Consider the following 57,671-nt stretch of genomic DNA (forward strand, 5'->3'; position numbering starts at 1 on the left):
CCAACTTTACCCCGTGGCGGTGGGCGGAATGCCCAGTGCCAGCGGGTCCAGAGCGACCGGCTGGGCGGAACGCCGAGCCTCTTAGCGGCGGACTACCGGGTTGGACAAGCGGCCGATGCCTTCGATCTCGATCTCGTAGCGGTCGCCCTCCTGGACCAGCCCGACGCCGGCAGGAGTCCCGGTCATGATGACATCACCCGGAAGCAGGGTGAAAGCCTGCGAAACGATCGACACCAGCTCGCGCACGCTGCGGATCATCTGGTTCGTGCTGCCGTCCTGGCGGAGTTCGCCATTGAGCCAGCCCTTGATGGCCAGGTCTTCGGGATCGAGTTCCGTCTCGATCCACGGGCCGAGCGGCGCGGAGGTGTCAAAGCCCTTGGCACGCGCCCACTGCAGGTCCGTCTTCTGGACGTCGCGGGCCGTGAGGTCGTTGCCGCAGGTGTAACCGAAAATGACGTCGTCCACGCGGTCCTCGGGCACGTCCTTGCAAATGCGGCCGATGACGACGCAGAGTTCCGCTTCGAAGGAGACTTCCTCCGAGAACTCAGGCAACACGATCGGATCGTTGGGGCCAACGACGGCGGTATTCGGTTTCAGGAACAGCAAGGGGTGCTGCGGAACTTCATTACCGAGTTCCCGGGCATGCTCGGCGAAGTTCCGTCCGACGCCGATGACCTTGCTGCGGGGAATAATCGGGGCCAGAAGGCGAACGTCCTCCAGCTTGTGGCGGACCGAGGTCCGCTCGACGCCGTTGAAGAAGGGGTCGCCGTGGATGACAGTGATCATTTCACTGCCTGGCTCACCTTCAACGACGCCGTAGACGGGATCAGAATCAACAACAAACCGGGCGATACGCATGGGTTCTAGCGTACCGTCCGCCGGCGGCCGCTATGCGCGCACTGAAGAGGTGCCCGCTAGCCGCGCAGATAGTCCAATTGCGCCGCCACCGAAGTTTCAGCTGCCCAGCGCACGGAAGGATCGACGTCGGGATACACCGCATCGGTGACAGCTTGGACTTCGGCTTGGGCGCCGAGGCGCGCGAGTGCTTCACGGATTTGGTCCAGGCGCATCTCCCTGTGGGCCCGGTACTCGCGGCACACGGCGTCGACGGCTGGCAGGACGGGGCCGTGTGCGGGCAACAGCGTCGCCGGACCGAGGCTTTCGAGCTTGTCGAGGCTGGAGAGGTAATCCCCCAGCCGTCCGTCAGGATAGTCCAGGACGGTGGTGCCCCGCCCCAGGATGGTATCGCCCGTCAGCACCGAGCCGTCCGGTCCGTCGCCCGGAAGGTGGAAGCAGACTGAGTCCGAGGTATGGCCCGGCGTGGCAAGAACCCGGATCTCAACGCCTCCGGCCTCGATGACCTCGCCACCGCGCAACGGCTCGCCGCCGTGGCAATAGGCGGGATCCGCCGCACGGACGGGCGCGCCGGTGAGTTCGTGGAACACCTCAGAGGCCTCGGTGTGGTCCTTGTGGCGATGGGTGATGAGAACGAGCTCCACAGGCCCCGCGGCGGCCAGGGCCGCGAGGTGCGATTCGTCGAGCGGCCCGGGATCCACGACGACCACTCCAGCAGCGTCCGGCGCGGCAATGACGTACGAGTTGGTGCCGTCAAGGCTCATCGGACCCGGATTAGGCGCGAGCCGCGAGCGGGTGAGGTGGCTGCTGTTCTGGAAAGTGGCGTCATTGACCGGATTCACTTCTCCATCTTGGCACACGCCAAGTGGCGGGACCTTGGACGGGAAGCCCGGTTCCGCGAGCCAGGAACCAAGAGGCAGGCACGGCACACGACGTAACATGGTGCCAAGGAACTGGGACGGATACATGTGGACAGTTGCGGAGGAGGAGCCGAATTGTTGCGGAATCACACCCGACGAAGAGAACTTCTCCGGACGACGACGGCGATCGCCACCGCCTGCCTTTCCGTCCTCGCACTCCTCAGCGCCTGTTCCTCCGACACCGGACCGCGGTCCGCCGCGGCCCAGCCCACCGTGGTGATCATCGGAGACTCCCTCAGCACGGGTCACGGCACCTCGCCTGACGAGGCCTGGCCAAAGCTGGTGGAGAACGATCCCGGCTTTCAACAGCTCCAAGCGACCATCGTCAATGCTGCACGGGATGGCAGCGGCTACGTCAGTGTCGGCGAGGACGGATCGACCTTCGGTTCCCAAGTGGACACAGCGGTAACCGACGAGACCCGCCTGGTGCTGTTCTTTGGTTCCGAAAACGATATGGGAACGGCCGCAGGAGAAACCGAGGCTGCGGCCACGCGGTCGTTCGCCTCAGTCAAGTCCCGCGCTCCCCAAGCCGACATCGTCGTGGTCGGGCCGCCGTCGTACACGAGCACGCCCGAAGCCGAAAGGCTCGACATCCGCGACCAGGACAAGGCCGCTGCCCTGAAAGCCGGCGCGCACTTCGTTGATCCGATCGACCTCGGCTGGATCATGGACGATGCCGCGGAGCTCATTGGTCCCGACGGCGATCACCCGTCCGCGGCGGGCCAGCAATATCTGCAGGCCAAGATGGAAGCGCTCATCGGACCGCGGATCCAGCAAGCCAGCACCGGTAACAACCAGCTCACTGGTTAACGGCGACGGCGACCCTGCCACCAGGGTGGGATGCCGCCGTCGGGCATTTTCCAAGACAGGGCCCACTCCGGCGAGGGACCCAAGCCACGCTTGCGAGGCTTGGGAGCCGGTGGGGACTTAAGCCAGTCGGGTGAGCCAGCCGTGCGTGTCCTCGACCGTTCCGGTCTGGATGCCGAGCAACTGCTCGCGGATGGCCATGGTGGTTTCACCTGCCTTGGCGTCCTCGGAACCGATGAACTCGGTCTTGTCCTTGAGGACGCCGATGGGGGTGATGACGGCGGCGGTTCCGCAAGCAAAGACCTCGGCGATTTCGCCGGAGGCCACGCCGTCGCGCCACTCGGCGAGGGTGATCTTCCGTTCGGAAACCTCGCGGCCCATGTCCTTCGCCACCTGGATGACGGAAGAACGGGTCACGCCTTCGAGGATGGTTCCGGTGAGTGCCGGAGTGACGAGTGAACCGTCCTTCATGACGAAGAAGACGTTCATGCCCCCGAGTTCCTCGACGGCATCGTCGTTGAAGTGGTCCAGGAAAAGGACCTGCTTGCAGCCGTTCTCTTCGGCTTCCATCTGGGCAATCAGGGACGCGGCGTAGTTTCCACCGCACTTGGCTGCACCGGTGCCGCCGCGGCCGGCGCGCGCGTACTCACGGGAGATCCAGATGGATACCGGCTTGAGTTCGCCGCCGAAGTAGTTGCCGGCCGGAGAAGCGATGACCCGGAAGGAGACCTCGCGGGCTGCGCGGACACCCAGGAAGGCTTCCGTCGCGATCATGAACGGACGCAAGTACAGGGCTTCGCCGTCGCCGGACGGAACCCATTCCTTGTCCGCCTGCACGAGTTCGCGGATGGCGCCGAGGAAGTACTCCTCGGGCAGTTCCGGGAGGGCCAAGCGGCGTGCCGACTTGTTCAGGCGGGCGGCGTTGGCCTCGGGACGGAACGTCCAAACGGAGCCGTCAGCGTGGCGGTATGCCTTGAGGCCTTCGAAGATCTCCTGGCCGTAGTGCAGCACTGCCGCCGAAGGGTCCAGGGAAATCGGTCCGTAGGCCTCGACGCGGGCACTGTGCCAGCCGCCCTTGCCCTGGGTGTCGACGCTGTAGTCGACAATGACGGTGTTGTCGGTGAAGTAGTCGCCAAATCCCGGGTTTGCCAGGATAGCTGCACGCTCCTCAGCAGACTTCGGGGTCTCCGAGAGCTGCTGGCTGAATTCGACGCCGTGGGCAGTCTGAGTCATGTTTCCTCCAGTCGGCTACCAGGCAGAGCAAACCATCTCTTGGAGGATATGGTTCAGCGACGGACCACGGCAGCAGTAAATAATTCAAGTAAAGCTTACGCCCGGGTACAGACCCGCAGTGCCAGTACGGGCCCTAGAGTGCGGCAGCGATGGCATCGCCGACGGCAGCGGTGCTGCGGCTGTCGCCGTTGCGGCTTTCGATGTCGGCGACGACGGCGGCTTCGATCCTGCGGGCTGCGCTCGTGTAGCCGAGGTGGTCCAGCAACAAGGCCGCGGACAGGATGGCGGCGGTTGGATCCGCCTTCTGCTGTCCGGCGATATCCGGGGCGGAGCCGTGGACGGGTTCGAACATGGAGGGCGCGGTGCGGTCCATGTTGATGTTGCCCGAGGCCGCGAGACCGATCCCGCCGGTGATGGCGGCGGCGAGGTCAGTGATGATGTCTCCGAAGAGGTTGTCGGTGACGATCACGTCGAAGCGGGAGGGGTCGGTCACCATGAAGATGGTGGCGGCGTCGATGTGCAGGTAGTCGTGGGTGACCTCGGGGAATTCCTTGGCCACGGCCTCCACGGTGCGCTTCCACAAGTGGCCTGCGAAGACCAGGACGTTGTGCTTGTGGACGAGGGTGACGTGCTTTCGGGGACGCTCGCTGGCGCGGCGGAAGGCGTCACGGACAACGCGCTCGACGCCGTGGGCCGTGTTGAGCGATACCTCGGTGGCAACCTCGTGGGGGGTGCCCCCGCGGAGCGTACCGCCGTTGCCGACGTACGGACCTTCGGTGCCTTCGCGGACCACGATGAAATCGATGTCGCCGGGATTGGCCAGCGGGCTGCCCACCGTCCCGTAGAGCCGCGAAGGGCGCAGGTTCACGAAGTGGTCAAGGCTGAAGCGGAGCTTGAGCAGCATTTCGCGTTCGATGATGCCTGAAGGAATGCGGGTGTCCCCCGGTGCCGCACCGACGGCGCCGAACAAGATCGCATCGCGGGTACGCAGATCGGCCAGGACCTCGTCCGGGAGGGTCTCGCCGGTTTCAAGCCAGTGCTGGGCTCCGAGCTTGTATTCGGTCTGCTCGAGGGTGACGCCTTCTTCGGCGACAACCTTTTCCAGGACTTTGAGGGCTTCGGCAATGACTTCGGGGCCAATGCCGTCGCCGGGAATGACAGCCAGGTTGATCGTTGCGGCGGGTTGCGTTGCACTCATGTTTTCAGACTGCCAACGCATCCACATGTTGGTCAAAATCGTCTCACCATTTGAGCGCTCGAAGTCCATGCGGAGCGCGCCTCGGGAGAAGCTACTGGCCTGGAACAAGTGAAGCTACCACCGCGACATTCTTGCCCCAGAGGTCCTGCGTGTAGCAGCTGATCAGGACCAGGCGGTTGGGCACCGCTGTCCAGACGGGACTGTCTTTCAAAGTCGATTTTGTGTAGGTGGTGACGGAGTCGACTTTGTATGTCATCGCTCCCGTTGCCGTGACGACTTTGAGCTCGTCCCCCGGTGCCGCTGCATAGCTGAGGTGGTTGAACGGCGCGTCGAGCCCTTCCCAACTGTGCCCGATGACGTAAGTGGTATTCGTCGATCCCGCTCCGGGGGTACCGAAGGGACTGAGCCAATATCCGTCCATCGTTTCCGGCGGCTCGATGCTCTGCCCGCCAGCAGGGTCCGGTCGCAGCGGATGAACCAGCACATCCAGGCCAACCGCCGGATAGGTAATCTGCACCGGGGCCGACGCCGCGGGCAGGTGCGTTCCCGCCGCAGTGGCAGGAGCGCCCACCGCCGCGCGGTTCGGCTCGGCCTTGCCCGCGGGAGCCGCCGTCGAAAGCGCCCGATTCCCTGAGTCGAAAGCGGCCGGGTTCTGGCCGGATACGCCATAGACCAGCCAGGCACCAAGCAGCCCTCCGGCGCAGATCGTCAACACGAGAAGATCCCTGGAACTGATCAGCAGGCCACGGACGCGAAGTGCGTGAGGCTGCCGCGTGAAGCGGTGACGGGCCATGACCACTCCTGGAGATAGTGAAGCAGGTGGCGGGGTGCCGCCCATCGTAGTGCGGCACCCGGCCGGGTTTGCCTAGTGCCTGGCCCTGCGGGCCCGCACCCCGCTCCTCGCGACTACGAACACAGCCACGGCACTGAAGAGACCAGTCAGGCCGGCAAGCCACGCGGGAATACCTGTGTCCGCCTTCCCGCCAACGGCCGTCTGGACGTTGTAGCCCACGTAAGTGATGGGGGCGTCCGGAGTGGCTGCGGCACCGGCCGCAGCTGGAATGACGGCTGTGGGCACAGTCGCCGACGGAGTGACGGCTGCGGGCACGGTCGCCGCAGGGGCAGCGACCGGAGGAACCACGGGGGTGACGACCGGCTGGGTGGAGACGGGTTCCACGTGCTCCACGGGCGGGGTGGTCACCGCCGGGCTCGTCACCGGATCCGCAGGCGGGCTCGTTACCGGATCCGTCGGCGGGCTCGTCACCGGGTCCGTCGGCGGGCTCGTCACCGGGTCCGTCGGGGTAATCAGCGGCAGGCCGGCCACCTCACAACCGGCGTTAAGAATGGCGATGTTTTCCGGGGTGAGGTTTTGTCCGTTGGGCATGTAATCGCCTGCGTTTGCAGGAACGATGTCGTTGGTGTCGGCGATATGCCCGGACAGCGCCGACAAGTTGATGGTCACCGCTACGTAGGGGTTCGACGCCGAATGCGTGGCGTGGCAAATGGTGATCTTGTCTGAGGGAGCAGCGTTCGCCGACACCGTGGCACCCAGCAATCCCAGGCCCACGACCCCCAGGGTCGCAATGGTTCGTTTCATTTCGGTCCCTCCACATCAGGTCCGAGCTGACCAGACTTTGCGGAGTAACCGTCTTCGAGACCCAGGAAGGACAAGTACGGGAGACCTCAATAAGCGAGATGAATCTTGACAGTTACTCCCCAGAAAGTGTCATCAGTTCGCTTGCTCTTCAGGCTAGGTTTCGGTCTCCTGATTAACGCGAGTGGCGGGTACGCGTTTACCGGCAGGAAACAGCGTCCCTTGTCCCGGCTGCTACCTGCGCCGAGTGGATCCCCACTCGCCAGCGCGAAGAGATCACTTGGAAGTCCAGCGAGCCGCCGGATCCGCCTCGGGACGCTCACCAATCATGGGACGGGAAAGGGAACACCCCCTCACCCGGTGGGATGAGGGGGTGTCACGCGCAGCAAGAGTGAGCGGGCGTCCGCCCAAAAGGCGACTTAAGTGAGCGGGCGTCCGCCCAAAAGGCGACTTAAGTGAGCGGGCGTCCGCCCAAAAGGCGACTTAAGTGAGCGGGCGTCCGCCCAAAAGGCGACTTAAGTGAGCAGGCGTCTAGGACTCGGTGGGCTCCTCGTAACGCGGGAAGATCGGGGCCGGCGGCGGGAGCTCCGTACCGGGGACGATCGGCGTGGCGACGGCCGCGAACTGGCGGGGCTCGCCGTCGGGCTGTCCCAGGACCTCAAGCAGCTTGGCGGCCGACGTCGGCATGACCGGCTGGGCGAGGATCGCCACGATGCGGACAACCTCCAGCGTGACGTACAGGACCGTGTTCATGCGCTCGACGTCGGTCTTGCGCAGCACCCACGGGGCCTGCTCGGCAAAATACGCGTTGGTGTCGCCCAGCACGGCCCAGATTGCTTCGAGGGCACGGCTGAATTCCTGCTTCTCGAAAGCCGCGCGGGCCACGTCCAAAAGTCCGGCGGCCTGGGCAAGCAGCGCGGAGTCCTCTGCCGAGAAGTCTCCCGGAACCGGAACCCTGCCTTCGCAGTTCTTGGCCACCATGGACAGCGAACGCTGCGCCAGGTTGCCGAAGTTGTTCGCGAGATCGGCGTTCATGCGGCCCACGATCGCCTCGTGGTTGTAACTGCCGTCGGCGCCGAACGGAACTTCGCGGAGGAAGAAGAATCGCACCTGGTCCAGGCCGTACTGCTCCACGAAGTCCTTGGGGGCCACCACGTTGCCGAGGGACTTGGACATCTTGACGCCATTGTTGGTCAGGAAGCCATGGATCATGACGCGCTTGGGCAGTTCCAGGCCCGCGCTCATCAGGAAGGCGGGCCAGAAGATGGCGTGGAACCGGGAGATGTCCTTGCCGATGATGTGGACGTCGGCGGGCCAGAACTTACGGAACGCCTCAGAATCGGCATCAGGGTAACCGACTCCCGTCAGGTAATTGGTCAGCGCATCAACCCACACGTACATGACGTGTTTGTCGTTGCCCGGCACCGGGACACCCCAGTCGAAAGTCGTCCGGCTGATGGACAGGTCCTGAAGACCCTGCTTGACGAAGCTGATGACCTCGTTGAAGCGGTACTGGGGGGCGCCGAACTCCGGCTGCTCCTCGTACAAGGCCAGCAACTTGTCCTGGTAGGCGGACAAGCGGAAGAAGTAGCTCTCCTCCGCGGTCCACGTTACTTCGGTATCCGTACCGCGCGAGTAGCGGACGCCGTCGTCCTTCAGTACTGTCTCGTCTTCGGTGTAGTAAGCCTCGTCGCGGACCGAGTACCAGCCCTCGTATTTGGACAGGTAAATGTCCCCCTTGGCTTCCATCTTCTTCCAGATGGCCTGGGAGGCGGCATAGTGGTCGGCATCCGTGGTGCGGATGAACCGGTCGTAGGAGATGCCCAAGGCAGCGTGGGCGGCCTTGTAGATTTCGGCATTCCGGTCCACGAGTTCCTTGGGCGTGATGCCTTCCTTCTCCGCAGCCTGGGCAATCTTCATGCCGTGCTCGTCCGTGCCGGTCAGGAACATCACGTCATAGCCATCGAGGCGCTTGAACCGGGCCATCGCGTCGGTGGCGATGTACTCGTAGGCATGCCCGATATGCGGCTCGCCGTTCGGGTAGGTAATGGCGGTGGTGATGTAGAACGGGGGTTTATCTGGAGACGTCACTCTACGAAGTTACCTTCTCTTGGAGATGGAAAGACCGGACCGGCCGCATGTGACGGCCGGTCCGGAAGCAGCGGGCTACTAGTTCAATTCAGTCAGCGTATCGCTGAGCCTGACAAGCTCGTGGTCGTGGGAGGCCACCAGCACGGCGATACCGTCGCTCGTGGTGTCCTTCAGGATGCTGATGATGCGGTTTGCCGAAGTACGGTCCAGGCTGGCCGTTGGCTCGTCTACCACCAGGACCCTGGTGCCCAGGATCAGGGCGCGGGCGATCGCGACACGCTGGCGCTCACCGCCGGACAGCTGCGCCGGACGGTGGCGCATGCGCCGGCCCAGCCCCACCAGGTCCAGCAAGTCCTTGGCCATTTCGGTGCGCTGCTCCACTTCGCCGTCGGGGACGGCCGGCAACAGCACATTCTCCAAAGCGCTCATGCCGTCGATCAGGGCGCCGCCCTGGTCCACGTACCCGATGAGGGCGCGGCGGCGGTCGGCGATTTCGTCGTCGCCCATCTTCTCGAGGGAATCGCCCTCCCAGAGGACGCGGCCCGACGTCGGAAGCGTGAGTCCCGCTCCCACCGTCAGGATGCTGGTCTTGCCTGAGCCGCTTCGCCCGGCGACGCAGTGCATCTCACCGGCGTGCAGGGTGAGGTTGAAGTCCTCGACGACCGTGACCGGCTCCGCCCCACCCTTGTCACCGCCATAGCGGATGGTGATGTTGCTCAACTGCAAGGGCATGCCGTGGTCCGCAGCCCGCACGATGGTGTTGGCGCGGGTCTGGAACGACTCGTCGGTGGATTCCGTGGTCGCGGTCAGATCGGGTTCGAGGTTGTCAGTCATTTGACCACTTTCGTTGCAATGGGAATCCAGCAAATTACGGCCACCACTCCGGCCAAAGCGGCCCAAAGTGCGGCATAAGGAGCGAGCAACAGGCCCAGGCCCAGCGCCCCCACGACGCCGAGGATCAGCGCCACTGCTCCGACCAAGGCATTTTCGAAGAAACGGACCTGTCCCAGCATGTCCGGGTTCCAGCCCATGGCCCGGAGCGTGCCGAGCTGTTCGCGCCTGGCCTGGAGTTCGAAGCGACCGGTGACCAAGGTCAGTACGAGGCCAACGAGCACCCCGCTCACCGCCAGGATGACGCTCGGCAAGGCGATCGTGGCGGAGGCGAGCCCGCTGAGGGCACTGGCTCCAGCTGCGCGCGGGATGTCAATGAGCAACGCGATCAGCGCGCCCACGGCAGCGCCGAACACGCCCACGGCAACGGCCAGGGCCACTGAGCTGAAACGGTGGGTAACCAGTTGGCGGTACGCGAACGTGAGCGGTGAATCCACCGGGATCAGGCGTTCGTCGTGTTGGGGTTCCTGGTCAACGATGTCGCGGTGCCGCAATTGCTGGGCCGCGATGTAGGCGGCGGCACAGTAAATGAGCAACACGGACGCCGAAACAATGACCGTGGCCAGGTTCCAGCTCAGAAGGCTTAGCGCAATGCCTGCCACGGCAACGATCCCCGCACCTATACCGAACTCTTCGAGGACCCAACTTCGGATCTTCCTTTGGGTCCAGCCCATGGCGCGGAGGATCCCTGCCTCGCTGCGTCGCTGGCGGATATAGCTCACGGTTGAAGCGCCGGTCAGGAGGGTGGCCCCGCACAGCGTCAGGAAGAGGAGGGTGATGTTGGTGCCGGTCAGGGAGCCGGAAACGGCGTCGGCAGCATCCTGCCGGACCCACGACTGCTGGACGGTACCCAGCGCGGATTCCTTGCCGGCGTCGTCCTTGGAGTATCCCGGGACGAAGATGTTGGCGTCTTCGCGCGCGGAGCCGGCCACCACTGTGGCTTGGAGACCCATGTCGCGGATCTGGGCCGCGAGCTTGTCGACCTCCGGTTGGGCCTGCTTCCAGTTGCCTGGCGCGCTGGCGCGGACCCTGACGGCGTCGATCACGTTGGCGTTGGAATCGTAACCACGCGCTGCGGCAAGGCCGTAGTAGTCGGTGATGGCACCGGCAGACTGGCTGACCAGGCCGGTGGCGCTCAGCGAAGGCTTGAGGCCCTTGGCTGCGGTGTCATTTCCCGAAGCGTCCTTCTGGAGCGTCATCGGGGCCGGGTCGTAGCCACCCAAGGGCAGCTTGTTGACGTCGCCCGCTGCTTTCTGGATCTGGGCCGGATCAAACGTCCCGTAGACCATCGGCAGCGGCGTAGCGGGCTTCGATCCCGTGGCAAGGTTCTCCCGGTACGAGCGCTCATCGACCGGCTTGCGCTGGCTCTGGTCGACCATCGCCCCGAAGGCCGACTTCTCGGGCAGCTTGTTGACGGTCACCCAGTCTCCCGGCGTGGCGGACTTGCCGACGGCGCCGTTCGCGGAAGTTTCGCCGTCCTTGTACTTGGGTGCCGCGGCGAAGTCCGTGCTCCACTGGGCTGGCTGGTACAGGCCTTGGCTGAAGTTGCCCATATTACCGAGCAGCTGGCTGTGGTCCGTGGATCCTGGCCATGACAGGGCGAACGGCGACTTTGACACGAAGGGCAGGTAGTCCTTGTCCAAAGAGCGCGAGACAGTGCCGACGTCGTTGACGACCTTGCCCGAATCATCGATTTCCTGGATTTGGACCGAGTACTTCAGATCCAGCGAGGTTCCCTGCCGGACGATCAAAGGAATGGCCTGTGAGGCATCCGTGATCTGGCCGGAGAGCTTCGCCTGCTGGTACTGGGTCATGAGGGGTGCCCAGTATTTGAGCTTGACGCCCATGAAATCCGGGCCTTGTTCGAGTTCCTGCTGCGTAGGGCTCTTGGCGAAGAGCTGTTCGAAGTAGCGGCCGATTGCGCCGGCGTTGCGGGTGTCGGCCGGCGGCGCCTTTTGCAGCGGTGCGAGGAAGTCTCCGGCGGAGCCCAAGAGCGCGCGCTCGGCGGTCGGATCGACGGCGACGACCGACTCGGTGACCTGCGGAGCCATGGGCAGCGCTACGGAAAGGTTGAAGAGGTTGTGTTCCGAGCCGCCGGCGGGAGCGGGGAACTTGATGCCGGTCTCCCCCGCGGGTCCGGCGATGCGGATGCTCTTGCCTCCGGCAGTCTGCTGCTCAACAACCTGCCCCTTGCCGAGGGTGCCTTCGGCGCTGGTCTGGAAGAGGGTTTGCTGGGACACTCCGTCGGAGCTCACGGCGGTGGCGGTCAGGCGGTACTTCTTGGGCTTCGCGGGAAGCACGGATTCCGGTGCGGGCCAGCTCTTGGAGTCCGTTCCGGTCGGATCTCCCGCGGTGGCTCCACCAGCCAGTCCCGCGTTGTAGCCAAGGTAATCCATCGCGTCGAGACGCGGGGTTTCCAGGTTCTGCGTTACCCGGGAAACGAGGCTGATGGGCGCCGCGACCGACGCGCCGCTCAGCCCACGGATCTTCTCGAGTTGCGGGAAGCTGATGCCGCCCTGGCCGTTCGCGATGTCCGGCTGGAGGAGCGCCCCGCCGTCCTTGGTATTCGCGGACTTGGCCTGGACCAGGATGTCGTACAGGCCGCGTGAGTTCTCATCCACTGTCCGGTTCAGCGCGGCCTGCGACTGGCTCTGGATGAATACGGACAAACACATGGCGACGATCAAAATGGCCGCGGTCAACAGAAGCACACGGCTTCTGATGAACCTCTGGACGGCGTTCATAGGGCTCCCTGAGTCCTGGATTGCGGGTGTGCACACTGCTGTCCCTGGAACCATGCCGAGGCAATAGGAATCCACCGGGTGTGTGCAAAAGTTATTGGCCGGCCTGCCGCCGGTTCCGAATTTCGGACCAAGCCATTGTAGGCAGACCGGCCAATGATATGTGGCCGATGTGAAGTGCGGCACACTTTTCTAGCTCAAACGGTGAGGATGCTAGTCCTCCAGATCCACTTCACGAACCATGTCGGCGCCGATGCCGGCCTTGATGGCTTCAAGGACCTGCTGCGGCACCGAAGTGTCGATCGTGAGCAGCGCCAGGACCTGGCCGCCTTCGCTCTGGCGGGCCACCTGCATGCCACCGATATTGATGTTGTTCATGCCCAGGATGTGGCCGATGGTGCCGATGACACCGGGACGGTCCGCGTAGGAAACAACCACGAGGTGCTCGCTGATCGGAATTTCGACGTCGTAACCGTTGACGCCCACGAGCTTCTGGACCTGCTTGGGTCCGGTGAGCGTTCCGGCCACGGAGATCTGCGATCCGTCGCTGAGTGCCCCGCGGATGGTCAGGACGTTGCGGTAGTCCTCGGCTTCCGGCGTCGTGATCAGGCGAGTGTTGATGCCGCGCTGCTCGGCGATGACGGGTGCGTTGACGTAGGAGACCTGCTCGGTCACGACGTCGGCGAACACGCCCTTGAGCGCCGCCAGTTCGAGGACCTTCACGTCCAGGCTGGAGATTTCGCCCGCGACCTCGACGTCGATCTGCGTCAGGGATGCGTGGGTCAGGGCCGTGAAGATCCGGCCGAGCTTCTCGATCAGCGGGATTCCGGGGCGGACGTCGGAAGCGATCACGCCACCGGCCACGTTGACTGCATCCGGGACGAGTTCGCCGGCGAGGGCGAGGCGCACGGACTTCGCCACGGAGACGCCGGCTTTTTCCTGGGCTTCGTCCGTGGAGGCACCCAGGTGGGGCGTCACGATGACATTGTCCATGCCGAAGAACGGAAGGTCGGTGCTCGGCTCCTTGACGAAAACGTCGATGCCTGCGCCGGCGATCTGGCCGTCTTCCAAAGCCTCGTGGAGGGCTTCTTCGTCGATCAGGCCGCCGCGGGCGACGTTGACAACGTAGGCCGTTTCCTTCATCTTCTTGAAGGCATCGGCGCCCAGCATGCCCACCGTTTCCGGGGTTTTGGGCATGTGGATGGTGATGAAGTCGGACTTCTCCAGCAGTTCGTCCAGGGTGACGAGCTTGACGCCGAGCTGAGCGGCGCGCGCGGAGGTGATGTAGGGGTCGTAGGCGAGGATCTCGGTCTCGAAGCCCTGCAGGCGGGCGGCCACGAGCGCTCCGATGCGTCCGAGGCCGATGATGCCGATCTTCTTCTCGAAGAGTTCGATGCCCGTGTACTTGGAGCGCTTCCACTCGCCGCCCTTCAGGGCGGAACTGGCCTGGGGGATGTGGCGGGCAAGGCTGAGGATGTGACCGACCGTCAGCTCGGCAGCGGACACAATGTTCGACGTCGGGGCGTTAACCACCATGACGCCGGCCTGGGTAGCGGCCTTGATGTCCACGTTGTCCAGGCCGACGCCGGCACGCGCGATGATTTTGAGGTTCTTGGCTGCGGCAATTGCCTCGGCGTCCACCTGGGTGGCTGAACGCACGAGGATGGCGTCGACGTCGACGATTGCGGAGAGCAGCTGGGAGCGGTCCGCGCCGTCGGTTTGGCGGATCTCGAAGTCCGGACCAAGGGCCTCGATCGTGGCGGGCGAAAGTTCCTCAGCGAGGAGTACTACTGGCTTGGTGCTAGTCACCGGTGACCTCTTTAGCTCTCTTTTTCAGGTGGGGTTTTGGTGAAACGATTCTTTGACGACGAAGGCCGGACCCGGTATACCGGGTCCGGCCTCCATGCCGGGCGGCTTCATTTCGAGCCTATCCCGAACGGCGTTCTGTGTTGAATTGCTACGGCTCCTGCCGCGGCTTCAACGGGTGCCTTGACTAGCGGGCCGCGGAGCCTTCGACGTAGTCCTCGTCCTGCTGCTGCCAGGAGAACAAGGAACGCAGCTCGCGGCCGACCCCCTCGATCGGGTGCTGCTCTGCCTTGGCACGCAGCTCCTTGAACTCGACTGCGCCGTTGTCCTGGTCGTCGATGAATCGCTTGGCGAAGGCACCGGACTGGATGTCCGCGAGGACACCGGCCATGTTTTCCTTGACGCGGGGGTCGATGACGCGCGGCCCGGAGACGTAGTCGCCGTACTCTGCGGTGTCGGAAACGCTCCAGCGCTGCTTGGCGATGCCGCCCTCCCACATGAGGTCAACGATGAGCTTGAGCTCATGAAGAACCTCGAAGTAGGCGATCTGCGGCTGGTAGCCGGCTTCGGTCAGGGTCTCGAAGCCGTACTGGATCAGCTGGGAGACGCCGCCGCAGAGGACAGCCTGCTCGCCGAAGAGGTCGGTTTCGGTCTCTTCGGTGAAGGTGGTCTTGATGACGCCGGCGCGGGTGCCGCCGATCGCCTTCGCGTAGGACTTGGCCAGGTCCCAAGCGGAACCGGAAGCGTCCTGCTCGACGGCGATGATGTCCGGGATACCTCGTCCGGCTTCGAACTCGCGGCGCACGGTGTGGCCCGGAGCCTTCGGGGCGATCAGGATGACGTCAACGCCCTCGGGCGCCTCGATGTAGCCGAAGCGGATGTTGAAGCCGTGGGCGAAGGCAAGGGCCTTGCCGGCGGTCAGCTTGTCTTTGATGGAGTCGTTGTAGATCGCGCGCTGGTGCTGGTCCGGTGCCAGGATCATGATGACGTCGGCCCATTCGGCGGCGTCGGCAACGTTCTTGACCGTGAAGCCTGCGTCCTCGGCCTTTGCGATCGACTTCGAGCCTTCCTTGAGCGCGATGACAACCTCGACGCCGGAGTCGCGCAGGTTCAGCGCGTGGGCGTGGCCCTGGGAACCGTAGCCGACAATGGCAACCTTGCGACCCTGGATGATCGACAGGTCTGCGTCGTCGTCGTAGAACATTTCAGTCACTTGCGTAACTCCTCTTGAGTGGTTTTGTAGATATTGTCTGTGGTTCGGTATCGGGCTACTACGCGGTACTAGGACAGTGCCTAAGCGCTGCGCAACGCCCTGTCACTCATGGAGCGGGATCCCCGCCCAACGGCCAAGGTGCCGGACTGCACTATTTCGCGGATGCCGAACGGCTCGAGCACTGAAAGCAGCGCTGCAAGCTTTTCCGGGGTACCGGTTGCCTCGATGACCACCGAGTCTGTGGAAACGTCAACCACTGAGGCACGGAACAAGTCTGCAGCTTGGGTGACCTGCAGGCGTGTCGCGGCATCCGCACGTACCTTGACCAGGATGTGGTCACGTTGCACGGAAGATTCTGAAGTCAGCTCCACAATCTTGATCACGTTGATCAGTTTGTTGAGCTGTTTGGTGACCTGCTCGATGAGGTCGCCATCGGCGTCGACGACGACGGTCATCCGGGAAATCCCGGAGACCTCGGTGGGGCCGACGGCCAGGGAGTTGATGTTGAAGGCCCGCCGGGCGAAGAGGCTGGCCACGCGGGTCAGCACGCCGGGCTTGTCTTCGACCAGAACGGACAATGTGTGGCGGCTCATGGCTAGTCCTCCTCTTCCCATTCCGGGGTCATGTTGCGGGCAACCTGGATCTGGTCGTTAGAGACTCCGGAGGGGACCATCGGCCACACCATGGAGTTCGGGCTGACCACAAAGTCGATGACCACGGGACGGTCATTGATTTCCAAGGCCTTCTGGATGGTGGCGTCAATGTCCTCGTCCCGCTCGCAGCGGAACGCGGCACAGCCGTAGGCGTCCGCCAGCTTGACGAAGTCCGGGATACGGACGGTGTCGTGGCCGGTGTTCAGGTCGGTGTTGGAGTAGCGGCCTTCATAGAAGAGGGTCTGCCACTGGCGCACCATGCCCAGCGAGGAGTTGTTGATGATTGCAACCTTGATGGGAATCTTGTTGATGGCGCAGGTGGCCAGTTCCTGGTTGGTCATCTGGAAGCAGCCGTCGCCGTCGATCGCCCAGACCACGCGGTCGGGTTCGCCGACCTTGGCGCCCATGGCTGCCGGCACGGCATAACCCATGGTCCCGGCTCCACCCGAGTTGAGCCAGGCGTGGGGACGCTCGTACTTGATGAACTGGGCGGCCCACATCTGGTGCTGGCCAACGCCTGCAACGTAGATGCCTTCCGGACCCGTGAGCGCACCAATGCGTTCGATGACCCGCTGGGGGGCGCTGAGTCCGTCTTCCGGCTCGGTCCAGCCAAGGGGGTAGGTGTCGCGGAGGTTGTTGAGGAACGCCCACCAACCGTCGAGGTCCGGGGTGCCGGATTGCTCGAAAGCGTTGCGGACAGCCTCGCTCAGTTCCGGAATGATCTCCTTGACGGAGCCCACGATCGGAACGTCGGCCGTGCGGTTCTTGGAGATCTCCGCGGGGTCGATGTCCGCGTGGATGATCTTTGCGTGCGGAGCGAACGTGCTGAGCACACCCGTCACGCGGTCATCGAAGCGCGCACCAAGGGTGATCAACAGATCGGACTGCTGCAGTGCGGTAACCGCGGAAACCGTGCCGTGCATGCCGGGCATGCCGACGTGCAGGGGGTGGGAATCCGGGAACGCGCCGCGGGCCATGAGCGTTGTCACCACGGGAGCGCCGGTGAGTTCCGCGAGCTCGCGCAGTTCGGCCGATGCGTGGGCCTTGACCACTCCGCCGCCGACATACAGGACAGGCTTGCTTGCCGCAGCGATCAGCCGGGCGGCTTCGCGGACCTGCTTGTTGTGCCCGCGGACCACCGGACGATAACCCGGCAAATCGATCTTGGGCGGCCAGGAGAAGGTCATGGTGCCCTGCTGGGCATTTTTGGCGATATCCACCAATACGGGACCGGGACGACCGGTGCTCGCAAGGTAGAAAGCCTCGGCCATGACGTGCGGAATGTCATTGGGATCCGTCACCAGGAAGGAATGCTTGGTGATCGGCATGGTGATGCCGACGATGTCCGCTTCCTGGAAGGCATCAGTGCCGATGACGGAAGCCGATACCTGGCCGGTAATGGCCACGAGGGGCACGGAGTCCATGTGGGCATCCATGATGGCGGTAACGAGGTTGGTGGCACCGGGGCCCGAGGTGGCGATGCAGACGCCGACCCGTCCGGTAACCATGGCGTAGCCTTGCGCTGCGTGGCCGGCTCCCTGTTCGTGACGGACCAGGACGTGATTCATCTTGGAGGCCATCAAAGGGTCATAGGTGGGGAGGATCGCGCCACCGGGCAAACCAAAAATATCGTCCACGCCGAGTTCTTCGAGCGAGCGGACAATAGCTTCCGAGCCGGTCATCACCGTTGGGGGTACAACGTTGTTCGGCCCGAGTACAGGAGAGAGAGTTGCAGCATTGTCGACGACGGCGTCAGCCGGACGGTCGACCTTTTCCGGAGCCTTGGGGGCTCCAGCGGACTTTGCAGCCATCAGCGAGGGGCTGATCGGCGATCCTTTGCTCATCGGACTCTTCCTTTGGGGATCTTCAATTAGTGAAAGTTACTGCGTGGGTACTGCGTTCATGCTGGTTCTTGCTCAATGCGCCGTCCCCTGCGGGAAATAAAAAAACCCCTCAGCCTTGCGGCTCTTCGAGGGGTTGCGCGTGACGGTTCGTTACCAGTCGGGCTAGGAGGCCACGCGCTTGGTAAGTACGACAGTGCCCACGGTGGCGCCGACAGTAACGAATGCGATCATGCGTTCAGTGTTCCCTCTTAGTGAGATAGGTGTCAAACGATGAAGATGTCATCTCACTATGTGGACCTCATTGTCCACGGACTGGTCCTACCCCAACCCTCACCCAACTAGCTCGCAGGTGTAGTCGTTATGAGGCGTCAAAACGACAACAACTGCGAGTTAGTGGGGAAGGACCCGCCGTGGGACTGCTACCCGCAATACGCGCCTGTGGAGGCGCTGTGCACCAGCTTGGCGTACTTCGCGAGGACGCCCTTGGTGAACTTGGCCGGGAGGGGCTCCCAGCCGATCTTGCGGGACTCGAGCTCGGCTTCGTCCACCAGGAGGTCGAACGAACGGGCAGCGATGTCCACGCGGATCTTGTCGCCGTCCTTGACGAAGGCGATGGGTCCGCCGTCGACGGCTTCAGGCGCAACGTGCCCGATGCAGAGACCGGTGGTACCGCCCGAGAAGCGGCCGTCGGTCAGCAGGAGCACGTCCTTGCCAAGGCCCGCGCCCTTGATGGCGCCGGTGATGGCGAGCATCTCACGCATGCCCGGGCCGCCCTTGGGTCCTTCGTAACGGATCACGACGACGTCCCCGGCCTTGATCTCGCCCTTGTCCAAGGCGTCGAGCGCACCCTGCTCGCGCTCGAACACGCGGGCGGTTCCTTCGAAGACGTCGGCGTCGAAGCCGGCGCTCTTCACGACGGCACCTTCCGGGGCCATGGAACCGTGCAGGATGGTGATGCCGCCGGTCTTGTGGATCGGGTTGTCCAGCGCGCGCAGGATCTTGCCGTCGAGGTCCGGCGGGTTGATGGAGGCCAGGTTTTCGGCAAGGGTCTTGCCCGTGACCGTCAGGCAGTCGCCGTGCAGCAGGCCGGCGTCGAGCAGCGCCTTCATAATGACCGGCACGCCGCCGATCTTGTCGACGTCGGTCATGACGTAGCGGCCGAAGGGCTTGAGGTCGCCCAGGTGCGGGATCTTGTCGCCGATGCGGTTGAAGTCGTCCAGGGTCAGTTCGACCTCGGCTTCCCGGGCGATCGCGAGCAGGTGCAGGACGGCGTTGGTGGAGCCGCCGAAGGCCATGGTGACGGCGATGGCGTTCTCGAACGCCTTCTTGGTCATGATGTCCCGCGCGGTAATGCCGAGGCGAAGCAGGTTGACCACTGCCTCGCCGGACTTGCGGGCAAAGTCATCACGACGGCGGTCTGCCGAGGGCGGGGCAGCCGAGCCCGGCAGGGACATGCCGAGGGCTTCACCGATGCACGCCATGGTGTTGGCCGTGTACATACCGCCGCAGGCGCCTTCACCAGGACAGATCGCGCGTTCGATGCGGTCCAGGTCGCCCTTGCTCATCTTGCCTGCAGCGCAGGCGCCCACGGCTTCGAAGGCGTCAATGAGGGTGACTTCCTTCTCCGATCCGTCCTCAAGCTTGACCCAGCCCGGCATGATGGAACCGGCGTAGAGGAAGACGCTGGCGAGGTCCAGGCGGGCGGCTGCCATCAGCATGCCCGGGAGGGATTTGTCGCAGCCGGCCAGCAAAACGGAGCCGTCGATGCGCTCGGCCTGCATGACCGTTTCAACGGAGTCGGCAATGACTTCGCGCGAAACAAGGGAAAAGTGCATTCCCTCGTGGCCCATGGAAATGCCGTCCGAAACGGAAATGGTGCCGAACTGCATGGGGAAACCACCGCCGGCGTGAACGCCTTCCTTGGCGCCCTGGGCGAGTCGGTTCAGCGAGAGGTTGCAGGGGGTAATTTCGTTCCACGAGCTCGCGACGCCGATCTGGGGCTTGGCGAAGTCATCATCGCCCATGCCTACGGCCCGGAACATGCCTCGCGCGGGGGCGGCATGGATGCCGTCCGTTACGACCCGGCTGCGTGGCTTGATGTCCGGCTGGTTGTCTGTCGCAATTGGGGTGTGGTCACTCATGGGCACGAGTCTATGACTCTTGGGCTGTGGCCAACGAACATGATCGGCGGGTTAAGGCGAATTTGGCACTATTTCAGCCAATATTTCATTCAAATAATGGACAGTCGTCTCGCTATGTGAGACATGGGTCTCATTGTCGGCTGCTGGCCTATCCGACAGGATCGCTGATGCGCTGAAGGGCCGCGAATCGATTGACTAACCTAGACAGCCCCGTGACACGGACGTAACGTCAAATCACGACAGCTGCGCCACTCGAACAGACATGCGCCAATTGAACAGACAGAAGGGCTCCTCCCATGGATTGGTTGATCTGGGTCATCGTCATCGTGTTGATCGTCGCGATTGTTTGGTGGCTCCTGAGCCGCAATAGCGCGAAGTCTTCTTCGGGCTCCGGGGCTTCGCCGTCGCAGGCCGCCTCGTCACCACAAATGGACGTCACAGCAGCCGCATTGACAGGCTCCGCCCCCTTGGTCGCCGCAACCGCGACGGCCGATCAAGAGCTAGCCGAGTCGCGCGCAGCCGCACCCGAGCCGGAGCCGGAAGCCGAAACTGAGGCAGGCGGCGTCGACGTCGACGACTGGGAGCGCCCCGGCCCTCCCCTCGAAACCGGCATGGCCGCCCCGGAAGAAGAATCCTCAGCGGCCGGCCCCTCGGTGGTGGAGCCCGTGTTCGAGGAGCCCACGCTCTCGGAACCCGTACTGTCCGAGGACGCGGTTTCCGAGGCTACGGCCTCAGAGACCGCCGCACCGCTGGCTGCCGAGCCGGAACTTGAAGGGGGCGTGACGGCCGACGACGTTACCGCGGCCGACGCCGGGCCGTCCGTTCCCGCGGCTGCCGGCGTTCCGGCGTCGTCGGGCTCGGAACCAGCCACCCCCGAACAGTTGGCCGACAGCGCCGAATGGGAAGCGACCTGGAGCGAAGGCGGCACACCAGTGCCTCCCGCCCCGATCCACCACCGCGAATACACGGACGCCCATGCACCGACGCTTCCCGGCGCGGAATCCGCCGCGGCGGAGGCAGTCGACACTGCAGCCGAAGGGGCGCAGGAAGACCGGGCCGAAAATCCCGACGCGGCACCTTCGCCGGTTGAGTCAACCACCGTGGCCCAGGATTCCGCAGCCGCATCGCCGCTGGGCGGGCATCTCGCAGCCGAGCAGCCGTATGGCGAAGGCTCCGCCGCGGCCGACGCTGACGGGAGTGGCCCTGATGGCTACACCGTCAAAGGCAACGCGGACACCATGACCTATCACGATGAAGACAGCCCGTCGTACGACGAGGTCAAGGCCGACGTCTGGTTTATTTCCAGCGCCCACGCCGAGGCAGCCGGCTTCCGACCTCCTCGCAGGAACCGCCACTGAGAGCCCCAAGGAGCTGACCCAGGGCGGCAAGCAGCCCTGCAACCAGGACCCAAGCAATGAACCAGGCAAAGGCGGGATCCGGGAGCGTCTTCCGGTCCCGCCTTGCGCTCGTCCGGGCTCCCGTAGCGGTGGCCTGCCTCGTGGCCCTGTTGCTGAGCGCCTGTACAGGGAGTGCCCCCGGACCGCGGCCTACCCAAGGCAACGGACCCGAGTTGATTCGGAAGCTTGACCTGAATCTGACAATTCCGTGGTCGATCGTGTTCCTCGACGACGGTACTGCCGTCATCTCCGAACGCGACACCAAGCTGATCAAATCGGTCCGGAACGATCGGGCCACGACGGTAGGCGAGGTTCCCGGCGTCGTACCCGGGGGCGAAGGCGGGCTGCTGGGGCTGGCGCTCTCCCCGACGTTCGCCAGCGACCGCCTGCTCTATGCCTACTTCACCGCTGAATCGGACAACCGGATTTCGCGCATCCGGCTGGAGCAGGCCGCAGACGGGCGGTTGAGCCTCGGCACACCCGAAGTCATCTTCACCGGCATTCCCAAAGCCGGCACCCACAACGGCGGGCGCATCCGCTTCGGTCCCGACGGGTTCCTCTACGTCGGCACGGGAGACGCGCAGCACCCGGAGCAAGCACAGGACCGCATTGCGCTTGGCGGGAAGATCCTGCGGCTTACACCCGAGGGAAAGCCGGCACCGGGCAACCCGTTCGGCAATCCCGTTTACAGCTACGGACACCGCAATGTGCAGGGTTTGGCTTGGAACAGTGACGGCAGGCTGTGGGCGAGTGAATTCGGACCCGACGTCAACGACGAACTCAACCTCATCGAAGCGGGCGGCAACTACGGTTGGCCACAAGTGACCGGTGCGCCCGGCCGCGCCGGTTACATCGACGCCAAGGTGGTCTGGCCGTCGACGGCGGATGCCTCACCGAGCGGTCTGGAAATCGTGAACGGAACGGCGTTCACGTGCGCGCTGCGCGGTCAGCGTTTGTGGACCGTACCGCTGCGCGGAGAAACGGCGGGGAATCCCGTGGCGTACCTCACGGCCCAGTACGGACGGCTGAGGGACGTTTCGCTAGCGCCGGACGGCACACTGTGGGTCCTCAGCAACAACCAAAACCCCGACTTTGCACTGCTCCTGAAGCCTCCCCGCCAGTGACGCGCAGGAGGCCCGGGCCGATTTCACACTTCGGCAAGTGTCGTGTAGAGTTACATGTCGTTGCGGAGATCAACGAGGGAAGAAAAGCCCTCAGCCGATCGAAATCGACAAATGCACCTCTAGCTCAATTGGCAGAGCAATTGACTCTTAATCAATGGGTTCCGGGTTCAAGTCCCGGGGGGTGCACCAAAGGGAAGGACCCTTGAGCGGCAGTAGCCGCTCAAGGGTTATTTCTTTGCGTTGCGAGCAACAAACAATTGCACCTCTAGCTCAATTGGCAGAGCAATTGACTCTTAATCAATGGGTTCCGGGTTCAAGTCCCGGGGGGTGCACCAAAGGGAAGGCCCCTTGCGCGGCAGTAGCCGCTCAAGGGTTATTTCTTTGCGTTGCGAGCAACAAACAATTGCACCTCTAGCTCAATTGGCAGAGCAATTGACTCTTAATCAATGGGTTCCGGGTTCAAGTCCCGGGGGGTGCACCAAAGGGAAGATCCCTGGATGGCTGAATGGCCGTCCAGGGATCTTTTTATTTTCCCCCGGGCTCGGCCCGGAGCCGCTTCCGCCCGGACCTGCGGAGGCCTAGTTGGAGGGCTCGCCCGGCGCCACACCTGAATCCGCTGCGGCCACAATGTCGTTCACGACTGCCGAGGAATGATTGTTTGCCAGTTCGCGTACAAGCGACTGGAGCTCCCGCCGCAGTTTGGCGGTGTCCACGGGCACGGGTGCAAGCACTTCGCGTTCCAGCTGCGTGGCGAGTCCGAGGGTGCGCTCCCCCGCCTCGGTCAAACTGACCACTTGGCTACGGCGGTCGGACACGCTGCGTGCACGGCTGACGTGGCCGTGTGCCTCCAGCCTGGTGAGCGTCTTCCCCATTGTCTGCGCCTGAACCCGGACGATCTGTGCGAGCATCGACTGGGTGGTCGGTCCGTTGACGGCAAGTACTTCCATGACAATGACCCCGGCATGGGTCAGGTCCATACCGCGCAGTTTCTCGTTCCAGGCATGCTCCACGAGTCGCGCGGCCGTGGAGAGCAGGCGCCCAGTGGGCCACCGTTCCATATCAGGCATAAGGGCCAGTATATAGACCGCTGCGCGCGGAGCAGGACCGGGGTTCAATTCGTGAAGCGGCCAGCCGATCACTAAGCTGAGTGATCGCGAACGCTAGCAAGGAGCACAAATGGCTGAACGACTCATTCCAGGCGACATTGCCCCGGACTTCACCCTCAAGGACCACGCGGGCCGCGAGGTCAGCCTGGCCTCGCACCGTGGCCGCAATACAGTCATCTACTTCTACCCCGCGGCTTCCACCCCGGCATGCGCCAAGCAGGCCTGCGACTTCCGCGATTCCCTCGCAATCCTCCAGGCCGCCGGTTACGAGGTTCTTGGCATTTCTCCGGACACCGTGAAGGATCTGGAGAAGTTTGTAGCCGAAGAATCATTGACCTTTCCACTGCTGTCCGACGAGGGGCACCATGTGGCTGAGGCCTATGCGGCGTGGGGCGAAAAGAAGAACTACGGGCGCACCTACCAAGGGCTGATCCGCTCAACGATCGTGGTGGACCCCGACGGCAAGGTGGCCTTGGCCCAGTACAACGTGCGGGCCACCGGCCATGTGGCCAAACTCCGCAGGGACCTCAAACTCGACAAGTAGCCACCGCATCGCCGCATAGGCGCGGCTGGAATGGGTGGCGCGAAACCGCGGGTACAATGGAGGCCGGTAGAAGACCGGGGCGGGAATCCCTGAATCCCGGTCCGGAGACCAACACCAGCGCGAGTGGTGAAATTGGCAGACACGCAGGATTTAGGTTCCTGTGCCTTCGGGCGTGGGGGTTCAAGTCCCCCCTTGCGCACATTCAGGAAGTGCCCCGGTCCTTGGCCGGGGCACTTCCCGTTTCCCACCAGGACTCAGGGCCCTGAACTAGACTGGACCGCGGTCCAGTCTAGTCCAGGGCCCTGAGTCCTGGTGGGAAACGGGAAGTGCCCCGGTCCTTGGCCGGGGCACTTCCAGTTTCCAGCCGGGACTCAGGGCCCTGAACTAGACTGGACCGCGGTCCGGCTGCCGCGGGCCCCAAGCCCGTCCAACTGCCTTGAGGGGACAAGAGTGGTAAGCAGCAAGCTTCGCCGAGTCACGCTACAAATCGGCGCAGGCCTTCTGGCCCTGGCCTTGACCTCGTGCACGGCAAGTCCTGGACCGGCACCGTCAGCCTCGGCCGCGGGCAGCACCAAGGCAGAGCCGAGCAAGACCTTCAACTTCGGCACCCCGTCGATGCCGCTTGGGCTCGATCCCGCCGTGACGAACGACTCCGAGTCCTATCGCGTGACCCGGCAAGTGATGGAAGGCCTTGTGGGGGTCGACGCGTCCACTGGCCAACCAACTCCCCTGCTTGCCACCTCTTGGTCACAAGGGAACGACGGACTCAGCTACGACTTCACGTTGCGGTCGAAAGTCACCTTCCACGATGGCACCGTCTTTGACGCCGCCGCCGTCTGCAGCAACTTCAACCGTTGGTTCAATTTCCCGGCGACCGTGCGTCAGCAGGCACCGGGCATCGCGTTCAAGAGCGTCTTCAAATCCTTCGCGGACGACGCTTCGCTTTCGCTCTTCAAGAACTGCAAGGTCATCTCCCCCGATCACGTCCAAATCAACCTGGCCAAGCCCTTCACAGGCTTCCTTCAGGCTTTGACCCTGCCGGCGTTCGCGATGTCCTCCCCGAAAGCAATGGCCGACGGCAAGGCCGACGTCCTGGACAAGAAGCTGTCAGGCCAGCCGGCGTCAGCCTATGCCTCCCACCCCGTGGGCACGGGACCTTACGTTTTCTCCTCCTGGAGCCAGGACCGCATTACGCTGACCAGCTACAAGGGCTACTGGGGCGACCGGGGAGAGATAGCCACGGTCAACTTCATTCCGTTCGACTATCCGCAGGCCCGGCTCCAGGCCTTGCTCGCTGGAACCATCGACGGATACGACCTTGTTACCGCCGGCACCTTCGACCAACTGGTCAAGAAGGGCATGCAAATCGTCCAACGGGATCCGTTCTCCGTGATGTACCTGGGGATGAACGAGTCCGTGGCGCCCCTCCAGAACCTTGGCGTGCGGCAGGCAATAGAGATGGCCATCGACAAAGACACCCTTATCCACAAGTTCTTCATCGACAACACCTCACCTGCGACCCAGTTTGTTCCCCCCAAGCTGAGCGGCTTCAACAACAACGCACCGTCCTTGGGATACGACCCGGACAAGGCCAAGCAACTCCTCGCCAAGTCGGGCTACAAAGGCGAGGAGCTCAAGTTCTACTACCCGCTCAATGTCACGCGCGCCTACCTTCCCACTCCGGAGAAGATCTACGCGGAGATCAGCGCGGAGCTCACCGCCATCGGACTGAACATCAAGCCGGTGCCCGTGAACTGGGACGACGGCTACCTCCAGAAGGTCCAATCACCCGGTGACCATGCGCTGCATTTGCTCGGCTGGAATGGCGCCTACTCGGACCCGGACAACTTCGTTGGAACCCTCTTCGGTGAAAACAACGGTGAGTTCGGCTACAGCGATCCCCAAGTCTTCTCAAAGATCGACCGGGCCCGGGGACTCCCCGACGGCGCTGACCGCAACTCGCAGTACCAGACCATCAATGCGCAGATCGCTGCCACCGTCCCGGCGGTACCCATCGCCTTCCCGATCTCGGCTTTGGCCCTTTCCGACCGCGTCGAGAAGTACCCGGCATCGCCTGTCTTAAACGAAGTTTTTACAAACGTTCGCCTGAAGTCTTGACGTCCCGCCGCAATTTCAGTTATGTGCCCACGCGGGGATATTCTGTGACAGCCAGTGCCGCCGCTATCGGAGATAGATCGTGACCTTCATTTCCAAGACACACCACGCTGACGTCGTCCTTATTGGGGGCGGGATCATGAGCGCAACCCTGGGGGCGTTCATCAAGCAACTCGAACCCAGCTGGACCATCTCCCTTTTTGAGCGACTCGACGAAGCCGGCCTGGAAAGCTCCGGACCGTGGAACAACGCGGGAACCGGGCACGCAGCGCTCTGTGAGCTTAATTACTCGCCGGCAGCCAAGGACGGCTCGGTAGACCCGTCCAAGGCCCTCCACATCAACGAGCAGTTCCAGCTCTCCCGGCAGTTCTGGTCCCACCTCGTGGACAACAAATTGATCGGCTCCCCGAAGGGATTCATCAACACCGTCCCGCATATGAGCTTTGTCATCGGCGACAAGCACGCAGACTTCCTCAAGACCCGCTACGAGGCACTCAAGCCCAACACGCTCTTCCGCAGCATGGAATACACGGAAGACCAGGCACAGATCGCCAAGTGGGCTCCGCTGATCGTCAAGGGCCGCGACGCCAAGCAGCGCGTTGCCGCCACCCGCGCCGCTGAAGGCACCGACGTCGACTTCGGCGCCCTGACCCGCGAACTGACCGGCTACCTCGCCGCGAACGGCGTTGAAGTCAACTATGGCCACGACGTCACCAATGTGAGCAAAGCCTCCGACGGCGGCTGGGACCTTTCACTCAAGTACCCCGCTTCCGGCGAACACAGCCGGATCCACGCCAAGTTCGTCTTCGTCGGCGCGGGCGGCGGAGCACTCCACCTGCTCCAGGCCTCGGGCATCCCGGAAAGCAAGGGCTACGGCGGTTTCCCGGTATCCGGACAGTTCTTCCGCTGCACCGACGAGGCCATCGCCAGCCAGCACAGCGCCAAGGTGTACGGCCAGGCCTCCGTCGGCGCCCCGCCCATGTCCGTGCCGCACCTTGATACCCGCTACGTCGGCGGCAAGCGTTCCCTGCTTTTCGGCCCGTACGCCGGCTTCTCCACCAACTTCCTCAAGACGAGCAGCTACCTTGACCTTCCGCTGTCCATCCGCCCGAGCAACATCATCCCGATGCTGGCCGTGGCCAAGGACAACATGGACTTGACCGCGTACTTGATCAAGGAAGTGGCCAAGCGCCACGACGCCAAGGTGGAGTCCCTTCGCGAGTACTACCCCCAGGCCGACGGCGGCAACTGGGAGCTCATCACAGCAGGCCAGCGGGTTCAGATTATCAAGAAGGACTCCAAGAAGGGCGGCGTGCTGCAGTTCGGCACCGAGGTCATCACGGCCCGTGACGGATCCATCGGAGCACTGCTCGGCGCCTCCCCCGGCGCCTCGACCGCCGTCCCCATCATGATCGAGATGCTCCAGCGGTCCTTCCCGAAGAACTTCAAAGGCTGGCAGTCCAAGCTCAAGGAAATGATGCCGGGCTACGGCGTCAAGCTAAACGACAATCCCGACCTTGCGGCCGAGCTGGAAGCGAGCACTGCCCGTTCGCTCCAACTCGAGCCTGCCGACGCCGTCCAGCGCTAGCAACCGTCCGGGCTGCGGCCGGTTCACGACAAGAGACAGACCGTAGATCCCAGGAGACAGTGCAATGTTCCGTCTGGCAAAGCTTTCACTGGCGAACAGGGCACTGATCGCGCTGATCACCGTCTTCGCGGCGGTGTTCGGCGTGATCACCATGTCGTCCCTCAAGCAGGAACTCATTCCCTCGATCGAGTTCCCGCAGATCTCGGTGATCACGGCGATGCCGGGCGCGTCGCCGGAAGTTGTCGACAAGCAGCTCAGCCGCCCGCTCGAAGCAGCACTGAACAGCGTCGAGGGCCTGGAATCGACCACGTCGACGTCGCGGAACGGTGTTTCGCAGATCTCCATGGTGTTCACCTACGGTTCGAACCTGGACCGCGCGCGCAACCAGATCGACCGCGCCATCTCCAACGCCAAGCGTGTGCTGCCGGCCGACGTCGAGCCCCGATCCTTTGCCGGCAGCATCAGCGACTTCCCGATCGTGTACCTGGCGGTGTCTTCGGACAAGCCTCTCAGCGAGCTGAACACGGACCTGCAGCGATTGAGCGTTCCCCGGCTCCAGAAACTGGACGGGGTCCGCAGCGCTGACGTGACAGGCGGGGCCACCCAACACATCCTGATCCAGCCCAAAGCCCAAGCCATGGCCGCGAGCGGCGCCACCGTCCAGTCGCTCACGAACGCCCTCAAGAACAACGGGACCCTGGTCCCGGCAGGAACCATCGAGGACCAGGGCAAGACCCTTTCCCTGCAAATCGGCAGCCCGGTGGACTCTCTCGACGTCATCAAGGGCTTGCCGCTCACCGGCGCCAAGGGCGGAACCACCATCGGCTCCGTTGCCGACGTGAGCATCAAGGACGACGCCGCAACCTCGATTACCCGGACCAACGGGAAGCCGACGCTGGCCCTGTCCATCACGAAAAAGCCCGACGGCGATACCGTTGCCATTTCGCACGCCGTGAAGGATTCCATTGCCCAGATGGAAGCCGAACTCGGCTCCAATGCGCACTTCACGCCAGTGTTCGACCAAGCCCCATACATCGAAAAGTCCATCAAGGACCTCACGACGGAAGGCCTTCTTGGGCTGGGCTTCGCGGTAGCGGTCATCCTCGTGTTCCTGATGTCCGTACGCTCAACGCTCGTGACGGCGGTCTCCATTCCGTTGTCGCTCCTGATCACGTTCATCGGAATATCGGCGACCCACTACTCGCTCAACATCCTCACCCTCGGCGCGTTGACCATCGCGATCGGCCGCGTGGTGGATGACTCGATCGTGGTGATCGAGAACATCAAACGGCACCTCAGCTACGGCGAGCACAAGCTCGGGGCCATCCTCAATTCGATCCGCGAAGTTGCCGGCGCCATCACAGCGTCCACCCTCACCACGGTTGCCGTGTTCCTGCCGATCGCCTTCGTGGGCAACCTGGCTGGCGAGCTGTTCAGGCCCTTCGCCCTGACGGTGACCATCGCCCTGTTGTCCTCGTTGCTCGTCTCCCTCACCATCGTTCCGGTCCTGGCTTACTGGTTCCTCAAGTCGCCGTCGCCGGCTTCGGCTGCGGAGGACGCCCGTGCCGCCGAGGCCGCCCGATCCAAGGCGCACGAGGCGGAGCAACGCAGCCGCCTGCAGCGCGGCTACTTGCCCATCCTGGCCAAGACCCAGAAGCACCCGGTCATCACGATCGTCGCTGCTGTGCTGGTCTTGGGCGGGACTGCTGCCATGTCTCCCCTACTCGCTACCGACTTGCTGGGTAACTCCGGCCAAAACAGCATGACCGTCCGGCAGGTCCTTCCTGCCGGCACCAGCTTGGAACAGACCGGCGCCGCCGCCGCCCAGGTGGAATCGGTCCTCCGCGGGATAGACGGCATCAAGGACGTCCAGGTCACGTCAGGCAACGCCCAAACGGGATTCGCCGCGCTCACCTCGAGCGGCGCTTCCAACTCGACGTTCACCGTGGTGACTGACGATAAGGCTGACCAGCAGAAATTGCAGGACACGGTCCGGTCCCGGCTCGCCAGCGCCTCGGCTCCCGGGAAGGTCACTGTCGGTGCACAGCAAGGCGGGCTGGGCACCTCTTCCAGCGTCGACATCACCATCAACGCCGCCAACTCAGCGGATCTCAAGACCGCAAGCGACGCCGTGGCGAAGGCCATGGACGGCGTTCCCGGGAGTGCCGAGGTAGCCACCAACCTGGATGCCAGCCAGTCCGTAGTCCAGGTGAAGGTAGATCGCGCCAAGGCCGTCGCCGCCGGGCTGAACGAGGAACAAGTCGCCGGCGTCCTCGCGTCCACGGTCAGCCCCATCCCCGCAGGCACCGTCCGTATCGACACCACGGACTTCCCGGTGCAGATCGGCGAAGGCACGCCCTTCACCAGCATCTCCGATGTCAGGGCCATCAATCTCCCGACGCCGGCCGGGCCCGTTCCGCTGTCGAGCATCGCGTCCGTGGATCAAGTTGACACCCCGGTCTCCATCACGAGCAGCAACGGCCAGCGGAGCGCGAAGGTGACCGTCACGCCGTCGGGCTCCAACCTTGGAGCCGTCAGCACGGCAGTCAGTGACCGGCTGGCCTCGGTGCAGCTCCCGGCAGGCGTTACCGCCACCATCGGCGGCGCCACGACGCAGCAGGCCGACTCCTTCCGACAGCTCGGGCTCGCGCTCCTGGCCGCCGTCGCCATTGTGTATGTCATCATGGTGGCCGCGTTCAAGTCCCTCATCCAGCCCCTCATCCTGCTCGTGTCCGTGCCTTTTGCGGCGACGGGCGCCATCGCTCTGCTCCTGGTCACGGGCGTTCCGCTGGGACTGCCTTCCCTGATCGGCATGCTCATGTTGGTGGGAATCGTCGTGACCAATGCGATCGTCCTGATCGACCTCATCAACCAGTACCGCAAACCACACGATGGCAGCCCCGGAATGAGCGTGGCAGACGCCATCACCCACGGAGCCAGGCAGCGGCTACGCCCGATCCTCATGACGGCGCTTGCTACCGTCTTCGCCCTGACACCCATGGCTTTGGGCCTCACGGGCGGCGGCGGGTTCATTTCCCGGCCGCTGGCGGTTGTGGTCATCGGCGGCCTCGTTTCGTCCACGGCGTTGACGCTCGTCCTGGTGCCCGTCCTTTACAAACTGGTCGAAGGCCGGCGGGAGAAGAAAGCGCTCCTCAAGGCACTCACGCAACGCCCCGACGTCGCGCAGGACGGGGTCGCCGGCCACGGCGACGGCGACCACCTGGACTGGACCACCGGAATGATTCCCAAAGTCTCCGGCCGCCGATCCGCCTCCAGCCCCGCCGAGTAGGGCGACACACCGGGAACAAAATGATGCCTCACCCTGTTGCAGGCAGTGATACATGCAAATGCATCTATTTTGGGATAGACTGTTGGCAGAGCCCGGACACCAAATCGGGCAGGCAGAAAGGCACATCATGGAGATCGGCGTATTCAGCGTCAGCGACATCACCACTGACCCCACCACGGGCCACACCCCCACGGAGAACGAGCGCATCAAGGCCGCCGTGGCGATCGCCAAGAAGGTCGAAGAGATCGGCATGGACGTCTATGCGATCGGCGAGCACCACAACCGCCCCTTCTTCTCATCGTCCCCCACCACCACGCTGGCGTACATCGCAGCGCAGACTGAACGCATCACGCTGTCAACGTCCACCACGCTGATCACCACGAACGATCCCGTCAAGATCGCCGAAGACTTCGCGATGCTCCAGCACCTGGCGGATGGACGCGTGGACCTCATCATGGGCCGCGGCAACACCGCCCCCGTCTACCCCTGGTTCGGCAAGAACATCCAGGACGGGATCGAGCTCGCCATCGAGAACTATTCCCTGCTGCGCAAGCTCTGGGATGAAGACACCGTCAACTGGAGCGGCAAGTTCCGTACCCCGCTGCAGAACTTCACCTCCACGCCCCGCCCGCTCGACGGCGTCGCGCCCTTCGTCTGGCATGGCTCCATCCGCAGCCCGCAGATCGCGGAACTCGCCGCCTACTACGGCGACGGCTTCTTCGCCAACAACATCTTCTGGCCCAAGGAGCACTACCAGCAGCTGATCGGCCTGTACCGCGAGCGCTATGAGCACTACGGCCACGGCAACGCAGACCAAGCCATCGTCGGCCTCGGCGGGCAGTTCTTCATGCGCAAGAATTCCCAGGATGCCGTGAAGGAGTTCCGCCCCTACTTCGACAATGCACCGGTGTACGGCCACGGGCCCTCGCTCGAGGACTTCACGTCCCAGACACCGCTGACTGTCGGCAGTCCGCAGGAAGTCATCGAAAAGACCCTGACTTTCCGCGAATACTTCGGCGACTACCAGCGCCAGCTGTTCCTCGTGGACCATGCGGGCCTCCCGCTCAAGACCGTCCTGGAACAACTGGACCTCTTCGGCGAAGAAGTCCTGCCCGTCCTGCGCAAGGAATTCGAGGACCGCAAGCCGGCCCACGTGCCCGACGCACCCACCCATGCATCCCGGGTGGCAGCGTCCGTGATCGCCTCGGCCAGCGAGGCGGTTGCCGATTCCGCCGGGCGGACCCCGTGACCACCGCCGCGCCCACCTCGTCGGCCGTGCGCCTCGCCGCCGAAACCTGGGAGTCCTTGTTCCGCTCCCAGGTGGCGGTGATGCGCCGCCTCCAGGCCGGGCAGGCATTCAAGAAGCTGCCCATCAAGGAGTACGACGTCCTGTTCACTCTTTCCCGTTGCCCCACGGGCAAGCTGCGGCTGAACGAGATCAACGATCACGTCCTGCTCAGCCAGTCCAGCCTGAGCCGGCTGGTTGACAGGTTGGAGAAGCGCGGGCTCGTGGAGCGCAGCATCGCCCCCGACGACGGACGCGGCATCCTACTGGGGCTTACCGCGGCCGGGCAGGAACTGCAGAAGGAGATCGGGCGCGAGCACGTCCGCGACATCGCCGAACTTGTGGCTCCGGCTTTGACAGCCGAGGAGCAGCGTGAGCTCCTTCGCCTGACGGAAAAGCTGCAAGTGTTCGTCGCGCACAAGCAGCCGCGCGAAGGCTAGCGGAGGACGACGAGCTTTGCCGGATCCTCATCCGGCAGCTCGTCGGCCACCACCGCGGTGACTTTCAGGCTCTTCAATGACAGGCTGCCGCCCACCGTGGACAGAAACGCGGTGTCCGAGGAATCGCGTCCGGCCGTGATGCGCAGCATGGACCCGCGCGGAGCCAGGCCGGTGGGATCGATCACGTACCACGTTCCGTCGATGTGGGCCTCAGCCACGGCGTGGAAGTCCATGGGGCTCAGTCCTGGCGCGTACACCGCCGCAAGCCGGGCGGGGATGTCCTTGGAACGCAGGAGGGCAATGGCAAGGTGGGCGAAGTCCCGGCAAACCCCTTTGCGGTGCAGGAGCGTCTCCACCGCTCCATCCGTCCCGCGCGAGGAACCACTGACGTAGCGGAGCTCGTCGTGGACCCAATTCCGGACTGCCTGCAACAGTTCTTCGCCGTGGAGCCCGCCGAACTCGGCGTACGACGTCGGAAGGAGCCGATCGGACTCGGCATAACGGCTGGGACGCACGTAGCGGATGAGTTCCATACGGGAGGACTCATCCGGGGCACCCAAGCCCTCCACCGAGGCACGGTAATCAACCGTTACCTCGCTGGGTTCCTCGAACTCCATGTACTGGAAGCGTCCGCCGTGATGGTCCCCCAACTCAGTGAACGGAACAGCTTCGCCCTCCACCGTGACGGACAGCTCTTCGGTCAACGAGTCATAGCCCGGATTGCTGGCCACGGCGATTGCCATGGCCACTTTGGTGTTGGCGACGGTCTTGAAAACGAGCTGGGCAGCAACGTTGCGTTCCATGGATCTCCGGAGTGTTGCGGCTGGACAACCCAGTAATTGGGCAGAGTTGGCGCCGACGAATGTCTATCAACCTTGGTTCTACAGATTGACCTTCAGAGACAATAGCATCCGCTGGACGTTGGCGAATTCCGAGCTCTGGTCAACGTACTTGGCGGCCTGGTCCAAGGTGTCGAAGGACTTCGCGGGAGCAACTACTTCATCCGTGGCGAAGGCATGCACGGCTTGCATGTCCCCGAAGTAGTAGTTGCCCTTTCCTGCAGGTCCCACCACAATGTTCCGCAGTTGGCAGGCCTGCCCATCGGTTCCGGCTACCAGGTTGGTGATGCCGTACGAACCGAAGAATTTATAGCCCTGGATGACCCGGAACACCACGTGCGGGGGGATCGTGGAATCACCGTCGGCATGGGGCAGGTCAATAGGCACGCTGCTGACCACGACGTAAGGACGCTTGGCGGCCGGATTGCAGTCAGCCGGACTCGCCGAGGGCAGCCCGGTGTGAAGGGTCGCCAGGTACCCTCCCTTGGCGTCTTTGACCTCGATCTTCAGGGCGCCCGGCATGGAACCGGCGTCGGGCGTGACCGATTGCGCAATCCAGTCACTCGGAAGATCGAAGCTGACCTTCTTGGCCGCATCCGAGTACGTTTTCCACGCCGCGGCAGTCGCCCCCGCCGTCGCAGTGCTTCCTGCGGAAGGGCTGGCACTGGAACCGCCCGACGGCGCGGCTGTGCTTGGGCCCGACGGCGTTGCGCTCCCGGGAGCCGCACTGCTGGACCCGGCTGTCCAGACGGCGCCGCCCTTGCCCTCGGAACTACAGCCGGCGGCGGCGACCACAATGAGCGCACCGAGGACGGCGACTGAAAACTTCAACGGGATCCGCTTTGCTCTCATGCGCACCAGCCTAGCGGCGCCGAGCCGCCGCCCGTCCCTCCGGATCGGCGTTTCGCGCCTGCAAACCCAGCCGATGCCCTACGGGCCGCCGCTTCGGCCCGCGCGGTAGGACTAGGCTGGACGCATGGCTCCCGATCTGCTCGATGAGGACGAAAACAGTGTGGCGGACATTTCCGCCGTGGACATCGCAGACTGGCGTTTGCGCACGTTCGCCTTGTACGACGACGTCCGCAAGATCGCGATGGACGACCCCTTCCAAGCTCACGTGTACTGGCGCCAGGAACGGGACCGCATGTTCGGTACCCACCCGGCCTCGGCGCTGACTCCCGCCAGCAAGCAGGCTTTTTCGGGCTTGCGCACCGCGGACTACGATCCCCGGTTCCGCCGCTATGCCGCCCTTTCGCCGGAAGGCGCGGGCCAGGAGATGAACGTCCAGACCGGGACCGACGGCGTGGTGCCGTTTGTCCGCCTCGGCACCTTCGACCTCGACGAGCTCGGCTCGCTGGCCGTGTGGCGCCTGCGCAGCTACGGCGGCGGCATCTTCGTGCCCTTCCGCGACGCCACGGCCGGCAAACCCGGAGGAAGCTACGGCGCCGGCCGCTACTTGCTGGACACCATCAAGGGAGCCTTCCACGGCCTTCGAGGATCCGGGCAACAGGAGTTCGTGCTCGACTTCAATTTCGCCTACAACCCATCCTGTGCCTACAACGAGGCCTGGGCCTGCCCCTTGGCCGGGCCCGCGAATCGCCTGGCCGCGGATATCCCCGTGGGCGAGCTCTACTTGCCCGTCTAAACCTGCCGCCTCAAGAGGTTCAAGGACGTAGGATGTCTTCATGACTTCCTCACGTGCACGCCGGATCGCCCGCGTCCGCCCGCTCTCCCCCACCTCACCGGACGAACAGTTCTTCGTAGCGAACGACGCCGCCGACTTCGCTTCCGCCGAAGGCCGGAGCTGGACGGTGGTGGACAGCCCGTTCCCCGGCTCGCCGGCAAATAGCAGCAGCGCAGGGCGGCCAGGTTGGGTTGCAGGCTCTTGTGTCTCCGAGGATGTGTTCACGTTCCTGGCGCCGTCTGTTCCCGCCAACGTCTTCGGCATGGCGCACAACACCGGCCAGCCAGGCCGGGACTTGCCTGCGCAGGCGTTCCACAAGGCCGCCACAAGCGTCATCGGACCAGGCGACGCCATCGAACTCGCCTCCGGCGTCGGATACGTGGACCCCGAAGCGGAGCTGACCGTCGTCGTCGGGCGCAAAGTCCGCGGACTCACACTCGACAACGCGCGCGACGCCATCCTCGGTTTCACGATCGGCAACGACGTCTCGGCGCGGGACCTGCAGAAGACCGACGACTTGTGGATCAGCGCGAAAAGCCAGGACACGTTTACCCCTGCGGGACCGTGGATCGTCACTGACCTCGATGACAGTGATCTTTCGATCGGCATCGTGCACAACGGCAGGGAATTGCGGACGGCCAGCACCGCCGACCTCGGATGGAAAGTGGACGAGATCCTTGTCTACCTCACGTCGTTCATGACTTTGCACCCCGGAGACCTGGTCCTCACCGGCTTCCCCGCCGAGTGTGCCAGGATCGCGCCAGGAGACCTTGTGAGCTGCCGCATTGAGGGCATCGGAGAGCTCACCAACCCCGTCATCGCAGCAACTTGGGAGAAAATTCCCAGCTTGATATGACAGGCTTGAGCAATGGAGCCTCCTGCCGTGCCGGCAATTGAGACGCGGCAGACGTCCCTTTCCAGGCCAAATACAAGCAAGCGCCGCAAAGGCGTGCTGCGCTATCCGGTGGTCAGGCAGCTCATCCGTTTCACCGGCGTCGGGATCATCTGCACCGTCACCTCGCTGGCACTGTACGCGCTGTTCAGGCCGTGGTTGGGACCCCAACCTGCCAACGCCGCAGCGCTGATCATCACCTCGCTCATGAACACGGCCCTGAACCGTCGGCTGACCTTCAAGATCAGTGGCAACCGGAAGAGGACGCGGGACCACTTGAACGGGTTGATCGTGATCGCCGTGGCGCTGGTCATCACGGGCGGGAGCCTGGGCGTGCTGCATGCGTTCCGGCCCGAGGCAACCCTCGAGGAGGACCTCTGGACCACCACGCTGTCCGGATTCGTCGCGACGGCCGTGCGGTTCACGATGCTGCGGCACTGGATTTTCCGCCGCGCCCGCCACGTCTGACTCCCAACTGACTCGCATTTGTTGTCGTTTTGAGGGCTCAGAACGACAACAAATGCGAGTTACTTGGGGTGGGGACCGTCAGCGGCGGCCGAGCCCCTGGACGCTCCCGACGGCGGCAGCCACGGCTTCCGCGGCTTGGTCCAGTTCCGCTGACGTCACCGTGGAGTCGAAGCTGAAACGCACAGCTGTGTGGGCCACCTCGGGCTCGATTCCCAAGGCCAGCAGGACCGGAGAGGGGGCGTCGGATCCAGCGGCGCACGCCGATCCGCTGGAGCACACCACCCCAAGCCGCTCAAGCTCAAGCAACACCGACTCCCCGCTGGTGCCGGGGAAACAGAAAGACGCGACGGACGGTAAGCGTTGCGAGGGGTGGCCGGTCAACACGGCACCAGGCACAGCCTCGAGGACAGCGCGGATGAAGGCATCCCGCAACTCCGTGACACGTCCGGCAAGTCCGGACTGCCCGGCATGGGCAAGAGTCATTGCGGTGGCCAGCGCGACGGCTCCCGCCACGTTTTCGGTCCCGGAGCGCCTGCCCCGCTCCTGTCCGCCGCCATGGACGAGCGGTTCAAGTCTCAGCCTGCCCTTGGCATAGAGCACGCCGCTGCCCTTCGGTGCGCCGAGCTTATGGCCTGAGATACTCAGCGCGTCGACCCCCAGTTCTTTGACGCCAATCGGGAGCCAGCCCGCAGCCTGGACGGCGTCCGTGTGAAACGGCACACCATGTTCCGCGGCAACCTCGGCAAGTTGCCGCACGGGCTGCACGGTCCCGATCTCGTTATTCGCATACATGATGCTGACGAGGGCCGTCTCCGGGCTCAGCGCGGCCCGGAGCGCCTCAACCGTCACCACACCGTTCCGGTCCACGGGGACCACATCCACCTCGAACCCGTGGACGCGTTGCAGGTAGAGTGCGGATTCCTCGACGGCAGGGTGCTCGATGGCGCTGATGACAACGCGGTTCAGGGCAGGATCCGCCGCACGTCTCGCGAGGGCAATTCCTTTCACCGCCAGGTTGTCCGCCTCGGTGCCGCCGGACGTGAAGGTGATCTCCCCCGGCCGGCAGCCCAGAGCCTTCGCTACCGCCGCGCGTGCCCCGGACAACGCGTTCGCGGCTGCTTCGCCGAGGTTGTGATGGCTTGAGGGATTGCCGAACTCCCCCGTCAGATACGGCCACATGGCTTCGAGGACTTCCCTGCGGACCGGTGTGGTCGCCGCGGCGTCGAGGAAGATCATGGTGTCAGCCGAGAGCCAGGGATGGGTCCGGCGCCACGTCGAGCGTCACGTCCAGGCCGAGATCCAGCGCGCTGACGCTGTGGGTGAGTCCGCCGATCGAAATGACATCGACTCCCGCGGCCGCGATGTCCGCCACGGTGTTGACGTTGACGTTGCCGCTCGCCTCGACGACGGCGCGGCCCGCCACCTGCTTCACGCCGGCACGGAGCTCCTCAAGCGAAAAGTTGTCCAGCATGATCGTGTCGACACCGGCCGCCAGCACGGGTTCGATCTGCTCGGCGCGGTCCACTTCCACCTCGAAGTGCGTGGTGTGGCCCAGTTGGGCCTTGGCGGCCTTCAGCAGTGCAGTGAGTTTCGCGGAATCGCCACCGGTCATCACTGCCAAGTGGTTGTCCTTCGCCAGCACGGCATCGGACAAGCTGTAGCGGTGGTTGGCTCCTCCGCCGCATCGCACGGCGTAGCGTTCCAATACCCGCAGCCCGGGAGTAGTTTTCCGGGTGTCGGTGATGCGGGCCTTGGTACCGTCGACCAGCTTGACGAATTCCGCGGTCTTGGTGGCAATGGCGCTCATGCGCTGGGCAAGGTTGAGCCCGACGCGTTCGGCGAGCAGCACCGAGCGTGCCCGGCCGCTGACCCGCGCCAGGTGGGTTCCGGCGTCGAACGCTTCACCGTCCGCGAGCAGCAGCTCCACTTCGGTGTCCGGGTCGACGAGCAGCATGGCGTCACGGAACACCGTTCCGCCGCTGAACACCCCCGGAACCCGGGCATTGAGCACGGCGGTGGCCCGGGCTTCGGCGGGAATGAGCAGCTGCGAGGTGATATCGCCGCTCGGCGCGTCCTCCGCGAATGCCCGCTCCAGGATGTCCCGGACGGGTGCTGCGGGGAGGGTCAGGCTAGTCATTGACGAGGCTCGCTTTCCGGCGGATCGTGTATCTCTGAACAATTTCTTCACGCGGGGTTTCGACCGCATCACTCCGATAATGCGCCCCCAACGACCCCCGCCGCGCCCCCGCAGCCCGCACCAACAACTGCGCAGCCAGGAGCAAATTGGCATCCTCGTGAACCACGGAATCCACCGAGTCCGGCACATTCTCAGGAAGCACGACGTCGGCCCAAGCGTTGAGTGCCTCAGCGGCCTCCCGCAGCAACCCCCCGGTCCGAAGCACCCCGGCTTTGGCAGTCATCAACCGCCGAAGGGCGGCCCGGCTAAAGGGCTCCGGAACGAGCTCAGGCTGCCACACGAGCGCCCCGGTCGGCTCGGTGGTTCCCGAAAGCGCCGTTGTTGCGTAGAGGTCCACGCCGGCCTCCGAGCTTGCGAGGCGTTCGCCGGCGAGAGACCGGAGCGCAGGCGCCGAGGGAACTAGCGAGTCGGTCCCCCCGCCGTTCGGCGGCGCCCACCCAAGGAACCCTTCAACAGCCCGCCGTCCAAAGACCAGCCCTTCGAGCAGCGAGTTACTAGCCAAGCGATTGGCGCCCTGCACCCCGGTACAAGCAACTTCGCCGGCGGCAAGCAAGCCAGGTACAGACGTCCGGCCGTGGAGATCCGTGACCACCCCACCCATCCAGTAGTGGGCGGCAGGGGCGACCGGAACTGGCTCAAGGGTCCAGTCGACTCCGGCTTCGCGGGTCCGGGCGCTGAGCGTGGGGAAGCGTTTCTCAAGGAAGCCTTTCCCCTTGTTCGCTTCCACGGTCCGGGCGTCAAGGAAGACGTGGCCGTTGGGATCACCAAGTGACGCAAGGTGGAGGGCGATGCTGCGGGAGACGACGTCGCGCGGCGCCAGTTCGGCGTCGGGGTGGTAGCGGGGCATGAACCGTTCGCCGTTCGCGTCCACCAGGATGGCGCCTTCGCCGCGGACGGCTTCGGAAATGAGGAGCGGATCGGCGCCGAAGGGAGCCGGTTTTCCTGCAGCGGAGAGGACCATGCTCGTGGGGTGGAATTGGAAGAACTCCAGGTCCGCGAGCTCCGCGCCTGCCCGCCATGCGAGCGCGAGTCCGTCAGCCGTTGCCACCAAGGGGTTGGTGGTCTGGGCGAACAGCTGCCCCGCCCCGCCGGTGGCCAGCAGCACGGCATCGCCGAATACGCTCTCAAGGCGGCCGTTGCGCAGGAATTCAACGCCCGTCACGCGACGCTCGGACTGGATCAGTGACGTCGCCTGTGAATGTCCCAGCACCTGGATCTTCCCGGCGTCCTGTGCGTCAAGGACTGCCAGGATGAGTGCGTTCGCCACCCCGGCACCCGTGGCGTCTCCACCGGCGTGGAGAATCCTTGGCGCGGAGTGGGCGGCTTCGAGCCCCAAGGCGGGATCGCCGTCGTCGTCCGCGTCGAAACGGACGCCGAAACGCTCCAGCCCCCTGATGTCGAGGCGAGCTTCGGAGCACAGAACCCGCACGGCCTCCTCATCGCAGTGGCCCGCGCCGGCTGTGAGGGTGTCCGTGATGTGCGCGGCGACGGTATCGCCGGGGGCCGGTTCGTCCAGCACTGCCGAAATCCCGCCCTGGGCGAAGAAGGTATTGCTGTCCGCGAGCGCGCCCTTGCTGAGCAGGACGACCTCCGCACCGGCCTCGGCGGCCAGCAGCGCGGAGTAGAGGCCGGCGATGCCGCTCCCGACGACGACGAGCCGCCGCCGCGCCGGGGCGCCGGGAATGCGTTCTGCAGTCATGTGAGGCTCGATTCGACTGGTTGGTACGGGATGTGGCCTAGAGCGGCCGAGCTGCGAGCATGCGTTCAAGGGCGATCTTGGCGTTGTCCTTGACCGAATCGTCCACAGTAATGCGGTTGACCACGCGGCCCTCCACCAGTTCCTCGAGCACCCAGGCGAGGTAGCCGGGGTGGATGCGGTACATCGTGGAACAAGGGCAGATCACCGGGTCGAGGCAGAAGATGGTGTGCTGCGGGTTCTCCGCGGCCAAGCGGTTCACCATGTTGATCTCGGTGCCGATCGCGAAAGTGGTGGGCTCGGTCGCGGCGGCGATGGCCTTCTTGATGAAGTCCGTGGAGCCTGCGCCGTCTGCCGCGTCAACAACCTCCATGGGGCACTCAGGGTGCACAATGACGTTCACGCCCGGGAATTCGGCGCGTGCCTTCTCGATCTGGCCCACGTTGAAACGCTTGTGGACGGAGCAGAAACCGTGCCAGAGGATGACGCGGGAATCCAGCAGGGTCTGTTCGTCGTTTCCGCCGAGTTCCTTGCGCGGGTTCCACATGGGCATCTGCTCCAGCGGGACGCCTAGCGCCTTGGCCGTGTTGCGGCCCAGGTGCTGGTCAGGGAAGAAGAGGACCCGCTGGCCGCGTTCGAAGGCCCATTCGAGCACCGTCTTGGCGTTGGAGGACGTGCAGACGATGCCGCCGTTGCGTCCGCAGAAGGCCTTCAATGCGGCCGAGGAATTCATGTAGGTCACCGGGATGACCGGGGCACGGCCTTCGGAATCGGGGGCGGTCCCGAAGAGCTCCTCGAGCTGCTCCCAGCATTCCTCCACCGAATCCTCGTCCGCCATGTCGGCCATGGAGCAGCCGGCGGCCAGGTTCGGCAGGATCACGGCTTGGTCTGCGCTGGACAGGATGTCGGCTGTTTCGGCCATGAAGTGAACACCGCAGAAGATGATGGCCTCGGCGTCGGGCTTGGTCAGGGCAGCGTTGGCGAGCTGGAAGGAGTCGCCCACGAAATCCGCGTACTGGACAACTTCGTCGCGCTGGTAGAAATGGCCCAGGATGACAGCCCGGTCCCCCAGCGTCTCCTTGGCGGTACGGATCCGGGCGTCGAGCTCGGCGTCGCTGGCCAGCTTGTACTCTTCGGGCAACTGGCCTTGGCGGGGCGTGGCCTTCGGAGCGTCGTCGGCGCTGGACGCACCGGGACCGTAAGCGGGGATGCCTGCGAGGGCTTCGGCGAGGTCGTACTCCCAGGGGCCCTTGGCCAGAGCGGGGCTGCACGTCGACCCGGCCGCGGAACGGCCGTTTTCGGCTTCTTCCCGGGTGATCAGCTGGATAGCTGTATTGACGCTGCTCATGGTGTACTCCTGTTGTCTGGCCCGAGTCCGGGCGTGCCGGTGAAGCGGTAGAGGCGGGGCGGGCGGTGTTTTCCGCCCTGGAGGTATTCACCGGTTTCCTCGATTTCCGGTGTTCCCTTGATTTGCCGGCGGAAGTTTGCCGGATCCAGCTGACGGTCCAGGACAGCCTCGTAGACTTCGCGGACCTGTGCCAGGGTGAAGAATTCACCCAGCAAGTGATAGGCGATGGACCCGTAGGCCATTTTGTTGCGCAGCCGCCACAAGGCGTAGTCCACAATCGCGTTGTGGTCGAAGGCCAATTCCGCGAGCCTATCGGCCCGGAACCACCGGACGTTCTCGGATTCGTCGGCCAGGGCGGCTTCCGTGGGCTGTACCAGGGCCCAGTAGACAATCGACACGACCCGCTGGGCGGGCGAGCGGTGCAGGCCGCCGAAAGCGTAGAGCTGTTCGAGGTATTGGGGAGCCAGCCCCGTGGTTTCGCGCAGGTTGCGGGACGCGGCATCCTGGAGGGATTCGTCGTGCTGGAGCGGTCCGCCGGGCAATGCCCACATGTCCTTGAACGGTTCGCGGATGCGGCGCACCAGAGGCAACCACAGCGTGGGGCGGCCGGAGCTTTCACTGGGGCGGAGGGCGAAGATCACCGTCGATATGGCCAACGACGGCGGCGCGAGCCTGCGCTCTGCGACATTCGCGGAGGTGGCGTACACGGTATTCACCCCGCTTCTTTGCCGTAGGGATCAGAAAACTAGTTATAGTCAAAATGACTAGAACTAATGGTACGACTGTCGGCGGACAGTGTCCAAATGTTTCAGCCCGCGTTCTCCTTGGCGGCAGCTTCCAGGAGGGGCAAAGTGCGGCCTTGGAAATGCGTATTCAGCACGATCACCGAGGACGACCGGAGCACGGTCTTGGTGGCGATGAGCTTGTCCAGCACGCGCTGCAGGTCCGAGTTCGACTTGCCCACCACCCGCACCATGAGATCCGAACTACCGGAAACGGTGTGGACCTCAATGAGTTCAGGGATCGCTGCCAAAGCTTCGACGACGGCGTCGTGCCCCAGGTCCTGGTTGATGGTCAGCGAGCAGAAGGCGACCACCGGATAGCCGAAGCCGGCAGGATCGGGCTGCGGAACCCAGGGAGCCACCACTCCGCGCTCGGCCATCCGGTCCAGCCGCGACTGGACCGTGGCACGGGCGACCTTCAAGACCCTCGATGCCTCCAGAACGGACGCCCGCGGGGAGTCTGTGAAAAATCGGACAATCTTGGCATCCAACTCGTCCACAACCATCAGTTTTTCCTGCTTCCGCCCAAGGGGATGTACAAATCGGCGCTTCACGCCCAGATGCCACTCCAGCTTGTAACCATCCTCTCACGAGTGTTTTTCGCCACTTTCATCCGGAAGCGGTAAATTCGATAAGTCCTACGAGGACCAGCGAACAAACCATCCACAAGAAGGCAAACACGAATGACAACGAAGTCCACCGCTGTTCGACCCTCCATTCCTTCGCGAGGCCTTGGCCACTCGATGAAGCCGCGCCAGCTCACCATGATGGGCTTGGGCAGCGCCATCGGCGCGGGACTCTTCCTCGGTTCGGGCGCCGGAATCCACGCCGCCGGCCCGGCAGTGCTCATCTCCTACCTTGTGGCGGGCACCTTGATCATCGTGGTGATGTGGGCCCTAGGCGAGATGGCAGCCGCCAACCCGAACAGCGGCGCCTTCTCGGTGTACGCGGAAAAGGCCATGGGCAGGACGGCCGGGTCCACGGTCGGCTGGCTTTGGTGGCTGCAGTTGGTAGTGGTCATCGCCGCGGAGGCACTCGGCGCAGCAGGGCTGCTCTTCTCCGTCTGGCCAGTCATTCCTGTGTGGGCGCTGGCGTTGGTATTCATGGTGGCATTTACCGCGATCAACCTTGCCGGGGTCCGGAACTTCGGTGAGTTCGAATTCTGGTTCGCCATCCTGAAGGTCGCGGCCATTGTCGCTTTCCTCGCCATCGGCGCAGCTTTGCTGTTCGGCTGGTTGCCCGGCGTAGCTTCCCCCGGCCTCGCAAACCTGACCGGCAACTTTGCACCGTCCGGCTGGTCCGGAATTGCCGCAGCCCTCTTCGTAGTGATTTTCGCCTTCGGGGGCACCGAAATCGTGAGCGTGGCTGCTGCGGAGACGCAGAACCCGGCACACAGCGTCGGCAAAGCCATCCGCACGGTGGTGTGGCGCATCCTGGTCTTCTACATTGGTTCGGTCTTCGTCATTGCAGCAGTACTGCCCTCCGATTCCGAAGGCTTGAAGTCGCCGTTCGCCGGCGTCCTGGACCTTGCCGGCATCCCGGGAGCCGGCGCTGCCATCACGCTCGTCGCCGTCGTGGCATTGCTTTCCGCGCTCAACGCAAACCTCTACGGCGCCTCACGCATGGTCTTCTCCTTGTCTGAACGCGGCGAAGCACCTGCCTTCCTGTCACGGCTGCGCGGCGCCCAGGTGCCCATGGCCGCCGTCGGGGTTTCCGTTGCATTCGGCTTCATCGCCACCATCCTGGAACTGCTGTTCCCCGACCACGTACTCCCCGCCCTGCTCAACCTTGTCGGGTCCACGTGCCTCGTAGTCTGGGGAACTGCGCTCGTGTCCCAGTTCATCCTGCGCCGGCGCGCCGACCGCGAAGGAACCGAACTGCCGCTTCGCATGAAGGGATTCCCCTTCCTTACGGTATTCGGACTGGCGTTGCTTGCCCTGATCTTCGTGGTGGGCTTCTCGAATGCCGAGAGCGCCGGTCAGCTGATCGGCACGTTCCTGTTGATCGCGTGCATCGCCGTTGCCTGCCGGATCGGCGCCAAGGTGAAGTCCGCACGAAACGCCTAAGCTGACCCAACTAATCCCCACCGCCACCCTCGCCTCGCAAGCTCGGCCAGGGAACCCTGGCGGCGTGGGCCCAGCAGTTGTTGTCGTTTTGAGCCCTCATAACGACAACAACTGCGAGCTACTTGGGTGAGCGGGAGGTGCACAAACTGCTATGTGTTCCCCAGGGAAGACTGGCAGTTCATGGCAGTTTGACTAGCCCCGAATAGGCGGATTGCCTACGTTCCGAACAGTGACTACGGTCACGTCCATGGACTCATCTCTTCCCGTCGTGGCCGCAGCCGACGCCGCACCCCTGTCCCCCGGACAGCTCAGGGAGCTCTATTCCTTGATGGCTGCCGTTCGATACCTCGATACCTCGGCCGTTGCCTGGCAGCGCCAGGGAATCATCCCCGGCTACGCTCCGGAACTCGGCCAGGAAGCCGCCCAGGTCGGCAGCGCCTACGCCCTCGACACTGCCCGCGACTTCGCCTTCCCGACGTACCGCGAGATGGGTGTCGCCAGGACCATGGGCGTGGACATGGTGGCGTACATGTCCACCCACAAAGCAACGTGGCACGGCGGCATGTACGATCCCCTGGCAAGCCGCCTCGCGCCCATCCAGGCCGTCGTGGCAGGCTCGGTGCTTCATGCCGTCGGCTGGGCCCACGGCCAGACCCTGAGCGGCGGGCACGGAGTGGCCCTCAGCTACTTCGGCGATGGCGCGTCCTCCCAGGGCGATGTCCACGAGGCCATGAACTTTGCCTCCGTGATGAAGGCACCTGTTGTCTTCTTCATCCAGAACAACGGCTGGGCGATTTCCGTGCCCACCGAGCGGCAGGTGGCCGGCGGTTCGGTAGCTGCCCGAGCCGCGGGCTACGGAATCCCGGGCATCCAGGTGGACGGCAACGATGTGGTCGCCGTCCATGAGGCCACCCGCAACGCCTTCGCCCACTGCCGCGCAGGAAAGGGTCCTGCTGTGGTCGAAGCCATGACCTACCGCCGCGGGCCGCATTCCACCGCCGACGATCCCGGCCGCTACAGGAGCCTCGACGACGAGCGCATCGACGCCGGCGAGGATCCGCTGGAACGCCTCCGCAAGCGTTTGCTGGCCGAAGGCGTAGCCGACGAGGCGTTCTTCACCGCCGCCAACCAAGCAGCCTGGGCAGAGGAAGAAGCCATCCGCACCGGAATCGAAGCCCTCGGGCCCCGGCCCGGCAACGAGATGTTCGATTTCGTCTTCCAGGAAACCACCCCCGCCCTTGAAAACCAGGCCACCCGTTGGCGCGAGGAGTCAGAACATGTCTGAAAGCACCACAGCCACCCTCGAAGCCAGGGCAGCCACAGAGAACCAGTCCGTCAAGCTTTCCATGCAGCAGGCACTCAACCGCGCCCTGGACGAGATCCTGGCCACCGATCCGAAGACGGTGGTCTTCGGCGAGGACTGCGGCCGATTGGGCGGGGTCTTCCGCATCACCGACGGATTGCAGGCCAAGCACGGTGAATCCCGGGTCTTTGACACGCCGCTCGCGGAATCGGGCATCCTGGGGATGTCGGTGGGCCTGGCCATGGCCGGTTTCCACCCCATTCCGGAAGTGCAGTTCGATGGCTTCGCGTATCCCGCCATCAACCAGATCGTGTGCCAGATCGCCCGGATGAACTACCGCAGCCGGGGCAAGCTTCCGATGCCGATCACGCTCCGCGTACCCAGCTTCGGCGGCATCCGCGCCCCCGAACACCATGGCGAAAGCCTCGAGGCACTCTTCGCGCACGTTCCGGGGCTCAAGGTGGTCTCGCCGTCGGACCCGCACGATGCCTACCACCTGCTCAAGTACGGCGCCTCGCGGCCTGACCCGGTGATCTTCATGGAACCGAAGTCCCGGTACTGGCAAAAGGGCGACGTGGACGCCTCCGACGGCGGTACCCTCACCGGCGCCCGCGTTGTCCGGCCGGGCCGCCACCTGACCCTCGTAGCCTGGGGTGCCATGGTTGCCCGGTGCCTGCAGGTTGCCGAACTCGCCGCGGAAGACGGAATCGAGGTCGAGGTCCTCGATCTGCGCTGGCTCAAGCCGATCGATGCCGAAGCACTGGCGACTTCCGTCGGAAAGACGCGGCGCGCCGTCGTCGTGCATGAGGCTCCGCTGACCTCCGGGCTGGGGGCCGAAGTGGCCCAGCTGATCACGCAAAGCTGCTTCGACACGCTCAAGGCGCCCGTCGAACGGGTCACCGGCTTCGATGTGCCGTATCCCTCCGGCGACCTGGAGGACGAATACATTCCGAACATTGACCGCATCCTCCTGGGGATCCAACGAGTACTGGAGTATCGACGTGGCTGAAATCAGCTTCCCCCTGCCCGATCTTGGCGAAGGCCTCATCGAAGCGACCGTCCTGGACTGGCTCGTCTCCCCCGGCGACCAGGTGGAACGGAACCAGCCGCTCGTGGAGCTGGAAACGAGTAAATCCGCCCTCGAGTTGCCGAGCCCGCAGGCGGGTAAAGTGATCCGTATCCACGGAGCGCCGGGCGAGACCATCAACGTCGGTGAACCGCTGGTGGTGTTCGAGGTGCCGGACAATACTGCCGGTATCGTGGGCACCGTTCCCAAGGATGACGCACCGAAGCGCCGGGTCCGCCTGAGCGCCGTACTTGATGAGGACTGACACCATGAGCGGCAGGCACAAGGAAGAGCACATCCACACTGTGGAAGGGACAGATCCGCATCTGTTCGTGGAAGTCCATGAGCCTGCCGAAGGGACCGACGCCGGATTGCGCCCCGTGCTGCTGCTGCACGGTTTCTCCTCGTCCACCAAACTCAATTGGGGCGACACAGGCTGGATTTCCACCCTCAAGTCCGCGGGCCGGCGTGTCATCACCGTGGACCTTCCAGGGCACGGCCAGAGCAGCTCGCCCGAGGACCTGGACTCCTACTCGCCGAGCCGGATCCGCGCGGACCTGCTCCAGATAGTCGCCGACGCCGGTGCGCGCCCCGTGCGCGCCGGTGACCCTACCAGCGGGCTCGACGTCATCGGCTACTCTTTGGGCTCCCGGCTCGCTTGGGAATTCGGGGCAACCCAGCCCGAACTCGTGCACCGGCTGGTGTTGGGCGGCCCGAACAAGGAAGACCCCCTGGCGTCGTTCGATCTCGGAGCAGCCCAGCGCTACCTCGCGGACGGCACACCCATTGAAGACGAGTCCACGGCAGGGTTGCTCAAAATGGCACAGCTCTTGCCGAGCAACGATCTTTTTGCGCTCTTGTCGCTCATCGAGGCCATCAAGGGCGAACCCTTCGATCCTGCCGAAGCCGTGCCCCACATGCCGATGCTCCTGGTGGCCGGCGACAAGGACGAGCGCGCCGTCACCATGCCGGAGCTCGCTTCGATCGCTTCCCATGCCGGGGGCATGGTTGAGCAACTGCTCGTACCGGGGCGGAACCACAGCAACGCCGTGACCAGCCGGGTTTTCAAGGACGCTGCGGTGGCGTTCCTCGGCGTCTAGGCGGTGGCGGAGCGGCTGATAGTGGCGGAGCGGCTGCCTTAACCCGCCAGCCGCTCCGCGTTGAGCGTCATGCGCTCCAGCACGCTGACGGCCATGGCGTATTCGTCGATACCGATCCCCATCGAGAGGTCCCGCCGGGATTCTTCAACGAGCTTTTGGGCTTCCGTATGTTTTGCGTGGCCGAGTTCGCTGAGGCTGAGGCGATCGTCCACCATGATGATCATGCCGCGGCCCACCAGGGCGGCGAGTTCGTTTTCGCGACGTCGCGTGTCGCCGCCCCAAAAAGGGTTGAGTATTCCGTCAAGATCCTCGGGGCTGATGGTTGTCTCGGCCAGGACGTTGAGCGTCTGCCACTGCCTCCGGCTGAGTTTCAACCTCGCCAAGGTGCTGTCCAGGTGCGCCTCCAAAGCGGCGTCCAGGCGTTTGGTCCAGTAACCGATCGGCTTGTTCACATGGCCCATCGTGGCAGCGCAGAGCGGTCCCGGCAACAAAGGTAGGCTTGATTCAGCGCTGGATGACGTGGAAGTGAGACGAATGGGCATGCGCTTCAAGGACCGTGCGGACGCCGGACGCCGCGTGGCAGCAGGGCTCCCGCAGCTCCGGCATCGCCCGGACACCATCTTGCTGGGCCTCGCCCGCGGTGGAGTCCCCGTGGCGGCCGCTGCCGCCGTCGAGCTCCACCAGCCATACGGCGCCATGCTGGTACGTAAACTCGGCATCCCGGGCCGCGAGGAAACTGCGTTCGGCGCCCTCGCCTGGTCCAACGGCAGGATCGTCCGCATCCTCAACCGGCCCCTCGCCGAACGCATGCTTCGGCATGGAATCACCCAGGCTTCGCTCGACGCTGTCGAGGCACGCGAGCGCGGAGAACTCCTGCGGCGAGTGACGACCTACCCGGGTATCAGCTTCGATCTCTCGGGCAAGACTGTTGTCCTTGTCGACGACGGACTCGCCACGGGCGCAACGATGCGCGCCGCCGTCGAGGCCGTCCGCGCGGGAGGCGCGGCGACTGTGGTAACCGCCGTCCCCGTGTCATCCCTCGAAGCCCAAGCGTCCATCAGCCGGGTGTGCGATTTCATGATGTGCCTGCACACGCCGGGCAAATTCCATGCCGTGGGCGCGTTCTACGAGCACTTCGAACAATTGACCGACGACGACGCGGTGCGGCTTTTGGAGCAGGCGGGGTAGTTCGCAAGCCGCTGGGTTGCGATTCGCGCCAAACGCGAGCGAGCGTCGATGAATTTCCCGTCATAGCTGAGCGAGCGTCGGAGAATTTCGCGCCAAACGCGAGCGAGCGTCGGAGAATTTCGCGTCATAGCTGAGCGAGCGTCGGAGTGCGAACGACGACGGCGATAGCTCGCCGTCGTCGTCGGACGCGCCGTGGCGCGTTCAGTCCTTCCGCTCGAGGAACTCCCGCACCCGGGCGCGGGCCTGCTCGCGGTCGTAGCTGTTCACGAGGGCGGCAGCCATGCGGACGGGGTCGCCGAAGAAGAAGTACTCATAGAGGGCCTGGCGCCCGGCGAACGCGGAAATGCTGGCATCGAAAGCGAGCTTGAAGAGGCGCACGCGCTCCGGGCCGGTCAGGGTCTTCGCCTGCAGGTACAGCTCGATGTCCGGCAATGCCTCGCTGGCTACGTCCGCTTCGCCCGGCAGGGCCATGAGGCCCGACGCCGAGAACTTCCGGATGATCGCGGGGAACCGCTGGGCAACCTTGGGGTACCAGTTGCGTGCCGCATTCAGTGTGGGCCAATGCGGCAACAACACGCCATCCGGGCTTGGAGCTGCCTGGGCCTCCGCGGCAACCATGAGGGCCTTGCCGATTTCGACGGTCTCGATCAGCTCCGCGAGGTCTTCCTGGATGTGCTGGAATCCGTCAATCCCGATCGACGCCGCAATCTCCGAGGCCAGGCCGAGGAAGAACTCGCTCTTCGCGATGGTCCTCGTGACCACCTGGTGGGTCATGAGGGCCCCGGCGCCGGTCTCGGAGTAGAAGGCATTGCACAGCTCGGGATGGCCGAGCATGAAGATGCGATCGTTCGGAACGAATACGTGGTCGAAAACGACGACGGCGTCCATCTCCTCGAAGCGGCTGGCGAGCGGCTCGTCGTGGGTGCCTCCGCCGTTGTAGAGCGAGGTCCGGCACAGGTAACGCATGCCCGGCGCATCGTTCGGGAGGGCGAACGCGTAGGAGTAGGGAGCATCTTCCGGCGTCGAGCGCAGGAGCGTCGAAGGGAACACGAGGAGCTCGTCGGCGATCGGCGCGATGGTGGCGAGCATACGTGCGCCGTGGACCACAATGCCGTCTTCCCGCTCCTCGACGACCCTGGCCGAGAGCTGCCCGCCGAGCTGTTCGGAACCTGACACCGAACGGTTGACTTGCGGCGGGATCAGCGTGTGCGTCGCAAGGAGATCGTTCTCGCGGCAATGCTCATAGTATTTGCGGATGTTTTCGCCGAACATCGGATCGGCCTGGGCAAACCATTTTTCTGCGGCCGCGAGTGCCGTAAGGGCGCCGTTCATGTAATCACCCGTCCGGCCCAGGAACCCAAGGGAGTACTCCGCCCAAGTGCGGATGGCCGCATGCCGATGTTCGAGGTCTTCCTTGGTGCGCGGCACCAGGAACGAGGCGTTCACCCGGTCACCCGTCGTCGGGGACTCGTAGGTGAGGGCGTCCGCATACTTCGGGTCATGCTGCATGTCGAAGAGCTTCGCGTACGTGCGGGCCACATTCCTGAAGGACGGGTGGTCGGCGATCTTCCCGGTGACCATTTCGCCGTCGATCAGGACGTGGGGGTTCATCGAGTTGAGCTTGTCCAGGTACTGCTGTCCGGTCCGGATTCCCATGGTTGTCTCCAATGATGGTTGTGCTGAAACGGCATACGGATGCGGCGTCGACGGGCGCCGGCAACTACAGAAGATCCTCCATTCCCAATTGGCTTTCCGGGATAGTGGTGAAAGAGCTGTTGGCGAACGCGAGCGCGTCGCCGCTGCGGTAGTTGAAGTCCACCACTTCACCCACGTAGAGGGTGTGGTCTCCGCCGTCGTAAGCCGCCCAGGGCGTGCATTCGAAATAGGCGAGGACGTTGGATAGCCGGGGCGCCGTGTCGCCTTCTACCCAAAGGGGCTCGGGCCCGGGTCGGCCCGCGAAATGCAGGGCGAGTTGCTTCTGTTCGGCACCCAGGATATTGACGCTGAAGGGGCGCCCGGCCAGCTCATCGTGGGCTTTGGCGTTGCGGGCGATGCTGACCAGGACCAGCGGCGGTTCCATGGATACGGCGGTGAAAGAGTTGACGGTGATACCGTGCCGCTTGGTGGCGCCGTCGAACGTCACGATGGCGACACCTGTGGCGAAGCGGCCCAGGCTGCCGCGGAAATGATGTGCCCGCGGCCGCGAAGTGCGGCTCAAGGGACCGGGCTCCGCATTATGGCTGGACTTGGCAATCATCGTTGATTCCTGGCTAGCGATTGTTCTATATGTGAATTTGTTCTATATTTGAACAACAAATTCTCATACAGAACCATAGTCTCTTGTGAGTGACAGCACAAGACGGCGGGCCGGTCGCATTAGGCCCCAACATAGGATGGAGCGCATGATGTCTCCCAGCGCCGCAAAAAGTCTGCAGGACACGACTGCGACGGTCTCGCCGTCGCAGACCCTCTCCCGCGGAATCCAGGCCCTGGAAATCCTGGCGGCAGCAGAGCGCCCGTTGACCATTGCAGAACTCGCCGGCGCCCTGGGCGTTCATCGCTCGGTGGCCTACCGGATCCTTCGCACGCTGGAGGATCATTCCCTGCTGGTGCGCGACGACGCCGGCCGTGTTCAGCCAGGTCCCGGCCTTGCGGTGCTGGCCCGGGGTGTCTCCCGCGACCTCCAGACGGCCGCCCTACCGGAACTGACCCAGCTTGCCAACGCCCTGAACATGACGGCATTCGTCGCGGTCTGGGATCATCAGGACTGCGTCACGCTGGTCACGGTCGAGCCCCGACACTCAGCCGCGACCCTGGCACAGCATCCCGGCACCCGCCACCCCGTGAACACCGGGGCGCCTGGAATCGCGATCCAGTCCACCATGAGCGAAGAAGAATGGGCCGCCCGCGCGCCGGGCCTGCCGTATCGTCCGGAAGCGGCAGAAGCGCGCCGGCTCGGCTATGCGGCGAGCCACGACGAAGTCATCGCCGGCTTGTCATCCTTGGCCGCCCCGATCCGGGTGCCAGGCGGGCGGCCCGCCGCGATCGCCGTCGTCTACATCCGCCGCGAACAGGACCAGGCCGCCGTCGGCGAAGCACTGGCAGCGAGCGCGTCCCGGATAGAGTCCCAGCTGGCGTAAGGACCCGCCGATGGACTCGTGGGGCTTTTCACCTTTGGTGCGCGCGTTCGTCCTGTTTCCGACGCTCGCTCACTTATAGGGCCAAAACCTGAAACGCGCGCTCAGATGATCTGAGCGAGGGTTTCCCAAAAGTGGCCCATTAGTGAGCGGGCGTCGTTATGGTTGCGTGTTTGGCCGGCGCCGGAGAACCAGTCCTGCAACGATGCCGAGCAGCAAAAGCGCGCCGGAAGCGGACGTGGACACCACAAATGCGGTGCCCGGACCCTGCGTCTGGGCCAACTGGCCGGCAACGTAGGCGCCCAGCGCCGTACCCGCCACGATGCCGCTAGCCAAGGCGGTCATGCCGGTCGCCATGCGGCCGGCCGGTGCCACGACTCCCCCGATGCTGAAGACCGTCACCATGACCGGTCCCACGGGAATTCCGAGCACCAACAGAACGATGACCATCGGCCAGATCCCGGCGGGAAGGAACAACAGTGGGGAGAACGCCGTCATCGCGGCCGCGGCGAGCACCCAGCGGATGGCCAGCCCGAAGCGCTGCGGCCAATAGGCAACGGACAACGCCGCGACGGCGGAGCTCAGGCCCATGACGGAATACATCAGCCCCGCAATTTCAGCCGTGGCGAACTGGGCGGAGAAGGCGCTCAACGCATTCTGGGTTGCACCAAAGAAAGTACCCATGCAGACCATGGCCAGCACCGGAACGGCGACCTTCAGCCAGGCCACGGATCGGACACTTGACTGCCGCTGTGCAGGGACGCTCCCGACGGCGGCGCGCGCCTTGCGCTTTGCAGGCACCACGGCCAACTGAGAGGGATGGACGGCGAAGGCCGGCACGAGCGTGGCCGTCAGGACGGCCGCCAATGCGAGCGGAAGCCAGGGGGCTACGAGGCTCGCCAGAATACCGACCAGCGCCGGCCCCAGGACGAACGTGACCTCGTCCGCGGTTCCTTCATAGGACAACGCGGTGTCCAGGTCTGCGCGGCTGGACGCCACACTTCCAGGACCGTTGGTGTTCAGGTTCCTAGTGGTCAGGGCCATCCAACGGACACGGGCCATGGGCCCCACCTGCGGGCAACTCGCTCCAGCCAGGAAAGCCGTCACCAAAATGGCAATCGCGTCCGTGGGGGCGTTGAAATCGGGCGTCAGGTAGGCGGCCACGAGCAAGGCGATGACGGTCACGGCGTTGACAACCGCGGCCACGAGGAGCACAGGGCGCTGGCCTGAGCGGTCGCCAAGGGAGCCAAGCACCGGCGCGCCCAAGGCCGAGCCAATGCCGACCGCTCCGGCGGCCAGGCCACCGATGGCGTAAGAATGGCTGACAGCTGTGACAAGGGTGAGGGTGCCAACGGTCAGCATCGCGAGTGGCAACCTCGCGAACAGTCCCAGCGGCAGGAAGTTCCGGCCTGCGAGTTCGGGCAAGCGGGCGAAGCGGCCAGGCAGACGCGAACGGCGCGGCGCGGCCGACGGGGGCAGTGCCGACTGCGGCGCAGAAGGAAATTCAGGGTGAGGCTTAAGTGCGGTGTTCGCCGCGGACTTCTGTGGGGAGGAGTTCATGATTCCGGGTTCGCTGAATGGTGCGCATCGTCCCTCCTCCCGATGCGCGCGACCCGGTGTAACCCTCCAAGTCTACCGGACGGCTACGCCTGCTCAAGCGGGCCCATACACGACGAAGCGCCCCAAAACAGGTGCCTAGGCGGCCGCGGCGTCGACGATTCGAACGGTGGAACCGTTCCGGTTCTTGATTACCTGCAGCTGGCTGCTGATTCTCTGCTTCATCTCCGCAACGTGGCTGACCAGCCCCACTACCCTGCCGCCGTCGCGCAGCCCCTCCAGTGCATCCATGACCTGCTCGAGCGATTGCTCGTCGAGGCTCCCGAATCCCTCATCGACGAACAAGGTCTCGATGTCCACACCGCCGGCCTCCTGCTGGACTACATCCGCGAGCCCCAGGGCCAAAGCGAGCGAAGCCATGAACGACTCCCCGCCGGACAGTGTGGCGGTGTCCCGCCGCTGGCCTGTCCACTCATCCACCACTTCCAGTCCCAGGCCTGATTTCGCGCCCCGGGCTGCCTTGGCGTCTGTGTGCTGCAGGGTGTAACGGCCATCGCTCATGGCGATCAGCCGCTCCGAGGCCGCCGCCGCGACCTGTTCGAGGCGGGCGGCCAGCACATAGCTGTTGAGGCTCATTTTGTAGCCGTTGTCGCCCGCCCCTCTTGCGGTTTCTGCGAGCTCGTTGAGTACCCGGGCGCGATCCCGGGGGCCGCGCCCGGAGGCCGCAGCTTCCTCGTACTGCGAGCGGATCGCAGCCAGGCTGGTCACCGTGCGGGCAGCGAGTCCCGCAGCAAGATCCAGCCGTCGGGCTGTTTCTTCCGCCCGTCCGGCGTCTTGTTCGAGGGCTGCGAGCTCGACGGCGGTCAGTGGCACCTCACCGATCTGGGCTTCCTTGGCCGCGAGAACGAGATCCTCGGACTCGAAGAGCTCTGCGAGCCGGGCGCTCTCGGTCTCCGCGGACCTGATGGCTTCGTCGAGCCTTGCAGCGTGCTGCTCGTCGAGGATTTCGAGGCGCGCAGCATCCGCGGTGTCGAATCCGTTCGCTGCAAGGGCGGTTTCCAAGGCCGCAGACGCATCGTCCAAAGCCTCCCGGGCACGTTCAAGTTGCACTCCCGCGGCGACAGCGGACTGCAGGAGTTCGCGATGCCCGGTCAGGGCATCGATGCGCTCGTGCAGCGTGTCGAAGCCATCACGCAGCCCGCAAAGCAAGGTCTCCAGGGACTCACGTTGCTCACCCAGCAGGGCCATGGTGGACCCGGCCTGCGCCGCAGCGGTGTCCTCTTGGACTTGTTCTTCCTCCAAGCGGGCAATCCGGTCCGTCATGCGGGCGAGCTCTGCCTTGCCACGTTTGAGGCTGTCGACGGCGGAACGCGCCAAGGCCAGGGCGTCTTTGGCCAGGGCCTCCGCCGAAGCGGCTTCCTTGGGATCGATGCCTCCGCCCTGGGCGGCGAGCACGGCGACTTCCTGTTCGGCGGCCGCCAGCTCGCCTGCCGCTTGGAGAAGTTCATGCTCGCTCTCGTCATAGCGTTCGTGGGCGGATTGCTCTTCCTCGGCAAGGGCCAGTGCGGTTAGCCCTGCGGCTGCCGGGGAAGGGTGTTCGGCGCTTCCGCAGACGGGGCATGGATCGCCGTCGTTCAGCTTTGCGGCGAGTTCGGCGGCGGCATTGGCCAACCGGGATTCGCGGAGATCCAGCCAGAGTTGCCGGAGGTCCTGGGAGAGCGCGCGTGCAAAAGCGTGGCGCTTCACTGCCGCGGACTGGGAATCAAGGGCGCTTGTGTAACGGGCTACGGTTTTGACAGTGTTCTGCACTGCTGCCGCTTCGCTTTCCCGGAGGGGCAGCTCCACAGCGGCCGCTTCCAGCGGACCCAGCTCGCCTTCCAAAACAGCCGCATCCGAGCGAAGCCCGGCCAACGCGACGGACCGCTCTGCCTTGGCCGACTCCCGCTGCCGTGCCGCCAGCTCAAGCGCATCAAGCCTGCCAGTGATGTCCTCGAGCTTTTGTTCGTCCCCGATCCGGGCCTCAACGACAGCCATGGTCTCTTGAATCCTCGCCAGCGACGTGCCGGGTTCGCTCGCGTCAAGAGAGGCGGCAAGCAGCTTCGCCGTCGCCGACTCCGCCTTCGCCCCCGCGATGTCTAAGGCCTTGGCAGCGCGGTCGACGGCGTCGAGTTGTCCTCCGAGGACGGCGGCTTTACGGTGGCGTCCAAGCCGCTCGCGGAATTCCTGCACTTCAGCCGCACGTGTGGCGAGGACTTCGCGCCGGCGAGTGGCGGCGTCGAGCTTCGCGTGCCGTTGAACCCGTTCCCGGGCGGAGCTGAGTTTGTCTGCCAGCTGAAGCCGGACGGCATCGGCAGAGATTGCAACTTGTTGCCGCTCCAGAGATTCGGCCCGGGCCCGGGCCTCGAGGGTCCCGAGCCTGAGTTCAGGCGTGGACTCGTTGGATCCTGCGTCATCAAGATCCGGGTCAGCCGCCTCGTCAATGCCGAGTTGCGCGAACTCGGACTCTGCCCGCTGCGCGAGCAGCTTAAGTCCGTTCTGGTTGTCCTGCACTTCTGCGCGCGCGGCGTTTGCTTGGAGTGCCAACTGCTGCTCGATCGCTTCAAAACGCTGGGTTCCGAAGAGCTTCTGCAGAAGATCCAGCCGGTCGGACGCCTTGGAACGCAGGAAAGCCGCGAAGTCTCCCTGCGGGAGCATGACCACCCTGGTGAATTGTTCCCGATCCATCCCCAGGACATCTCCGATTTCCATGCCGGCTTCGTCGTTGCGCGAGGTCTTTTCTTCCCACGAGCCATCAACCCGTTCACGCAGGAGGGTTTTGGCCTGCTGGGTGGTGAAGCCCTTGCGTCCACGGGCACTTGGCCTGTCCCACGCCGGTGAGCGGGTGACCTCAAAGCGTCTTCCGCGCGCCGAAAATTCGCAAACGACCCGCGGCTCCGCAGCCGGTTCCGCGTGGTCGCTGCGCAAGCGTTTTCCGTCCTGGCGGGCGCCCGGTACCGAGCCGTACAACGCAAAGCAGATGGCGTCGAGCACGCTCGTCTTTCCCGCGCCGGTGGCACCGTTCAAGAGGAACAGGCCCTGGGCGCCCAACAGATCGAAATCAATCGATTGAACCCCGGCAAACGGCCCGAAAGCCTCAATTTCAAGGCGGTGGATTCTCACAACTCTGCCCCTTCCAACCGGACCGCTTCCAAGGCTTCACGAAGGGCGGAAAGTTCAGTCTCATCAGCCGGCCTCCCGCGCACATGGTCGAGGAAGCCGCAGCAAACACCAAGATCGTCTTCGGCCTCCGCAAGCCGGCTGCTGTAGCTGGCTTTGACCTTTCCCGCGGCGTCTTCAGGGTCAAAGCCCAGCACCAGCGTGTCCGGGAACCGGGCACGCAGCTGTTCCATGGCCTGCGCAGGCCGCGAGGAGTCTGTGAGGGTGACTTGGCAATACGCAGTCTCAGCCCAGGAATGCTCCTCCGACTCCAGAAG

General features: G+C 64.3%; 48 protein-coding genes and 4 tRNA genes (1 of these 52 only partly in view). 23 read left to right on the plus strand and 29 right to left on the minus strand.

The window, feature by feature from the left end:
* Positions 1–81: 81 nt before the first annotated feature.
* Both VLA65_RS03935 and VLA65_RS03940 read right to left on the minus strand, forming a co-directional pair.
* Complete coding sequence (locus VLA65_RS03935; RefSeq protein WP_059387649.1) at positions 82–858, minus strand: fumarylacetoacetate hydrolase family protein; 777 nt, start codon at positions 856–858, stop codon at positions 82–84.
* Between the two features lie 56 nt (positions 859–914).
* On the minus strand, positions 915–1,697 hold the full coding sequence (locus VLA65_RS03940; protein WP_059387652.1) for an MBL fold metallo-hydrolase: 783 nt from the start codon (positions 1,695–1,697) through the stop codon (positions 915–917).
* A 153-nt stretch (positions 1,698–1,850) separates the two neighbouring features.
* Between VLA65_RS03940 and VLA65_RS03945 the strand changes: the two genes are divergently transcribed.
* Positions 1,851–2,585 (plus strand): SGNH/GDSL hydrolase family protein, encoded by a 735-nt coding sequence (locus tag VLA65_RS03945; protein ID WP_332601866.1) that lies wholly within the window; start codon positions 1,851–1,853, stop codon positions 2,583–2,585.
* 117 nt (positions 2,586–2,702) lie between these two features.
* On the opposite strand, the gene VLA65_RS03950 is transcribed toward VLA65_RS03945, so the two are convergent.
* The 12 genes from VLA65_RS03950 to ilvD all read right to left on the minus strand — a co-directional run bounded on the left by VLA65_RS03950 (position 2,703) and on the right by ilvD (position 19,987).
* Positions 2,703–3,815, minus strand: coding sequence for a branched-chain amino acid aminotransferase (locus tag VLA65_RS03950; RefSeq protein ID WP_284988358.1), 1,113 nt, complete (start codon positions 3,813–3,815; stop codon positions 2,703–2,705).
* Between the two features lie 133 nt (positions 3,816–3,948).
* A complete protein-coding gene (locus VLA65_RS03955) occupies positions 3,949–5,013 on the minus strand; it encodes a 3-isopropylmalate dehydrogenase (protein WP_442880166.1) in 1,065 nt (354 codons plus the stop codon).
* Between the two features lie 91 nt (positions 5,014–5,104).
* Entirely contained in the window at positions 5,105–5,806 is a 702-nt protein-coding gene (locus tag VLA65_RS03960) for a class F sortase (protein ID WP_284988359.1), read from the minus strand.
* 72 nt (positions 5,807–5,878) lie between these two features.
* Complete coding sequence (locus tag VLA65_RS03965) at positions 5,879–6,610, minus strand: hypothetical protein (RefSeq protein WP_332601867.1); 732 nt, start codon at positions 6,608–6,610, stop codon at positions 5,879–5,881.
* A 528-nt stretch (positions 6,611–7,138) separates the two neighbouring features.
* Entirely contained in the window at positions 7,139–8,698 is a 1,560-nt protein-coding gene (gene metG, locus VLA65_RS03970) for a methionine--tRNA ligase (protein WP_332601868.1), read from the minus strand.
* A 78-nt stretch (positions 8,699–8,776) separates the two neighbouring features.
* The gene (locus VLA65_RS03975; RefSeq protein WP_078108578.1) at positions 8,777–9,532 is read right to left on the minus strand and encodes an ABC transporter ATP-binding protein; all 756 of its coding nucleotides are present in this window, start codon (positions 9,530–9,532) and stop codon (positions 8,777–8,779) included.
* Positions 9,529–12,333, minus strand: a complete 2,805-nt coding sequence (locus VLA65_RS03980; protein WP_284988362.1) for an ABC transporter permease — start codon at positions 12,331–12,333, stop codon at positions 9,529–9,531. The genes VLA65_RS03975 and VLA65_RS03980 overlap by 4 nt, the downstream gene beginning before the upstream one ends.
* A gap of 210 nt (positions 12,334–12,543) precedes the next feature.
* Positions 12,544–14,139: a phosphoglycerate dehydrogenase gene (gene serA / locus VLA65_RS03985; protein WP_284751161.1), complete on the minus strand. Its 1,596-nt coding sequence runs from the start codon at positions 14,137–14,139 to the stop codon at positions 12,544–12,546.
* A 184-nt stretch (positions 14,140–14,323) separates the two neighbouring features.
* Complete coding sequence (ilvC, locus tag VLA65_RS03990) at positions 14,324–15,349, minus strand: ketol-acid reductoisomerase (protein WP_059387645.1); 1,026 nt, start codon at positions 15,347–15,349, stop codon at positions 14,324–14,326.
* Between the two features lie 80 nt (positions 15,350–15,429).
* On the minus strand, positions 15,430–15,942 hold the full coding sequence (gene ilvN / locus VLA65_RS03995; protein WP_028264679.1) for an acetolactate synthase small subunit: 513 nt from the start codon (positions 15,940–15,942) through the stop codon (positions 15,430–15,432).
* A 2-nt stretch (positions 15,943–15,944) separates the two neighbouring features.
* Positions 15,945–17,846 carry an acetolactate synthase large subunit gene (locus tag VLA65_RS04000; protein WP_284988363.1) on the minus strand — a complete coding sequence of 634 codons (1,902 nt, stop codon included), beginning with the start codon at positions 17,844–17,846 and terminating at the stop codon, positions 15,945–15,947.
* 419 nt (positions 17,847–18,265) lie between these two features.
* Positions 18,266–19,987 (minus strand): dihydroxy-acid dehydratase, encoded by a 1,722-nt coding sequence (gene ilvD, locus VLA65_RS04005; RefSeq protein WP_284751164.1) that lies wholly within the window; start codon positions 19,985–19,987, stop codon positions 18,266–18,268.
* 296 nt (positions 19,988–20,283) lie between these two features.
* Between ilvD and VLA65_RS04010 the strand changes: the two genes are divergently transcribed.
* From VLA65_RS04010 to VLA65_RS04030, 5 genes are all read left to right on the plus strand, one after another.
* Positions 20,284–21,345, plus strand: a complete 1,062-nt coding sequence (locus VLA65_RS04010; RefSeq protein ID WP_332601869.1) for a sunset domain-containing protein — start codon at positions 20,284–20,286, stop codon at positions 21,343–21,345.
* A 56-nt stretch (positions 21,346–21,401) separates the two neighbouring features.
* Entirely contained in the window at positions 21,402–22,508 is a 1,107-nt protein-coding gene (locus VLA65_RS04015; protein WP_332601870.1) for a PQQ-dependent sugar dehydrogenase, read from the plus strand.
* Between the two features lie 113 nt (positions 22,509–22,621).
* Positions 22,622–22,697 (plus strand) — tRNA-Lys (locus VLA65_RS04020).
* 70 nt (positions 22,698–22,767) lie between these two features.
* Positions 22,768–22,843, plus strand: a tRNA-Lys gene (locus VLA65_RS04025).
* 70 nt (positions 22,844–22,913) lie between these two features.
* Positions 22,914–22,989: transfer RNA gene (locus VLA65_RS04030), tRNA-Lys, on the plus strand.
* Between the two features lie 97 nt (positions 22,990–23,086).
* Here the strand turns inward: VLA65_RS04030 and VLA65_RS04035 are convergent.
* Complete coding sequence (locus VLA65_RS04035) at positions 23,087–23,575, minus strand: MarR family winged helix-turn-helix transcriptional regulator (RefSeq protein ID WP_306960850.1); 489 nt, start codon at positions 23,573–23,575, stop codon at positions 23,087–23,089.
* Between the two features lie 109 nt (positions 23,576–23,684).
* Between VLA65_RS04035 and bcp the strand changes: the two genes are divergently transcribed.
* The 7 genes from bcp to VLA65_RS04070 all read left to right on the plus strand — a co-directional run bounded on the left by bcp (position 23,685) and on the right by VLA65_RS04070 (position 32,875).
* Positions 23,685–24,158 carry a thioredoxin-dependent thiol peroxidase gene (gene bcp / locus VLA65_RS04040; protein ID WP_332601871.1) on the plus strand — a complete coding sequence of 158 codons (474 nt, stop codon included), beginning with the start codon at positions 23,685–23,687 and terminating at the stop codon, positions 24,156–24,158.
* 117 nt (positions 24,159–24,275) lie between these two features.
* Positions 24,276–24,357, plus strand: a tRNA-Leu gene (locus VLA65_RS04045).
* A gap of 251 nt (positions 24,358–24,608) precedes the next feature.
* Complete coding sequence (locus VLA65_RS04050; RefSeq protein WP_332601872.1) at positions 24,609–26,276, plus strand: ABC transporter substrate-binding protein; 1,668 nt, start codon at positions 24,609–24,611, stop codon at positions 26,274–26,276.
* Between the two features lie 79 nt (positions 26,277–26,355).
* Positions 26,356–27,861 (plus strand): malate:quinone oxidoreductase, encoded by a 1,506-nt coding sequence (locus tag VLA65_RS04055; protein ID WP_332601873.1) that lies wholly within the window; start codon positions 26,356–26,358, stop codon positions 27,859–27,861.
* A 64-nt stretch (positions 27,862–27,925) separates the two neighbouring features.
* Positions 27,926–31,150: an efflux RND transporter permease subunit gene (locus VLA65_RS04060; protein ID WP_332601874.1), complete on the plus strand. Its 3,225-nt coding sequence runs from the start codon at positions 27,926–27,928 to the stop codon at positions 31,148–31,150.
* A gap of 127 nt (positions 31,151–31,277) precedes the next feature.
* The gene (locus VLA65_RS04065) at positions 31,278–32,399 is read left to right on the plus strand and encodes an LLM class flavin-dependent oxidoreductase (RefSeq protein WP_059387638.1); all 1,122 of its coding nucleotides are present in this window, start codon (positions 31,278–31,280) and stop codon (positions 32,397–32,399) included.
* On the plus strand, positions 32,396–32,875 hold the full coding sequence (locus VLA65_RS04070) for a MarR family winged helix-turn-helix transcriptional regulator (RefSeq protein ID WP_332601875.1): 480 nt from the start codon (positions 32,396–32,398) through the stop codon (positions 32,873–32,875). Before VLA65_RS04065 ends, VLA65_RS04070 begins: the two co-directional genes overlap by 4 nt.
* Here the strand turns inward: VLA65_RS04070 and VLA65_RS04075 are convergent.
* Both VLA65_RS04075 and VLA65_RS04080 read right to left on the minus strand, forming a co-directional pair.
* Entirely contained in the window at positions 32,872–33,678 is an 807-nt protein-coding gene (locus VLA65_RS04075) for a transglutaminase-like domain-containing protein (protein ID WP_332601876.1), read from the minus strand. The genes VLA65_RS04070 and VLA65_RS04075 overlap by 4 nt on opposite strands.
* Positions 33,679–33,756: 78 nt before the next feature.
* Positions 33,757–34,566: a hypothetical protein gene (locus tag VLA65_RS04080; protein WP_332601877.1), complete on the minus strand. Its 810-nt coding sequence runs from the start codon at positions 34,564–34,566 to the stop codon at positions 33,757–33,759.
* Between the two features lie 124 nt (positions 34,567–34,690).
* Between VLA65_RS04080 and VLA65_RS04085 the strand changes: the two genes are divergently transcribed.
* The 3 genes from VLA65_RS04085 to VLA65_RS04095 are packed head-to-tail and all read left to right on the plus strand — an operon-like array spanning position 34,691 to position 36,758.
* A complete protein-coding gene (locus VLA65_RS04085; RefSeq protein ID WP_307054181.1) occupies positions 34,691–35,359 on the plus strand; it encodes a DUF1684 domain-containing protein in 669 nt (222 codons plus the stop codon).
* A 40-nt stretch (positions 35,360–35,399) separates the two neighbouring features.
* The gene (locus VLA65_RS04090; RefSeq protein WP_332601878.1) at positions 35,400–36,254 is read left to right on the plus strand and encodes a fumarylacetoacetate hydrolase family protein; all 855 of its coding nucleotides are present in this window, start codon (positions 35,400–35,402) and stop codon (positions 36,252–36,254) included.
* Positions 36,255–36,266: 12 nt separating this feature from the next.
* Positions 36,267–36,758, plus strand: coding sequence for a GtrA family protein (locus VLA65_RS04095; protein WP_370872220.1), 492 nt, complete (start codon positions 36,267–36,269; stop codon positions 36,756–36,758).
* A gap of 78 nt (positions 36,759–36,836) precedes the next feature.
* Here VLA65_RS04095 and VLA65_RS04100 read toward each other — a convergent pair whose 3' ends face one another.
* From VLA65_RS04100 to VLA65_RS04125, 6 genes are all read right to left on the minus strand, one after another.
* Complete coding sequence (locus VLA65_RS04100; protein WP_284988375.1) at positions 36,837–37,994, minus strand: cysteine desulfurase family protein; 1,158 nt, start codon at positions 37,992–37,994, stop codon at positions 36,837–36,839.
* A gap of 4 nt (positions 37,995–37,998) precedes the next feature.
* The gene (gene nadC / locus VLA65_RS04105) at positions 37,999–38,895 is read right to left on the minus strand and encodes a carboxylating nicotinate-nucleotide diphosphorylase (RefSeq protein ID WP_284988376.1); all 897 of its coding nucleotides are present in this window, start codon (positions 38,893–38,895) and stop codon (positions 37,999–38,001) included.
* A complete protein-coding gene (gene nadB / locus VLA65_RS04110; RefSeq protein WP_332601879.1) occupies positions 38,888–40,654 on the minus strand; it encodes an L-aspartate oxidase in 1,767 nt (588 codons plus the stop codon). The genes nadC and nadB overlap by 8 nt, the downstream gene beginning before the upstream one ends.
* A gap of 37 nt (positions 40,655–40,691) precedes the next feature.
* The gene (gene nadA / locus VLA65_RS04115; protein ID WP_332601880.1) at positions 40,692–41,999 is read right to left on the minus strand and encodes a quinolinate synthase NadA; all 1,308 of its coding nucleotides are present in this window, start codon (positions 41,997–41,999) and stop codon (positions 40,692–40,694) included.
* Positions 41,996–42,706, minus strand: coding sequence for an NUDIX hydrolase (locus VLA65_RS04120; protein WP_113990543.1), 711 nt, complete (start codon positions 42,704–42,706; stop codon positions 41,996–41,998). Before VLA65_RS04120 ends, nadA begins: the two co-directional genes overlap by 4 nt.
* A 101-nt stretch (positions 42,707–42,807) precedes the next feature.
* Positions 42,808–43,287 carry an Lrp/AsnC family transcriptional regulator gene (locus tag VLA65_RS04125; RefSeq protein WP_059387632.1) on the minus strand — a complete coding sequence of 160 codons (480 nt, stop codon included), beginning with the start codon at positions 43,285–43,287 and terminating at the stop codon, positions 42,808–42,810.
* A 177-nt stretch (positions 43,288–43,464) separates the two neighbouring features.
* Between VLA65_RS04125 and VLA65_RS04130 the strand changes: the two genes are divergently transcribed.
* The 5 genes from VLA65_RS04130 (at position 43,465) to VLA65_RS04150 (ending at position 48,316) form a co-directional block, all read left to right on the plus strand.
* On the plus strand, positions 43,465–44,847 hold the full coding sequence (locus tag VLA65_RS04130) for an amino acid permease (protein WP_332601881.1): 1,383 nt from the start codon (positions 43,465–43,467) through the stop codon (positions 44,845–44,847).
* A gap of 247 nt (positions 44,848–45,094) precedes the next feature.
* The gene (locus tag VLA65_RS04135) at positions 45,095–46,132 is read left to right on the plus strand and encodes a thiamine pyrophosphate-dependent enzyme (protein ID WP_332601882.1); all 1,038 of its coding nucleotides are present in this window, start codon (positions 45,095–45,097) and stop codon (positions 46,130–46,132) included.
* Positions 46,125–47,159: an alpha-ketoacid dehydrogenase subunit beta gene (locus tag VLA65_RS04140; protein WP_332601883.1), complete on the plus strand. Its 1,035-nt coding sequence runs from the start codon at positions 46,125–46,127 to the stop codon at positions 47,157–47,159. Before VLA65_RS04135 ends, VLA65_RS04140 begins: the two co-directional genes overlap by 8 nt.
* On the plus strand, positions 47,152–47,481 hold the full coding sequence (locus VLA65_RS04145) for a biotin/lipoyl-containing protein (protein WP_234747729.1): 330 nt from the start codon (positions 47,152–47,154) through the stop codon (positions 47,479–47,481). The genes VLA65_RS04140 and VLA65_RS04145 overlap by 8 nt, the downstream gene beginning before the upstream one ends.
* A 4-nt stretch (positions 47,482–47,485) precedes the next feature.
* A complete protein-coding gene (locus VLA65_RS04150) occupies positions 47,486–48,316 on the plus strand; it encodes an alpha/beta fold hydrolase (RefSeq protein ID WP_284988382.1) in 831 nt (276 codons plus the stop codon).
* Between the two features lie 38 nt (positions 48,317–48,354).
* Here VLA65_RS04150 and VLA65_RS04155 read toward each other — a convergent pair whose 3' ends face one another.
* Positions 48,355–48,768: a MarR family transcriptional regulator gene (locus VLA65_RS04155; protein ID WP_284988383.1), complete on the minus strand. Its 414-nt coding sequence runs from the start codon at positions 48,766–48,768 to the stop codon at positions 48,355–48,357.
* An 82-nt stretch (positions 48,769–48,850) separates the two neighbouring features.
* Between VLA65_RS04155 and VLA65_RS04160 the strand changes: the two genes are divergently transcribed.
* Positions 48,851–49,504 carry a phosphoribosyltransferase gene (locus VLA65_RS04160; protein WP_307054251.1) on the plus strand — a complete coding sequence of 218 codons (654 nt, stop codon included), beginning with the start codon at positions 48,851–48,853 and terminating at the stop codon, positions 49,502–49,504.
* A 201-nt stretch (positions 49,505–49,705) separates the two neighbouring features.
* Here VLA65_RS04160 and hpaB read toward each other — a convergent pair whose 3' ends face one another.
* Entirely contained in the window at positions 49,706–51,160 is a 1,455-nt protein-coding gene (gene hpaB / locus VLA65_RS04165) for a 4-hydroxyphenylacetate 3-monooxygenase, oxygenase component (protein WP_332601884.1), read from the minus strand.
* 64 nt (positions 51,161–51,224) lie between these two features.
* Positions 51,225–51,761 (minus strand): flavin reductase family protein, encoded by a 537-nt coding sequence (locus VLA65_RS04170; RefSeq protein WP_059387630.1) that lies wholly within the window; start codon positions 51,759–51,761, stop codon positions 51,225–51,227.
* A 148-nt stretch (positions 51,762–51,909) separates the two neighbouring features.
* On the opposite strand from VLA65_RS04170, the gene VLA65_RS04175 reads away from it, so the two are divergent.
* Positions 51,910–52,644 (plus strand): IclR family transcriptional regulator, encoded by a 735-nt coding sequence (locus VLA65_RS04175; RefSeq protein WP_284988484.1) that lies wholly within the window; start codon positions 51,910–51,912, stop codon positions 52,642–52,644.
* Between the two features lie 156 nt (positions 52,645–52,800).
* Here the strand turns inward: VLA65_RS04175 and VLA65_RS04180 are convergent, their stop codons facing one another.
* The 3 genes from VLA65_RS04180 to VLA65_RS04190 all read right to left on the minus strand — a co-directional run.
* Positions 52,801–54,201, minus strand: coding sequence for an MFS transporter (locus VLA65_RS04180; protein WP_332601885.1), 1,401 nt, complete (start codon positions 54,199–54,201; stop codon positions 52,801–52,803).
* A 135-nt stretch (positions 54,202–54,336) separates the two neighbouring features.
* Entirely contained in the window at positions 54,337–57,357 is a 3,021-nt protein-coding gene (locus VLA65_RS04185; protein ID WP_332601886.1) for an SMC family ATPase, read from the minus strand.
* A protein-coding gene (locus VLA65_RS04190) for an exonuclease SbcCD subunit D (RefSeq protein ID WP_307054199.1) crosses the window boundary here: on the minus strand, positions 57,354–57,671 show its 3' portion. The gene runs 870 nt beyond the window's last position; 318 of the gene's 1,188 nt are visible here — the last part of the coding sequence; its start codon lies beyond the right edge, outside the window; its stop codon occupies positions 57,354–57,356. Before VLA65_RS04190 ends, VLA65_RS04185 begins: the two co-directional genes overlap by 4 nt.

This window comes from Arthrobacter sp. S2(2024) (assembly GCF_036662515.1).
Taxonomy (GTDB): Bacteria; Actinomycetota; Actinomycetes; order Actinomycetales; family Micrococcaceae; genus Arthrobacter.

Bases quoted from the DNA above. Each gene is read 5' to 3' on its own strand.
- VLA65_RS03935 (WP_059387649.1), bottom strand. From the start codon at position 858: ATGCGTATCGCCCGGTTTGTTGTTGATTCTGATCCCGTCTACGGCGTC.
- VLA65_RS03950 (WP_284988358.1), bottom strand. From the start codon at position 3,815: ATGACTCAGACTGCCCACGGCGTCGAATTCAGCCAGCAGCTCTCGGAG.
- VLA65_RS03955 (WP_442880166.1), bottom strand. From the start codon at position 5,013: ATGAGTGCAACGCAACCCGCCGCAACGATCAACCTGGCTGTCATTCCC.
- VLA65_RS03960 (WP_284988359.1), bottom strand. From the start codon at position 5,806: ATGGCCCGTCACCGCTTCACGCGGCAGCCTCACGCACTTCGCGTCCGT.
- VLA65_RS03965 (WP_332601867.1), bottom strand. From the start codon at position 6,610: ATGAAACGAACCATTGCGACCCTGGGGGTCGTGGGCCTGGGATTGCTG.
- VLA65_RS03975 (WP_078108578.1), bottom strand. From the start codon at position 9,532: ATGACTGACAACCTCGAACCCGATCTGACCGCGACCACGGAATCCACC.
- VLA65_RS03980 (WP_284988362.1), bottom strand. From the start codon at position 12,333: ATGAACGCCGTCCAGAGGTTCATCAGAAGCCGTGTGCTTCTGTTGACC.
- ilvN (WP_028264679.1), bottom strand. From the start codon at position 15,942: ATGAGCCGCCACACATTGTCCGTTCTGGTCGAAGACAAGCCCGGCGTG.
- VLA65_RS04000 (WP_284988363.1), bottom strand. From the start codon at position 17,846: ATGAGCAAAGGATCGCCGATCAGCCCCTCGCTGATGGCTGCAAAGTCC.
- ilvD (WP_284751164.1), bottom strand. From the start codon at position 19,987: ATGAGTGACCACACCCCAATTGCGACAGACAACCAGCCGGACATCAAG.
- VLA65_RS04010 (WP_332601869.1), top strand. From the start codon at position 20,284: ATGGATTGGTTGATCTGGGTCATCGTCATCGTGTTGATCGTCGCGATT.
- VLA65_RS04015 (WP_332601870.1), top strand. From the start codon at position 21,402: ATGAACCAGGCAAAGGCGGGATCCGGGAGCGTCTTCCGGTCCCGCCTT.
- VLA65_RS04035 (WP_306960850.1), bottom strand. From the start codon at position 23,575: ATGCCTGATATGGAACGGTGGCCCACTGGGCGCCTGCTCTCCACGGCC.
- bcp (WP_332601871.1), top strand. From the start codon at position 23,685: ATGGCTGAACGACTCATTCCAGGCGACATTGCCCCGGACTTCACCCTC.
- VLA65_RS04060 (WP_332601874.1), top strand. From the start codon at position 27,926: ATGTTCCGTCTGGCAAAGCTTTCACTGGCGAACAGGGCACTGATCGCG.
- VLA65_RS04065 (WP_059387638.1), top strand. From the start codon at position 31,278: ATGGAGATCGGCGTATTCAGCGTCAGCGACATCACCACTGACCCCACC.
- VLA65_RS04075 (WP_332601876.1), bottom strand. From the start codon at position 33,678: ATGGAACGCAACGTTGCTGCCCAGCTCGTTTTCAAGACCGTCGCCAAC.
- VLA65_RS04080 (WP_332601877.1), bottom strand. From the start codon at position 34,566: ATGAGAGCAAAGCGGATCCCGTTGAAGTTTTCAGTCGCCGTCCTCGGT.
- VLA65_RS04085 (WP_307054181.1), top strand. From the start codon at position 34,691: ATGGCTCCCGATCTGCTCGATGAGGACGAAAACAGTGTGGCGGACATT.
- VLA65_RS04090 (WP_332601878.1), top strand. From the start codon at position 35,400: ATGACTTCCTCACGTGCACGCCGGATCGCCCGCGTCCGCCCGCTCTCC.
- VLA65_RS04095 (WP_370872220.1), top strand. From the start codon at position 36,267: ATGGAGCCTCCTGCCGTGCCGGCAATTGAGACGCGGCAGACGTCCCTT.
- VLA65_RS04100 (WP_284988375.1), bottom strand. From the start codon at position 37,994: ATGATCTTCCTCGACGCCGCGGCGACCACACCGGTCCGCAGGGAAGTC.
- nadC (WP_284988376.1), bottom strand. From the start codon at position 38,895: ATGACTAGCCTGACCCTCCCCGCAGCACCCGTCCGGGACATCCTGGAG.
- nadB (WP_332601879.1), bottom strand. From the start codon at position 40,654: ATGACTGCAGAACGCATTCCCGGCGCCCCGGCGCGGCGGCGGCTCGTC.
- nadA (WP_332601880.1), bottom strand. From the start codon at position 41,999: ATGAGCAGCGTCAATACAGCTATCCAGCTGATCACCCGGGAAGAAGCC.
- VLA65_RS04125 (WP_059387632.1), bottom strand. From the start codon at position 43,287: ATGGTTGTGGACGAGTTGGATGCCAAGATTGTCCGATTTTTCACAGAC.
- VLA65_RS04130 (WP_332601881.1), top strand. From the start codon at position 43,465: ATGACAACGAAGTCCACCGCTGTTCGACCCTCCATTCCTTCGCGAGGC.
- VLA65_RS04135 (WP_332601882.1), top strand. From the start codon at position 45,095: ATGGACTCATCTCTTCCCGTCGTGGCCGCAGCCGACGCCGCACCCCTG.
- VLA65_RS04140 (WP_332601883.1), top strand. From the start codon at position 46,125: ATGTCTGAAAGCACCACAGCCACCCTCGAAGCCAGGGCAGCCACAGAG.
- VLA65_RS04150 (WP_284988382.1), top strand. From the start codon at position 47,486: ATGAGCGGCAGGCACAAGGAAGAGCACATCCACACTGTGGAAGGGACA.
- VLA65_RS04160 (WP_307054251.1), top strand. From the start codon at position 48,851: ATGGGCATGCGCTTCAAGGACCGTGCGGACGCCGGACGCCGCGTGGCA.
- hpaB (WP_332601884.1), bottom strand. From the start codon at position 51,160: ATGGGAATCCGGACCGGACAGCAGTACCTGGACAAGCTCAACTCGATG.
- VLA65_RS04170 (WP_059387630.1), bottom strand. From the start codon at position 51,761: ATGATTGCCAAGTCCAGCCATAATGCGGAGCCCGGTCCCTTGAGCCGC.
- VLA65_RS04175 (WP_284988484.1), top strand. From the start codon at position 51,910: ATGTCTCCCAGCGCCGCAAAAAGTCTGCAGGACACGACTGCGACGGTC.
- VLA65_RS04180 (WP_332601885.1), bottom strand. From the start codon at position 54,201: ATGAACTCCTCCCCACAGAAGTCCGCGGCGAACACCGCACTTAAGCCT.